Annotated in this window: 53 protein-coding genes, 2 riboswitches and 1 other annotated feature (2 of these 56 running past the window's edge); of the genes, 16 read left to right on the top strand and 37 right to left on the bottom strand. The window is 47.3% G+C overall.

Features of this window, described 5'->3' with window-relative positions; genetic code table 11:
• From QOL74_RS04030 to QOL74_RS04005, 6 genes are all read right to left on the bottom strand, one after another.
• On the bottom strand, window positions 1-212 hold the 5' end (the start) of the coding sequence (locus tag QOL74_RS04030; protein WP_283408155.1) for a threonine aldolase family protein. Its footprint begins 853 nt before the window's first position; only the first 212 of its 1,065 coding nucleotides appear in the window; it begins with the start codon at window positions 210-212; its stop codon lies off the left edge, out of view.
• 40 nt (window positions 213-252) lie between these two features.
• On the bottom strand, window positions 253-3,855 hold the full coding sequence (gene addA, locus QOL74_RS04025; protein WP_283408154.1) for a helicase-exonuclease AddAB subunit AddA: 3,603 nt from the start codon (window positions 3,853-3,855) through the stop codon (window positions 253-255).
• A complete protein-coding gene (gene addB / locus QOL74_RS04020; RefSeq protein ID WP_283408153.1) occupies window positions 3,836-7,246 on the bottom strand; it encodes a helicase-exonuclease AddAB subunit AddB in 3,411 nt (1,136 codons plus the stop codon). Before addB ends, addA begins: the two co-directional genes overlap by 20 nt.
• A gap of 305 nt (window positions 7,247-7,551) precedes the next feature.
• On the bottom strand, window positions 7,552-9,651 hold the full coding sequence (locus tag QOL74_RS04015; RefSeq protein ID WP_283408152.1) for a TRAP transporter permease: 2,100 nt from the start codon (window positions 9,649-9,651) through the stop codon (window positions 7,552-7,554).
• The gene (locus tag QOL74_RS04010; RefSeq protein ID WP_283408151.1) at window positions 9,618-10,154 is read right to left on the bottom strand and encodes a DUF1850 domain-containing protein; all 537 of its coding nucleotides are present in this window, start codon (window positions 10,152-10,154) and stop codon (window positions 9,618-9,620) included. The genes QOL74_RS04015 and QOL74_RS04010 overlap by 34 nt, the downstream gene beginning before the upstream one ends.
• Before the next feature lie 90 nt (window positions 10,155-10,244).
• A complete protein-coding gene (locus tag QOL74_RS04005) occupies window positions 10,245-11,303 on the bottom strand; it encodes a TAXI family TRAP transporter solute-binding subunit (RefSeq protein ID WP_283408150.1) in 1,059 nt (352 codons plus the stop codon).
• A gap of 392 nt (window positions 11,304-11,695) precedes the next feature.
• On the opposite strand from QOL74_RS04005, the gene QOL74_RS04000 reads away from it, so the two are divergent.
• Both QOL74_RS04000 and QOL74_RS03995 read left to right on the top strand, forming a co-directional pair.
• Window positions 11,696-12,649, top strand: a complete 954-nt coding sequence (locus QOL74_RS04000; RefSeq protein WP_283408149.1) for a DUF4392 domain-containing protein — start codon at window positions 11,696-11,698, stop codon at window positions 12,647-12,649.
• A complete protein-coding gene (locus tag QOL74_RS03995) occupies window positions 12,642-13,415 on the top strand; it encodes a LamB/YcsF family protein (RefSeq protein ID WP_283408148.1) in 774 nt (257 codons plus the stop codon). Before QOL74_RS04000 ends, QOL74_RS03995 begins: the two co-directional genes overlap by 8 nt.
• Before the next feature lie 26 nt (window positions 13,416-13,441).
• Here the strand turns inward: QOL74_RS03995 and QOL74_RS03990 are convergent, their stop codons facing one another.
• Together QOL74_RS03990 and QOL74_RS03985 are read right to left on the bottom strand one after the other, a co-directional pair.
• Window positions 13,442-14,095, bottom strand: coding sequence for a DUF47 domain-containing protein (locus tag QOL74_RS03990; RefSeq protein WP_283408147.1), 654 nt, complete (start codon window positions 14,093-14,095; stop codon window positions 13,442-13,444).
• Window positions 14,092-15,054 (bottom strand): 3'-5' exoribonuclease YhaM family protein, encoded by a 963-nt coding sequence (locus QOL74_RS03985; protein ID WP_283408146.1) that lies wholly within the window; start codon window positions 15,052-15,054, stop codon window positions 14,092-14,094. The genes QOL74_RS03990 and QOL74_RS03985 overlap by 4 nt, the downstream gene beginning before the upstream one ends.
• A gap of 339 nt (window positions 15,055-15,393) precedes the next feature.
• Between QOL74_RS03985 and QOL74_RS03980 the strand changes: the two genes are divergently transcribed.
• Complete coding sequence (locus tag QOL74_RS03980) at window positions 15,394-15,957, top strand: rubrerythrin family protein (RefSeq protein WP_283408145.1); 564 nt, start codon at window positions 15,394-15,396, stop codon at window positions 15,955-15,957.
• Between the two features lie 145 nt (window positions 15,958-16,102).
• Here the strand turns inward: QOL74_RS03980 and QOL74_RS03975 are convergent, their stop codons facing one another.
• The gene (locus QOL74_RS03975; protein ID WP_283408144.1) at window positions 16,103-17,002 is read right to left on the bottom strand and encodes a phosphatidylserine decarboxylase; all 900 of its coding nucleotides are present in this window, start codon (window positions 17,000-17,002) and stop codon (window positions 16,103-16,105) included.
• A 447-nt stretch (window positions 17,003-17,449) separates the two neighbouring features.
• On the opposite strand from QOL74_RS03975, the gene QOL74_RS03970 reads away from it, so the two are divergent.
• The 5 genes from QOL74_RS03970 (at window position 17,450) to QOL74_RS03950 (ending at window position 22,681) form a co-directional block, all read left to right on the top strand.
• Window positions 17,450-18,616, top strand: coding sequence for a DUF3798 domain-containing protein (locus tag QOL74_RS03970; protein WP_283408143.1), 1,167 nt, complete (start codon window positions 17,450-17,452; stop codon window positions 18,614-18,616).
• A gap of 120 nt (window positions 18,617-18,736) precedes the next feature.
• Window positions 18,737-20,365 (top strand): sugar ABC transporter ATP-binding protein, encoded by a 1,629-nt coding sequence (locus QOL74_RS03965; protein ID WP_346771711.1) that lies wholly within the window; start codon window positions 18,737-18,739, stop codon window positions 20,363-20,365.
• Window positions 20,352-21,392 (top strand): ABC transporter permease subunit, encoded by a 1,041-nt coding sequence (locus tag QOL74_RS03960; RefSeq protein ID WP_283408142.1) that lies wholly within the window; start codon window positions 20,352-20,354, stop codon window positions 21,390-21,392. Before QOL74_RS03965 ends, QOL74_RS03960 begins: the two co-directional genes overlap by 14 nt.
• Window positions 21,392-21,685 carry a hypothetical protein gene (locus QOL74_RS03955; protein WP_283408141.1) on the top strand — a complete coding sequence of 98 codons (294 nt, stop codon included), beginning with the start codon at window positions 21,392-21,394 and terminating at the stop codon, window positions 21,683-21,685. Before QOL74_RS03960 ends, QOL74_RS03955 begins: the two co-directional genes overlap by 1 nt.
• Before the next feature lie 12 nt (window positions 21,686-21,697).
• On the top strand, window positions 21,698-22,681 hold the full coding sequence (locus tag QOL74_RS03950) for an ABC transporter permease subunit (RefSeq protein ID WP_283408140.1): 984 nt from the start codon (window positions 21,698-21,700) through the stop codon (window positions 22,679-22,681).
• 163 nt (window positions 22,682-22,844) lie between these two features.
• Here QOL74_RS03950 and QOL74_RS03945 read toward each other — a convergent pair whose 3' ends face one another.
• The 3 genes from QOL74_RS03945 to rarD form a co-directional block, all read right to left on the bottom strand.
• On the bottom strand, window positions 22,845-23,339 hold the full coding sequence (locus tag QOL74_RS03945; RefSeq protein WP_283408139.1) for a ferritin family protein: 495 nt from the start codon (window positions 23,337-23,339) through the stop codon (window positions 22,845-22,847).
• An 88-nt stretch (window positions 23,340-23,427) separates the two neighbouring features.
• A complete protein-coding gene (locus tag QOL74_RS03940; protein ID WP_283408138.1) occupies window positions 23,428-24,042 on the bottom strand; it encodes a histidine phosphatase family protein in 615 nt (204 codons plus the stop codon).
• A 108-nt stretch (window positions 24,043-24,150) separates the two neighbouring features.
• On the bottom strand, window positions 24,151-25,059 hold the full coding sequence (gene rarD / locus QOL74_RS03935) for an EamA family transporter RarD (RefSeq protein ID WP_283408137.1): 909 nt from the start codon (window positions 25,057-25,059) through the stop codon (window positions 24,151-24,153).
• 240 nt (window positions 25,060-25,299) lie between these two features.
• Window positions 25,300-25,518, top strand: a binding site (T-box leader).
• A 158-nt stretch (window positions 25,519-25,676) separates the two neighbouring features.
• Between rarD and QOL74_RS03930 the strand changes: the two genes are divergently transcribed.
• A complete protein-coding gene (locus tag QOL74_RS03930) occupies window positions 25,677-25,850 on the top strand; it encodes a hypothetical protein (RefSeq protein ID WP_283408136.1) in 174 nt (57 codons plus the stop codon).
• Between the two features lie 51 nt (window positions 25,851-25,901).
• On the opposite strand, the gene QOL74_RS03925 is transcribed toward QOL74_RS03930, so the two are convergent.
• The gene (locus tag QOL74_RS03925) at window positions 25,902-26,687 is read right to left on the bottom strand and encodes a YdcF family protein (protein ID WP_283408135.1); all 786 of its coding nucleotides are present in this window, start codon (window positions 26,685-26,687) and stop codon (window positions 25,902-25,904) included.
• A 203-nt stretch (window positions 26,688-26,890) separates the two neighbouring features.
• On the opposite strand from QOL74_RS03925, the gene QOL74_RS03920 reads away from it, so the two are divergent.
• Entirely contained in the window at window positions 26,891-27,562 is a 672-nt protein-coding gene (locus QOL74_RS03920; protein WP_283408134.1) for a TetR/AcrR family transcriptional regulator, read from the top strand.
• Here the strand turns inward: QOL74_RS03920 and QOL74_RS03915 are convergent.
• The 15 genes from QOL74_RS03915 to QOL74_RS03845 form a co-directional block, all read right to left on the bottom strand.
• Entirely contained in the window at window positions 27,482-28,813 is a 1,332-nt protein-coding gene (locus tag QOL74_RS03915) for an ABC transporter permease (protein WP_283408133.1), read from the bottom strand. The genes QOL74_RS03920 and QOL74_RS03915 overlap by 81 nt on opposite strands.
• Window positions 28,806-30,842, bottom strand: a complete 2,037-nt coding sequence (locus tag QOL74_RS03910; RefSeq protein WP_283408132.1) for a COG1361 S-layer family protein — start codon at window positions 30,840-30,842, stop codon at window positions 28,806-28,808. The genes QOL74_RS03915 and QOL74_RS03910 overlap by 8 nt, the downstream gene beginning before the upstream one ends.
• A gap of 24 nt (window positions 30,843-30,866) precedes the next feature.
• Window positions 30,867-31,556: an ABC transporter ATP-binding protein gene (locus tag QOL74_RS03905; RefSeq protein ID WP_283408131.1), complete on the bottom strand. Its 690-nt coding sequence runs from the start codon at window positions 31,554-31,556 to the stop codon at window positions 30,867-30,869.
• A 194-nt stretch (window positions 31,557-31,750) separates the two neighbouring features.
• Window positions 31,751-33,919, bottom strand: coding sequence for an SF1B family DNA helicase RecD2 (recD2, locus tag QOL74_RS03900; protein ID WP_283408130.1), 2,169 nt, complete (start codon window positions 33,917-33,919; stop codon window positions 31,751-31,753).
• Between the two features lie 92 nt (window positions 33,920-34,011).
• The gene (locus QOL74_RS03895) at window positions 34,012-34,665 is read right to left on the bottom strand and encodes a sortase (protein WP_283408129.1); all 654 of its coding nucleotides are present in this window, start codon (window positions 34,663-34,665) and stop codon (window positions 34,012-34,014) included.
• 25 nt (window positions 34,666-34,690) lie between these two features.
• On the bottom strand, window positions 34,691-35,383 hold the full coding sequence (locus QOL74_RS03890) for a hypothetical protein (RefSeq protein WP_283408128.1): 693 nt from the start codon (window positions 35,381-35,383) through the stop codon (window positions 34,691-34,693).
• 116 nt (window positions 35,384-35,499) lie between these two features.
• Window positions 35,500-36,348: an HDOD domain-containing protein gene (locus QOL74_RS03885; RefSeq protein WP_283408127.1), complete on the bottom strand. Its 849-nt coding sequence runs from the start codon at window positions 36,346-36,348 to the stop codon at window positions 35,500-35,502.
• A 156-nt stretch (window positions 36,349-36,504) separates the two neighbouring features.
• The gene (locus tag QOL74_RS03880; RefSeq protein WP_283408126.1) at window positions 36,505-37,005 is read right to left on the bottom strand and encodes a prolyl-tRNA synthetase associated domain-containing protein; all 501 of its coding nucleotides are present in this window, start codon (window positions 37,003-37,005) and stop codon (window positions 36,505-36,507) included.
• Between the two features lie 16 nt (window positions 37,006-37,021).
• Entirely contained in the window at window positions 37,022-37,855 is an 834-nt protein-coding gene (gene pgeF, locus QOL74_RS03875; protein ID WP_283408125.1) for a peptidoglycan editing factor PgeF, read from the bottom strand.
• A 109-nt stretch (window positions 37,856-37,964) separates the two neighbouring features.
• A complete protein-coding gene (locus QOL74_RS03870; protein WP_283408124.1) occupies window positions 37,965-38,237 on the bottom strand; it encodes a YkoF family thiamine/hydroxymethylpyrimidine-binding protein in 273 nt (90 codons plus the stop codon).
• Window positions 38,213-38,887, bottom strand: coding sequence for a class I SAM-dependent methyltransferase (locus QOL74_RS03865; RefSeq protein WP_283408123.1), 675 nt, complete (start codon window positions 38,885-38,887; stop codon window positions 38,213-38,215). Before QOL74_RS03865 ends, QOL74_RS03870 begins: the two co-directional genes overlap by 25 nt.
• The gene (locus tag QOL74_RS03860; RefSeq protein WP_283408122.1) at window positions 38,884-39,960 is read right to left on the bottom strand and encodes an ABC transporter substrate-binding protein; all 1,077 of its coding nucleotides are present in this window, start codon (window positions 39,958-39,960) and stop codon (window positions 38,884-38,886) included. The genes QOL74_RS03865 and QOL74_RS03860 overlap by 4 nt, the downstream gene beginning before the upstream one ends.
• Window positions 39,961-40,043: 83 nt before the next feature.
• Window positions 40,044-40,152, bottom strand: a riboswitch (TPP riboswitch).
• Between the two features lie 80 nt (window positions 40,153-40,232).
• Window positions 40,233-42,149 carry an LTA synthase family protein gene (locus QOL74_RS03855; RefSeq protein WP_283408121.1) on the bottom strand — a complete coding sequence of 639 codons (1,917 nt, stop codon included), beginning with the start codon at window positions 42,147-42,149 and terminating at the stop codon, window positions 40,233-40,235.
• A gap of 164 nt (window positions 42,150-42,313) precedes the next feature.
• Window positions 42,314-43,078, bottom strand: a complete 765-nt coding sequence (locus QOL74_RS03850; RefSeq protein WP_283408120.1) for a copper amine oxidase N-terminal domain-containing protein — start codon at window positions 43,076-43,078, stop codon at window positions 42,314-42,316.
• A 127-nt stretch (window positions 43,079-43,205) separates the two neighbouring features.
• Window positions 43,206-43,472 (bottom strand): MoaD-like domain-containing protein, encoded by a 267-nt coding sequence (locus tag QOL74_RS03845; protein WP_283408119.1) that lies wholly within the window; start codon window positions 43,470-43,472, stop codon window positions 43,206-43,208.
• 225 nt (window positions 43,473-43,697) lie between these two features.
• On the opposite strand from QOL74_RS03845, the gene QOL74_RS03840 reads away from it, so the two are divergent.
• Window positions 43,698-44,021, top strand: a complete 324-nt coding sequence (locus tag QOL74_RS03840) for a hypothetical protein (protein ID WP_283408118.1) — start codon at window positions 43,698-43,700, stop codon at window positions 44,019-44,021.
• Between the two features lie 67 nt (window positions 44,022-44,088).
• On the opposite strand, the gene QOL74_RS03835 is transcribed toward QOL74_RS03840, so the two are convergent.
• The 7 genes from QOL74_RS03835 to QOL74_RS03805 form a co-directional block, all read right to left on the bottom strand.
• Window positions 44,089-44,409, bottom strand: coding sequence for a CC/Se motif family (seleno)protein (locus tag QOL74_RS03835; RefSeq protein WP_283408117.1), 321 nt, complete (start codon window positions 44,407-44,409; stop codon window positions 44,089-44,091).
• A 91-nt stretch (window positions 44,410-44,500) separates the two neighbouring features.
• Window positions 44,501-45,295, bottom strand: a complete 795-nt coding sequence (locus QOL74_RS03830) for an ABC transporter ATP-binding protein (protein ID WP_283408116.1) — start codon at window positions 45,293-45,295, stop codon at window positions 44,501-44,503.
• A 78-nt stretch (window positions 45,296-45,373) separates the two neighbouring features.
• Window positions 45,374-47,314: a diguanylate cyclase domain-containing protein gene (locus tag QOL74_RS03825; RefSeq protein ID WP_283408115.1), complete on the bottom strand. Its 1,941-nt coding sequence runs from the start codon at window positions 47,312-47,314 to the stop codon at window positions 45,374-45,376.
• A gap of 197 nt (window positions 47,315-47,511) precedes the next feature.
• Complete coding sequence (locus tag QOL74_RS03820; protein WP_283408114.1) at window positions 47,512-49,647, bottom strand: heavy metal translocating P-type ATPase; 2,136 nt, start codon at window positions 49,645-49,647, stop codon at window positions 47,512-47,514.
• Window positions 49,628-50,044, bottom strand: a complete 417-nt coding sequence (locus tag QOL74_RS03815; protein WP_283408113.1) for an ArsR/SmtB family transcription factor — start codon at window positions 50,042-50,044, stop codon at window positions 49,628-49,630. The genes QOL74_RS03820 and QOL74_RS03815 overlap by 20 nt, the downstream gene beginning before the upstream one ends.
• Before the next feature lie 325 nt (window positions 50,045-50,369).
• Window positions 50,370-51,050: a response regulator gene (locus tag QOL74_RS03810; protein ID WP_283408112.1), complete on the bottom strand. Its 681-nt coding sequence runs from the start codon at window positions 51,048-51,050 to the stop codon at window positions 50,370-50,372.
• Window positions 51,047-52,681 carry an ATP-binding protein gene (locus tag QOL74_RS03805; protein ID WP_283408111.1) on the bottom strand — a complete coding sequence of 545 codons (1,635 nt, stop codon included), beginning with the start codon at window positions 52,679-52,681 and terminating at the stop codon, window positions 51,047-51,049. The genes QOL74_RS03810 and QOL74_RS03805 overlap by 4 nt, the downstream gene beginning before the upstream one ends.
• A gap of 192 nt (window positions 52,682-52,873) precedes the next feature.
• Window positions 52,874-52,994, top strand: a riboswitch (molybdenum cofactor riboswitch).
• Between the two features lie 85 nt (window positions 52,995-53,079).
• On the opposite strand from QOL74_RS03805, the gene QOL74_RS03800 reads away from it, so the two are divergent.
• Both QOL74_RS03800 and QOL74_RS03795 read left to right on the top strand, forming a co-directional pair.
• Complete coding sequence (locus QOL74_RS03800) at window positions 53,080-53,769, top strand: ABC transporter permease (RefSeq protein ID WP_283408110.1); 690 nt, start codon at window positions 53,080-53,082, stop codon at window positions 53,767-53,769.
• Window position 53,770: 1 nt separating this feature from the next.
• Window positions 53,771-54,478 carry an ATP-binding cassette domain-containing protein gene (locus QOL74_RS03795; protein WP_283408109.1) on the top strand — a complete coding sequence of 236 codons (708 nt, stop codon included), beginning with the start codon at window positions 53,771-53,773 and terminating at the stop codon, window positions 54,476-54,478.
• Here the strand turns inward: QOL74_RS03795 and QOL74_RS03790 are convergent, their stop codons facing one another.
• A complete protein-coding gene (locus QOL74_RS03790; protein WP_283408108.1) occupies window positions 54,479-55,189 on the bottom strand; it encodes a LexA family transcriptional regulator in 711 nt (236 codons plus the stop codon).
• Between the two features lie 262 nt (window positions 55,190-55,451).
• Here QOL74_RS03790 and QOL74_RS03785 point away from each other — a divergent pair, with 262 nt between their 5' ends.
• Complete coding sequence (locus QOL74_RS03785) at window positions 55,452-56,072, top strand: class I SAM-dependent methyltransferase (protein ID WP_283408107.1); 621 nt, start codon at window positions 55,452-55,454, stop codon at window positions 56,070-56,072.
• Between the two features lie 141 nt (window positions 56,073-56,213).
• Here the strand turns inward: QOL74_RS03785 and QOL74_RS03780 are convergent, their stop codons facing one another.
• Entirely contained in the window at window positions 56,214-56,840 is a 627-nt protein-coding gene (locus QOL74_RS03780; RefSeq protein WP_283408106.1) for a cyclodeaminase/cyclohydrolase family protein, read from the bottom strand.
• 287 nt (window positions 56,841-57,127) lie between these two features.
• Between QOL74_RS03780 and QOL74_RS03775 the strand changes: the two genes are divergently transcribed.
• Window positions 57,128-57,445 carry an ArsR/SmtB family transcription factor gene (locus QOL74_RS03775; protein ID WP_283408105.1) on the top strand — a complete coding sequence of 106 codons (318 nt, stop codon included), beginning with the start codon at window positions 57,128-57,130 and terminating at the stop codon, window positions 57,443-57,445.
• A 104-nt stretch (window positions 57,446-57,549) separates the two neighbouring features.
• Window positions 57,550-57,671, top strand: partial view of a CoA-disulfide reductase gene (locus tag QOL74_RS03770; protein WP_283408104.1) — the 5' end (the start) only. The gene runs 1,576 nt beyond the window's last position; only the first 122 of its 1,698 coding nucleotides appear in the window; the start codon lies at window positions 57,550-57,552; the stop codon falls past the right edge of the window.

The following is a 57,671-nucleotide window of genomic DNA, read 5'->3' as shown; positions in this document are numbered from 1 at the left end:
CCGGTGACATTGGCACCAGTCCCGTTGTATACCAGAAAAACAGAAGCTTCTCCTCCGAATAGGCGGTTAATTTTTGCCACTGCTTCTCCGGTATAAACGTCATCGCCATAGGAGTGTACATACCCCTCATTGGCCGCCGCCATGGCCGCCATGACTGTCGGATGTACACCCGCACAATTGTCGCTGGCAAAGCTGAATGCATCTGATTTCATATCATCACTTCTTTCCGTCAAATTTTTTCTTCATCTTCATTCATAAAACCGATTCGTTTTGATGGGGGATTTGTATGACTTGCTCCAAGTACAAATGATAGAGCAGCGTTTCTTTCACTTTTTTTCCCGAGAGAGTGGTCAATGCCTGCCGATACAGGGCCAGTTGGGGTTGATATCCTGCCGCCCAGCGGGCTAGCTTCTCTAGAACGACGTGATCAGTCTTATAGTCAACCAGCACCCATTGGCCTTCTTCTTCGAAGCAGCAGTCAATGATCCCCTGAATCAGCACACCTTCCTTGTCTGGTGAACGAAGCACGAAGGGAAGTTCGCGGAAAATCTTCGTCGCCTTCAACATCCGTCTGCCGAGTTCACTTTCCAACAACCCTTTTATCACCTGCGGGTCTACCACAGCTGCTTCTTCCTGTGAAATCATCTCGGTTTTCACCATGGTATCAATCTGATGCTGAATATCTTCCAGCCGCTGGGCTGCCTTAAAGTTCATATGCTGCAAGACGTAGTGAACTGCCGTTCCCCGATCTGCCGCTGACAACTGCTGATGACTCTCCATAAATCTGGGAAGGGGCATTAGCGGCACTGCCTGAGGCCTTTCCATTTCCACGAGGTCTGGTCGTTTGATACTTTCAGTAACGCTGATTTTTCCCGGTGTCTGGCTATCGGTCTCAAAAGGATACTGCCAGGTAAACCGGGTTTCAAAAATGTGCCGGTGAGTATCATTCATGACTGGCGACTCTGCCAGCAGTTCTTTTTTAAACTGCTGTTGCTGTGCATCCCTTTCCAGGTGAACCTGAAGCAAGTCTGAACGATTCCAGCAATAAAATGACCAATTTGCATCACTTGGAATCATTGCCTTATTTGCAGGTATTTCTGCCAGTTCATGCAGGACAACCGCCTCCGGCAGCCTGACCCATACCGGCCCCAGCCAGTCCAGAAGCTGCTGTGCCTTCATCAGTTTCCCCTGGCTAAAAGGTCCTGCCCAACGGGTAATGGCCGCTGGTAGATCAGATATGGTACCTGTCATGATCAGTTGATGTTGCGCCCGGGTCATGGCAACGTACAGAACCCGCATTTCCTCCGACAAACTCTCCATCCGGCTTTTTTCCAGAATGGCAATCCGGGCAAGGGTATTTCGCTTAATACGAAGATCTGGATTCACATAGAGAGGCCCGATGCCCAGGGAGCGGTGCATCAGCAGCGGTGATTGTAAATCTCTGCGGTTAAACCGTTTCCCCAGGCCTGCCAAAATGACCACTGGAAACTCCAATCCTTTACTTTTGTGAATGGACATCATTCGCACAACATCGTCATTTTCTGTCAATGTTCTGGCGGGTCCAATATCATTACGCTGGCGAAAAACAAGTTTTTCCACATAGGTTAAAAACCCGTACAGGCTGCTTTCATTCGCTGCTGCATATTCTTCTGCACGTTTGAGAAGAATACGCACATTGGCCTGCCGTTGCTGGCCGCCAGGCATTGCCGCACAAAGAGCGTCAAATCCCGCCTGAGAAAACAACCACCAGAGAAAATCTGTCAGTGTCAGTTGCCGCAGTCGGTTTCGCCATGACTGCAACTGGTTCAAAAATCCGCGCACTTTTTCACCCAGTGGCGTTTCAGCTTCTCCTGCGGCCTCGAAGCATTCATAAAAACCAGTATGCCGGCTGCTCAGACGAATGGTGGTCAATTCTTCCGTTGAAAAGTGTCCGAAAGGTGAACGCAGCACGCTGAGTAGCGGCATATCCTGCCGGCGATTATCAATGATTCGCAGCAGGTTCAAAAAAAGCTGAATTTCAAGAGAGTCGAAAAAGCCGGTGCCCAGATCGGCATAGACGGGAATGCCTTCCCGGGAAAACACTTCCATAAAATGGGGTGCCTGGTTCCCGGGAGCTCTGAGTAAGATGGTGATGTCCCGGTATCTCACATGACGTGGATGATCCTCTTTGGGATCTTCAATCGTCTCCTTCATCAGCTGTCGGATTTGCCGCACCAGCAGATGCGCTTCCGCCTCCTGATCTGTCCATTCCTCCAGCAGCTCCTGCACCTCATCTTCATGGGTGGCTGCACCGGCTTCATCAATATGTGTGTCCATTGCGTTTTTTCTTTCCAGCAGATGTACCTGCACCGGAAGTTGTTTCATGTTGATGAGGTCCTGATTGCCAGGTTCCAGAGAGGCGGCATCATCATAAGTAATTTCTCCAAGTGTTTCCGACATGATGTGGCGAAACACAGTGTTCACAGCCTGAAGAATGGCCGGACGGCTGCGGAAGTTGCGTTTCAGATCAATGCGTTGGTTGAGACTGCCAGATTCCGGTGTAAACTGACGATATTTATCCATAAATAATTCCGGCTCAGCCAAACGGAAACGGTAAATGCTTTGTTTCACATCCCCCACCATAAACAAGTTGTCCGGCTCTTTAATCTGCGCTATGAGGGCTTCCTGAACCCGGTTGCTGTCTTGATACTCATCGATGAATATGGCTTTGAAGTGGTTGCGGTAGAATGAACTGGCAGCGTCTATCTCCAAAATATCCAGGGCGCGATGCTCCAGATCGTTGAAGTCAAGCACCTGGCGTTCTTCTTTTTTATGTCGATAGCCTTCATCAAAGCGACTGACAAGACGTGTCAAAAATGCCATGGCTTCCGCCACCTGCTGATGATCCTGAGAAAAGTCTTCCAGGGAGCGAAAATACCACTTTTCCTGAAGATCCTTCACTTCTTTTTTGACTTGATCCCGCAGGGATTTGGCCGCCTCTTTCAGGGCATCATCTCCATCCCGGCAGGGTGGAAGCCGCTGAAATTCCAAGCTGTGGATCTCCTGAAAGAGAGTTTTCTGCTGATGATTTCCATCCTCAATCAGACGTCTGATATCTGCCAGTTCCGGCAGCAATCGCTTTAAATAGGGCTCGGGCCCATCTGGACGGTTGGCAATGGCAATCGCCTCTTCCAGAAGCGATGCAGCCTCATTGAGTTTCACCATTGTTTGAGTTGTCAGCTGGGTTACCCAGGCAGAATCTGCCAGTTCCTGAGGAGAAAGCCGAAAGGCCGCCGCCTGATCCTGCAGCCATTCGTCCGGTTTGGGCTGGCTCCGGGAAAAGGCATGTAAACTCAGGATCATGGTTTCCAGTGCCTGGTCGTTCCGGTTATGACAGTACATTTCCACCAGTTTTAAAAAATGGGGATCTGCTTCCTCATAGGTTGTTTCCAGCAGTTCATCCAATGCTTCCTGTTGCAATAGATTTGTTTCAGACTGATCAGCCGTTCTAAATGCCGGTTCAAGATCAATCAGGTAATAATGTTGCTGGATTACCCGAATGCAAAAGGCATGAAAAGTCATGATGAAAGCCTGATTTACAAGAGCCAGCTGCCTGCGGATAAAAGCTTCTTTCTGTGGGTGGGTATCCAGACTTTTCATGAGAGCCATTGCCGCCCGTTCCCGCATTTCTGCCGCTGCCGCCCGGGTGAAAGTGACCACCAGTAACCGGTCGATATCCACACCATCATCCAAAACCAGTTGGATGATCCGCTGAATTAAAACAGCAGTCTTTCCTGATCCGGCCGCCGCTGAAACCAACAGGTTGGAACCGCGGGTTTCAATGGCCGCCTTCTGTTCAATGGTCCAACGGTTCATGGGATTCCTCCTTTTCCGGCATCAGGCACTCCCTCATTTTCTGCAGGGCCTCACTGTCTTTCATTGCCGTAAGTTTGCGGGGCTGGTTATCCTCAAATTGCTCATCATATTGACAAATGCTCTGATATTCACAGTAATGGCAGGCTTTCCAGTTCTTTAAACGGGCGGGAGATGCCTGAATCTCTCCTTGAAGAATGGCCGTGGCCGTTTCGCCAATCTGTCGGCATACATACCGTTGAAGCATCCCTAAGTCGTCTTCGGAAATGGTGCTGCTGCTTTTTTTCAACTCACCCGCTTTTGTGATACCCGCTGGAATTAACATGGAATCCTGTTCCATGCTGTGATCCATTTCCCGAATTATTTCCAGATTCTCAAGAACCAGCCCGTTCATTTTCAATTGCTTGCGTATTTCTTCCCGGGCAGCCGCCTCGTCATCAGTATTCATATTGACCAGCGGATCATCCAGGTAAAAGTAGAACATTCCCGCCGGTTTTGACGGTTCATTTTCTGTTCCTTCGTGCTGTTTCAACGCTGCCATCAGATATACCAGCAACTGCAGTTGCAGTCCATACATCAGTTCCGTCAGTGAAAATGTCTGTTTCCCTGATTTGTAGTCGATGACCCGATAATAGGTGGCTTCCTCTGTCACAAGGTGATCAAGCCTGTCAATACGTCCCTCCAGAGAGATTCGGGTGCCATCTCCCGTTGAAATTTGAAAGGATGTCAGGACATCGTCTCCTTCGCTGCCTCCAAAACGAATTTCATAGGCAAAGGGTTGAAAACCTGTTTGGCGCAGATGGTGGAGCATGGTGTCAACCGCCCGTCGACTCACCCGTTTCAAACGGTGTCCCTGGTATTGTAACCGGGCACTGCTGTTGAAAACACCGTACTGAAAATCATCCACCAGCTGATCTGCCATGGTTTCTGTCAATTGTCTGATGGTATTTTCTTCCAGTGAACGGGGATCAAGACCGGCTTTTTGCAAATGTCTACCGAAGGTGTCCATCATTTCGTGGAGCAGTGTTCCCATATCTGGTGCCAGAATTTCCCGCTGTTTTCTGGGGGATGGCTTTAATCCATATCTGACAAAGTGAGCAAAGGGACATCGATTAAACAGTTCCAGGCGACTGACTGTGCCTCGGTATTCATTTCCAAAAAGTGCCTGGGCCTGTTTTTGCTTAAGGGCCGGTGGCTGGTTTCGGTAAAAGAGCGCTTCTGCCAGTTTATCTGCTGCTTCTTGCCAGTCAGGGTGTTGGCGAAACCAGTAGAACAAATCTTTCCAGAAAGATGGCACCACTTTTTCATCTGCCAGCTCCCGCATTCTTCCTGCCAGTGCCAGATAGCTGTACCGACTGCTCCATAAACGACCCAAATCAGACGCTGCCGTCGTCGTCAGATTGCTGTTTAACGGAACCTTTGGAAACATTTTTCGCAACCGATCCACAAGGATAGAGGGTCTTTTTGCTTCGCCTTCAATTCCTGCCAGGCTATAGCTGACCCATAGCAAGTCCCTTGGCCGGGCCAGAGCCAAATGGATGGTCAGCATCTCGTGCGCCTGCCGCACTTCACTTTCAACTCCCAGGGGGCATCCTTGCTGCTGCAACACCGCTTTCTCTGTTTCCAGAAGTACGCCGGTGTTTCCGGGTACCGCCGGTAAAACGCCATCATTGACGCCCATCAGAAACAGTGCGCGTATACCCGTCTGCCGGGAACGTTCTGGTGTTCCCACCATCACCTGATCATTTTTGGGAGGAATAAGCCCGATTTCAATATTTTCAAGACCTGACTGCCATAATTGCCTGTACTCACGCAAGGAAATCGTTGTATCACCCATGAGTTCCACCAGCTGATCCATCAATTGAATCAACCGATTCCAAAGCTGGGTGATGAGAGCTGCTGTTTCAGGATCTTGTCTTTCCTGCAATTCATCAGCTTCTGCTTCGATTTGCCGGGGTACCTCAAGGACCTTCAGCCACTGAAATACCCCTCTGGTCATTGTTTTGACGTCATTGCCGTTCTTTAACACACCTTCCAGTCTGATCAACGGTTCTATCACCTGCTGACGCAGTTGGTTCAGGCGATCTCCCCCTGGTTCTTCCTCCCATCGTTCCACCGGATGTTTCCACCTGCTGCCTCGAAGTCCCTGGGCCAGCGCTGCATTTTCCAGTGCTTCGAGATCGTTCTGAGACATGTCTGTATAACCGGTTTTCATGTATGTAAACATGCCTTGCAGAGTGTATCCTTTGGAAATCACATCCAGTGCTGCTGGAATCAGCCGAATGAGCGGATGCTCCAGTTGCTTGCGCCTTACATCCAGAAAAAAGGGGATTTCCTGAAGCTCAAAACCTCGCTTGATACTTCCCTGGCGATTGTCAAGATCGGCGCAGAGAACTGCTATTTCACGATACCGGTAGTTTTCCTCCTGCACCAGTTGACGTATACGGGCCGCCACTTCATCCACTTCAGAATCATCACTGGTGGCGGCAAAAAGATGCACCTGCCGGGTTTCATTCATCCAAGGCTTAACCGGCAGCTGTTGAAACGCATTTCGGACATGGGTAAGGGCAGTGGATTTTTCTGTTTTTTCCAGCAATTCATCCGCATCCATCACCCGTACCGGCATTTCCTGTTTTACCCGTTGAAGAAATTCATTGATCTGATACATCAGCGGTTCTCCACTTTGTCCAATCCATTCTGCATTGCCGTACACCGTTAGATAGACATTTTTGGCTCTTCTGGACAGTTGCTGTATCACCGTGAGCATTCGGGGAGTGAAACTGAAAAAACCATCAATCCAAAAATGAGAATTGCTGACAATTTCTGATGCTTCCATTTGATGTATCAGAGCTGCAAACTGGTCTTCTCTGTCAATATACTTCCCTATTAGAGCTTCTTCAAAATAATGGTAGACCATGGCCAAGTCATGAAGTTTGTCTGCCAGTAAGGGTTGATTCTCCACTTTTTTTGCGATGTCTGATAACATTTCAGGGGTGATTTCATATTGCTTGCATTCGGTCAGACTTTCCACCATTTTATCCACCAGACCCCGTTCCCGAACCAAGCCCCGATAAAGGGTCAGCCGGGGTTCCAGATCCATCAGACATTTTCGCAGCAGCATATGTTTGCCCAGATCATCAATCACCACCCGGGTACGCCCTCCGGTTTCCTGAAATACCCGGTAGGCCAGGCGGTTAAAACTGATCACTTCAGGATTCATCAGACCCTGACTCCCGGTGATTCCCATGTAGGCCCGCTCTGCCTGTACCGTAAATTGTTCGGGGACAATGATGCGATGCATCTCATCGTCATCATCATCAACCATCTGCCGAATCTGTTGATACATCCACTGTGCTTTTTCTTCCACCTGTTGTCCCACTAATAGGTGCAGCATGGGCATCTTCCTCCTGATTTGCTTCATGACAAACGGAAATGTTGCTTCACTCTATTTAATAGTATACCAGAGTGATGTCTTCGAAAACAGCAGTCAGTGCCACCTGCCCAAAATCGCTTCTCTTCACAGCGGCAGATACTGGCCAGAGCTGCATAATTTTTGTTTCAAAAGAAAATCACAATAGGTTCACACAGCATCCCTTCAATTTTTTCCACCGACTCTCTTCCAACGAAACAAGCCGTTCACTGGAGTGGTTTCTCTCCAGTGAACGGCCAAAGACGCCTCTTAATATTTAAAACTGCTTCTTAAACTGCCTCTGCCTTCATTTTTTTAACGCGTGCTTTCTGAAGCAAGTAAACTCCCGCGATGACCACAAGCCCGATAAGATCAGTATAGATACCGGGATTCATCAGTGTAATGGCAGCAATGAACATAATGGCAGTTTCATAGATTTTGTTTTTCGTCACAAAGTAATTCGCCACGGCACAGGCCAGACAAAAAGTGCCCATAATGGCCGGGATTATCACCGGCAGCGATTCGAAAAATCCATAAAAAATAACCGTGGAACCCTGCACTTCTTTCACCAAAATAAGATGAGAGTCTAAAGCAAAAAGGTAAGGAACAATGAAAGCCGCCAGTGCCAGCTTCACCGCCTGAAAACCGGTTTTCATGGCATTGGCACCTGCAATTCCCGCACCGGCATAAGCCGCGAGGGCAACTGGCGGTGTTATGTCAGCAATAACTCCAAAGTACAGCACAAAGAGATGGGCTGACAGCAGATTCACATCCAAACGAATCAGTGCAGGTACTGCCATGGTCGCCAATACAATATATTTAGCTGTTGTAGGCAGTCCCATTCCCAGTATGATGGACGCGATCATGGTGAAAAACAGGGTGGGAAGCAACATTCCCTGAGCCAGGGTCACAATCAGTTCCGCCACCCGAAGCCCCAGACCGGTAAGTGTCACCACGCCCACTATGATTCCGGCACAGGCGCAAGCACAGGCAACACTCACAGCACCTTTGGCTCCCTGCTCCAGGGCGTCCACAAAATCACGCCAGGTGAAATCTGCTTTTTTCTTTAAAATGAAGATGGTAATTAAACTCACCAGTGTGGCCAGTGCAACTGCTGTCATAATAGAATAAATGGCTGCAAAAAGAGGTGTGCGTCCACTGATCAGCAGGTAAACAATGACAAACAAGGGAATGAATAAATACCCCCGGGTAAGCAACAACTTTTTCATATTGGGAAGCCGGTCTTTGGGGATCCCTTCCAAACCAAGTTTTGATGCCTCCAAATGAACAATGGCGCCGACTGCGAAATAATAGAGCAACGCAGGAATGATCGCTGCGATGACAATATTCACATAGGCGATACCGGTAAATTCAGCCATGATAAAGGCAGCAGCCCCCATAACGGGTGGCATAATCTGACCACCTGTGGATGAAGCCGCTTCCACGGCACCGGCAAAATGTGGTTTATAGCCAACTTTTTTCATCAGGGGAATGGTAAAGGCCCCTGTCGTCACTGTATTGGCCACCGAACTCCCGGAGATTGAGCCCATAAAACCGCTGGCTACAACAGCTGACATGGCCGGCCCGCTTTTCAGGTGACCCGTCAGACCAAAAGCCATGTCGATGAAAAATTTCCCAACACCTGTTTTATCCAAGAAAGCACCAAAAAGAATGAACATAAAAACGAATGTAGCGGAAACACCAATGGGAATTCCAAGAATCCCTTCTGTGGTCATGTACATCTGACTGATGATTCGCCGCCAGCTATAACCTCTGTGAGCCAGCAAACCTGGCATCATGGGGCCAAATTTGGCATATAAAATAAAAATAATGGCAACGATGGGAAGCTCCGGTCCCACAACCCTCCGCGTAATTTCAAGCACCACCAGAATCGCCATGAATCCAAGCACGTAATCCTGGGTTTCCATGATCCCACCCCGAATGGCAATCGCCTGGAAATTAACAAAAAGATAGCCAAACACAATCACCGCCACCAAAGCCAACAGATAATCATAGTAAGGAATGCGGTTACCGTGTTTTGCCTTGCTTTTTTTGCTCATGGGGTAAAGCATGAAACCGATGACAAAGGCAAAAATGATATGTAGCGAACGCTGGCGCATGGACAAAAGGGTGCCAAAAAATGCGGTATACATATGGAATAGTGACATGGCCACAGCAAGTGCTGCAACGGCTTTCCCCACCATCCCTGTCAGTTTTCTCATGGCACCGGCTTCTTTGTCAAACTTTTCCATGGCTTCATTAACATCTACGGTTTCATCTTCAATAAAATCAGCGATTCCCGATGCCTCTTTTTCCGGAAATTGATCTTGCAGATTCCCGGTCTGTTCAACCTGATCTAGTTCATCCTGTTGCTTCCGTTCATCAGCCATTCGCTTCCCTCCCTGATCCGATATAACCACCATGGATCCCTTTTCATCGACAGTCTGACAGGCGTTCGTTCCAAAGAAATGGATAAAAAGGGAATTACCTGCTCTTCATATGTTAGTGTAACTGCTGCACCGGTTTCCTCTGGTGCTGTGCGATAAACAACAAAAGCAAAGGGTTCATTAATGTTGTAGATCCGAAACCCTTTGTCCGTCAATTCAAAATCATGATCTCCCTGCTCCGGATGCCCTGCTCCATAGGCCGTAAAACGAGTCTCTGTTAACAGCAACCGCAGGTCGGGCAATACCCGGTATTGCTCATAAACAGGAGTTTTCATCACCGAGTGAGTGTACTCCACCGTAAAGGATGCATTCGGTGACATGGAAATTCGCTTCAACGATTGATTCGTTTCATTATGGGCCATTTGCAGATAGTAAACAGGTGTATTGGCGAACCCGACTGCAACCAGCAGGATAAAAATAATGAATGCTTTCTTCTGTCTGATCATCGGTCACCTTTCTTCTGCTGATAAGGCGTATAAAGAAGAGGAAGGCATTGGAGTTTTTCCAATACCTTCACTCCTGACATATCTAACTGCTTAGTTGGCTCCCACCTCGTCATAGTATCGGGCCGCACCTGGATGCACCTCAATGGGCATGCCATACAGAGCGGTATCCAACGTGATATCATTGCCCCGGGCATGGGTATCAATAATCTCCTGACGATTCTCAAACATGGCACGGGTCATGTTGTAAACCAACCCTTCCGGCAGATCTGCCGGTACAACCAGCATCGCCTGCACAGCTGTGGTCACAATGTCACCATCATTTCCGGGATAAGTGCCCCCAGGAATGGAAACTTCCACGTAGAAGGGGTACTCAGAGGATAATTCGGCAATTTTGCCGGGATCGATGGGAACAATGACAATATCGGCAGTGGTTGCCACTTCGGTAATGGCCGCAGTGGGAATACCTGCTGTGACAAATGCTGCGTGGATCTGTTTGTTTTTCAGCTGATCTGCTGCCTCAGCAAAAGAAAGAAAATCTGCTTTGCCGAGATCATCATAACTTAATCCATGAATAGCCAGAATGTGCTTGGCATTAGCTTCAGTTCCAGACCCGGGTGCTCCAATTGCCACATCCTTGCCAGCCAAATCTTCAACCGACTCAATGCCCGCATCTGCCAGGGCAACAATCTGAATCAGTTCAGGATATATGACCGCCATGCCCCGAAGATTGTCAATGGGAGCCGGACGATCAGCAAACATTTCTGTACCTGTATAGGCATAGTAAGTGATGTCGTTCTGGATGAAGGCAATTTCCGATTCGCCCTGGCCAACCAAATCGACATTCGCTACTGATGCACCGGTGGATTCGGCATTAGCGGTAACTCCAGGAACATAACTGTTAAAGATACTGGCCAACGCCCCTCCCAGCGGGAAGTAAACGCCTCCTGTACCGCCTGTGGCGATGGAAACGAACATATCACTATAATCCTGCGTTAGTTCATCTGTCTCTGCTGGTTCTTCTGCGGGTGTTTCAGCCGGAGCTTCTGCAGGTTCCTCTGCAGGTGCCGGCGCCGGCGCCGGTGAACCGCAACCGGCCAGTAAGGCCAGCATCATCATTACAGCTAACATCAACGCTAATTTCTTTTTCATGTTTTCCCCTGACAACGGATTATCAGGGTTTACACCTCCCTTTGTTTTTCCAAATGGCATTGATTTCTTTTCTGATTGTTTATTACAATGCATTTTGGCCCTTTCCCAAACCACCTCCCCACCGTCACTTTTTTCAAACCTTTCATGATAGTCATGTGTATCGACCTTTAAATCCACCCTCATGCTTCCATTTCCTGTATTTAGGTGGCGCGGGTCCTCCGGAGGATTTTCTTTTTGAAATCAATGAATTTTGTTATAATAGGGTCATCCAGTAAATGACATTCATATTATATCATACCCGGACACAAAATCAAATCCGAGAAAGAAATGATTGTGAATATTCCATCATATGCCATCTGACAGATGATCATTTTTTCGAGAGGAGCCACCTTGTGCCACAGCAATTAAACACTCATGTACCTGTTCATCTGAAATCATCCTTTAACCATTTGTCTCAATTAATGCGACAGGATCCCGGAGACAGACGATTTGCACCCGCCGCCCCTGTTGATGATTTTTCCCAGGCGATAATCAGTCTGCTTTCTGCCAGAAAGATTTTGGTGTTAACCGGATTTTGCATTCTTGACGCCATGGCCGGTGAAACCGATGGCTTAACCGGTGCTTTAGTATTGGCCTCTACCCTTTCGTTGCTGAATAAGTCTGTTGATATTGTGACAGATAAGTACTCGGCAACCTTGCTGAAGGCTGGTCTTCAGGCCGGATTTCCTCAGATTGCTGCCAAAATAGTGTTTCATGTCATTCCCACCGAACAGTCTTCAGCAGATGAGGCTCTTAGAAGGCTTTTCGAATCTTTTTGTCCCGATCACGTAATCGCTATTGAACGACCCGGCAAAGCGTCTGATGGTCACAGTTATTCCATGAGAGGCGAATTGTTGAATCATGTCATTCCACAATTTGATTCCCTTTTTGAAACCTGTCGTCGACGGGCATGTCCCACCCTTGCCATCGGAGACGGCGGTAATGAACTGGGAATGGGACGCCTTAAAACCTATATACATCAACATGTTCTCCTGGGAGATAAAATCGCATGTATCACCCCAGCAGACTATCTTATTCCAACCGGGGTATCCAACTGGGCTGGTTATGGCCTGGCTGCAGCCCTTTCACTCATCACCGGCAACATGTTATGCCCTCCAGCTGAAACGGAGATTGCCATGCTGAAGGCCATGGTAGCCGTCGGCGCTGTTGACGGATGCACCAAGAAGCGGACTGTCACCGTTGACGGTCTTTCTCTCGAAAGTTATTTAACTCCCATTCGCCAGATGATCGATTTTGCAACACATTGTCTAGTTGAATTGCACGGAAAGGAGCTCTTCCATGATTGATTTGAATGCCGATTTAGGCGAGAGTTTTGGCACCTACACAATGGGAAATGATGCCTGCATGATGTCCCACATCACGTCTGCCAATATTGCCTGTGGATTTCATGCCGGCGACCCCATGGTGATGCAACGAACGGTTGAGCTGGCACTAAAGCATGATGTTGCCGTTGGTGCCCATCCTGGATATCCGGACCTGCAGGGCTTTGGCAGACGGCAGATGCGTTTATCATCCGAGGAGATCATGGCTATGCTTCTTTATCAGGCAGGTGCCTTGAAAGCTTTTCTCCAAGCCTGCGGCGGAAAATTGCAGCACCTTAAACCCCATGGCGCACTTTATAACGAAGCAGCAGTGGATGAACCTTTGGCAATGGCTGTTGCCAAAGCCACCAGCCTGCTGGGAACTGATGTGATTCTTGTCGGTCCCCCAGACTCCGCATTATCTAAGGCTGCTGAGCACTGTTCCATTCCCTATGCCCGGGAAGTATTTGCCGACAGAGCTTATGAGAGTAACGGTCGCCTGGTAGACCGCCGAAAAGAGGGAGCGCTCATCCACGATGTGGACCTGTGCATCCAACGCATGCTGACCATGATCAACGGGCAACCCATTGAATCCATTGACGGACATGCTTTGCACCTAAAAGGCGATACCATCTGCCTGCATGGTGACCATCCTCAGGCCATTGTCTTTGCTGGAGTATTGAAAAAAGCGATGCAGGAATCACAGATATCCCTCGCACCGCTTCATAAGCTGCTGAAAATTGACGGGTGAAATTGCAACCCTGATCAGCATTTCTTTTAGAGTTTCCTTTTTAGTTGAAAAACAGAGAGCTTCAGGGCAACATCTTCGGCAATATCTGAAATGGCTGCCACCTGCTGAATAAAATAACGCAGATGCATTTTGTGACTGAGTCGCACAATCTCCTCCGACTGAAACACCATGCGGGCAATGGCTTCTTCCCTTTTGTCGGCTTCGTTCTCGTAAAAATTGACTTTCGTCACGAAATCTTCCACCGTTCCTGTGTTCCCAAAAAAGTTTCGAACACCCATCAGCAGTTCGTCTGCTGCCTGACTGGAAAGCTCAGTCAATTCAAGAAAAGGCCGAATCGCAAAATCGGGAAACACCGGCCTTTCAATCGACAAATGCTCCAGAGTATGTTTCGCCGTGTCCACCAGATTATCCAGCGAGTCAGCCAGCTCAAGAATATCGCCACTGGCATCGGGAATGAGATTGTAGGCGTAGAGCTTATACTTCACCTGGCGCAGCCTGTCATCTGCTTCCTGTTCAAGGGCATTCAGTTCCCGCAACCGTTCTTCAAATGCTTTTTCATTACCGTCAAGATATTCCCGTACCCCCTGGCGATAGACAAGTCCACTTTTGACCACTGCTGTGAGATAAGCGTTCATCTCATCTTCCAGTTCGCGATTGCGGTTGGGAAACATTTTCTTCATGTGATCCCTCCTTTAAAGTAGTCCGTCCCCATGTTCCAGAGTTTGTCGGTAAATTGGTCGTCTCTGGCAGCCTGATCTTCAGTGAAAGACAAAATGCTTTCAATGTCTCCTGACAATTTATCTGCCTGATGAAGGATCTGAGCCTCCACTGTTTTAGGCAGTACCGGCGAGCCCCATTCATAAGCGCCATGGTGTCCAAGAATACCATTAAGAATGATCAATGCGTCTGTATCATCAAAATTTGGGATGGTATCCATCATATTCCTGGTGTGATGGGCTCCGATAAAAATATGTCCCAGCATGCGTCCTTCAACGGTCATGCTTTCTGATGGTACCGGTTCATATTCAATAATCTTAGCCCAGTCATGCAAAAATGTCATTGCCAAAAGCCGATCCACTTGACGCTGGGTCAGCTTTTTTGTGCCCGCCACCATTTTCACGTATTTCAACACTTCAAGTGTATGCTGTAAAATGCCGTACATGAAGTTATGATGAACCGTTTTGGCAGCTGGATAGGTGCAGTATTTTTCATAAAACGGCTCTTCAAACACCATCCTCTGAATCAGTTCGCGAATGTGTTCCGCTTCAATATATTCATAATAATCCCGCAACCAGCCCTGCATTTTTTCCGGGTTCCAGCGGCTGCTTCGCACCAGTTGATCCACCGTGATTTCTGTCTGAGTGGTTGATTCCCACTTTTTTAGTGTCAGTTGTAACTGTTCCCGATACTCACCCACCAATATGGCACAATCAACGATCATAGGCAGTTCCGGTTCGCTATTATGTGGCTGATAATCCCAAAAACGCAGGGTTGTTTTTTGTGTTTGATCCTGTACTTGAAAATCTGCATATGACTTTCCATTGCGTGCCGATTTGATTTCAATGGATGTCAGGAGCAAGGTGAGCTTCAGCTCCTGGTTTAAATGTTCCCGGGTAATCTGGTTGAGTTTAAGGGTCATGGTTCCTCCCACCTTTCTCTTCCCAACATTGTACCATAATCCGATTTAAATGGCTTCTCCGGCCCTGTTTTCATTTATTTGCATTTCATTTTGTCTTCATGCTGCAACTAAACTCCGATTATCAGAAATCAGCCTTTTTTCACTTCACGAAAACGTGATCATACACATACATGTCCATTTAATATATTGTCATCATTCCAATGTGATTGCATTTCATAATTGAAAAAGTTTTATTTGCCTGTTATTTTCTTCACCCGAAGGGTATAATGTAAGTGGTCTGTGCGGCAATATCTTTATGAAGCACACAGGCTGCCATCACATATTGAGAGGAGAAAAATAATGAATCCAATGACTGCATCAAACCTAAAATCTGCTTTTGGTGGCGAAAGCATGGCTCACATGCGCTACATTTCCTGGGGTGAAGCCGCAAAAAAAGAAGGTTTTCCAAATGTCTGGAACCTTTTCAATGCTGTTTCATACGCTGAACAGGTGCACGCTGCCAACCATTTCAGAGAGCTTAAAAAAGAAGTTGGAGAGGCTTCTGTCACTGCCGGCGCCGGATTTGGCATGACTAATACTGCCGAAAATCTTCAAGGAGCCATCGATGGTGAAAACTATGAGGTTGACCAGATGTACCCTGCCTTTATTCAGGTCGCCAACATGCAGGAAGAAAAAAGCAGCATTCGCTCTTTTCAGTTTGCCCTTGAAGCTGAAAAAACACATGCCGCCTTATTCACCGAAGCCAAAGGCCGGGTTGAGCAGGGAAAAGACTTTGATGAAAGCCGTGTTCATGTCTGTAACATCTGTGGTTACACCATTACCGGTGAAACCGTTGAAGATGACTGTCCTATCTGCAAAGCCAAACCTGAAATGTTCCGCTGTTTTGACACCAACGTTCAGTAGTGCACCATATGCCTGATGACCATGATCAGGAGACATCATTTGATTTCCTGTGATTCCCAGGCCCTTGTTTAAACGACACCCACTTCAGCAAAAAGGGTGTCGTTTTTTTCTTTCCTTATCTCTCATTATCACTGCACTGCCTGTTTCATTGATTGGTGATATCGGCAATGGCTTCCCCCATTTTGACAAGCGTCTCATATCCGGCTTCCGTATTATTCAGGAGATCATCATCTATTTTGATCTTTCCATTTTCAAATAGCAGGATCACCGTCGAACCTCCGAACTGAAAATATCCCTTTTCCATTCCTTTCGAAACAGGCATCCCGGCGGAATAAGTTTGACAAATGCTGCCCACCAGCGTTGCCCCCACTTCGATGAAAGCCATGTTACCTGCCTCAAGAGTCTTCATCATCGTCACATCTCTTCTATTGCGACAATAGATTCCGGGCTGTGCCTTTAAAGCCACCGGGTTAACAGAATCATAACGCCCTTTGATGGTTCTGGCTGGCCCTGGAATACCATCACAGGGAAAGTGGAAGCGATGATAATCCACAGGGCTCAGTCGAATCACGATGGCTGATCCATTTTTAAACATTTCCGCCTGCTGTTCATTTTGAAGCAAGTCAGAAATGGTAAACGACTGGCCTTTGATTTGCAACATCTGAAGGTTGCGAATCGACTGGTATGCCAGCAGGCGTCCGTCTGCCGGAGAAACCAGCCGGTGTTGCGAGGAATGGACAGGGCGCGCTTCCGGTTTAAGCTGTCTCGTGAAAAAGTCATTGAACGAACAATAGGCCTCCGGTGTCTCCCGATCGGCTTCTGACAGGTCTATATTCATTTCCCGGATAAACGCAGCCACTCTTTTGCGACTAAAACGCCTGTCCTGCACGACCCCTGCCAGCGACGAAAACCATTTGCGGTTTAAGAGCATCGTCATGAGGCGATTTCCAGCTTTGTTCTCATAGCTCCATTTGACAAAAGTCTCACCTGCTATTTTTTCAGTTCTGATTTCATCGGTATGGCGTTCACGATAATCGAGCTGCATGTCAGTCAAATCCTTTCTAAATACTGTCACTCCATTATACCCTGCACGTACAGGAAAGACAATGATCCTAATTTTGTCCGTCTCAAATGAGATGCCTGGTATCGATAACTGTCAATTTAACCCGTCTTTGGGATAGAGACTTTTGTCATCTTTGACAATGCATATCAACAATTTGCAATCGCTTTATCGCAAGGCTAAATGCATCGAATTTTCTTGCTTTTTAACTTCGGGTGAAGTATAATTCATCTGAAAGTAGTGAAACGTTTGTACAGTTGAAATCAGTCAACGCATTTCTCGAAAGTGTCATTAACAAATTTCCTTTTTTTCCACAGCCGGCGGATGCCGGTTGAGATAGAATTGAAAGGAGGGGATGCGGGAAAGTATTTGATTGTGTTGTTTCGCCAACGAAGATCGTCAAGAGATTAAAGACAAAGGGAGGATATTCATTTGAAAAAAAGCCTATTGATTCTTTTAGCCCTGCTGATGGTCATCAGCCTCGCTGCCTGTGGCAGCCCTGCACCAGCCCCTGCACCGGCACCTGCGGACAGCGGTTCCGCTGAAGCCCCTGCTGAAGCCCCTGCTGAGGCATCTTACAAGATCGGGATTATGACCGGTACTGTATCTCAAGGCGAAGAAGAATTCCGCGCCGCTGAAAACATGAAAGCCATGTATGGTGACATGATCGTTCTGTCCACCTACCCTGACCGTTTTATGCAGGAACAGGAAACCACCATCACCAATATGATGGCCATGGCTGCCGATCCTGACGTAAAAGCCATTGTCATGGTACAGGCGGTTCCCGGCGCAGCAGCAGCTGTTGGCCGTGTACGCGAATTGCGTGAGGACATTCTCATCGTATTGGGCGTTCCTGGAGAAGACCCAGATGTTATCGCTGATTACGGTGACGTGATCATCCAGACCAATGACCTTGCCCGTGGTGCTCAGATCGCTCAACAGGCACAGGCCATGGGAGCTGAAACACTGGTTCACTACTCCTTCCCCCGCCACATGTCTTATGAAATGCTGGCAACCCGTCGCGACTTGATGAAAGCTGAAGCTGAAAAGCTTGGCCTGCGTTTTGTTGAAGAAGACGCTCCAGACCCAACAGGCGATGCCGGCGTTCCCGGAACCCAGCAGTTTATCATGGAAGACCTGCCGCGTAAAGTGGCTGAGTATGGCACCAGTACCGCTTTCTTTGGTACCAACTGCTCCATGATGGAACCCATGATTCGTCAAACCGTTGAAACAGGAGCTATCTTCCCTGTACAATGCTGCCCATCACCATACCATGCCTTACCGGCAGCACTGGGTATTTCTGTTCCTGAAGACAAAGCAGGCGACCTTGACTACATCCTTGGTCAGATTGACGAAAAATGTGAAGATGCAGAAATGAGCGGCCGTGTTGCCACCTGGTCTGTTCCTGTTAATATGATGTATGTTGAAGCCGGCGTGAAATATGCCATCGAGTATCTTGAAGGCAGAACCGACGGCAAGGCAGATGCAGCTGTTCTGACATCCATTATGAGTGATGTGGCTGATGGCGAAATCGTCCTTGAAACTTATGGTGATTATGACCATTACTACCTCTATCTGGGAGCTCCCATCATTTTCTAAGAAACCTTTTAAACAGCATAACCATGCAGGTTAATAGTCACTTTATCCAGTGTGCAAGGCGCCCAGCCTTGCACACTGTTGTGTCAAATAACACTCTTAATGAAGGAGGGAACAGCACTCTTGAACGCAGACAAGCACACCGAACAATTCGTTCTGCAGATGCAAGACATTGGCAAAGTCTACTATGGCACCCGCGTGCTGGGTGGCGTAAATCTGCAGCTGAAGCCGGGTGAGATTCATGCCGTTCTCGGTGAAAATGGTGCCGGTAAATCAACGCTGATGAATATCCTGTTTGGAATGTCAGTGATCCACAACACCGGAGGATTCGAAGGACAGGTGCTCATTAATGGCAAGCCTGTTGAGATCAAATCGCCGGTGGAAGCCATGCACCATGGCATTGGTATGGTACATCAGGAATTCATGCTTATTCCCGGTTACACCATCACCGAGAATATCAAGTTAAACAGAGAAATCACCAATCCCAGCTTTCTCAGCCGTATTGCCGGAAAAAAACTGGAAACTCTTGACATGGAAACCATGAATAAAGATGCACGCGCTGCCCTTGATAAGCTGGGCATGAATGTCGAAGAGTGGGTTCGGGTTGCAGGACTTCCCGTAGGTTTTATGCAGTTTGTTGAAATCGCCCGGGAACTGGATAAAGAAAATCTGAAAGTATTGGTTTTTGATGAACCAACCGCTGTTTTAACTGAAAATGAAGCCCAGAAACTGCTGGCTTCCATGAGAAAAATCGCATCAGAAGGAATTGCCATCCTTTTCATCACCCATCGACTGGATGAAGTCAAGCAAGTTGCTGACCGCATCACTATTTTGCGTGATGGTCAGCATGTCATCACCAAAAATATCGAAGATACTGATGTTTTTGAGATGGCTAATCTGATGGTGGGTCGTGAAATTGATCTGTCTTCCAGAGATTTTGAAACAAATGATGACCGCAAGGTGCTGATGTCCATTAAAGATCTTTATGTGGATATGCCTGGAGAAGTAGTTAAAGGAATCGATCTGGATATATATGACGGTGAGATTCTTGGCATCGGCGGACTTGCAGGACAGGGAAAAATCGGTCTTGCAAACGGTATCATGGGACTACATAAAGCTGAAGGCAATGTGCAACTGGACGGTACACCGGTGAAGCTGAATGATCCCTTTGCTTCGTTGCGTCGTGGTCTCGCCTTTGTCTCTGAGGATCGCCGCGGGATTGGTCTTCTGCTGGATACTTCCATCGAAATGAATATTGCCATTACTGCCATGCAGATCCAGCGGCAGTTTGTGAAACAGTACGGTCCCCTCTCACAAAAAGAAACAGATCGCATCCGGGAACATGCCCTCAAAATGATCCAGGAACTGGACATTCGTTGCACTGGTCCCGAACAAATTACCCGTCGCCTCAGTGGTGGTAATCAGCAAAAAGTGTGTATTGCCCGCGCCTTGACACTAAACCCAAAAGTACTGTTTGTTTCCGAGCCTACCCGGGGCATCGATGTGGGTGCTAAGAAGCTGGTACTGGATACGCTGGTTCAACTGAACAAAGAATATGGCATGACCATCATCATGACCTCCAGTGAACTGGCCGAGTTACGTATGATTTCCCATCGCATCGCTATTGTTAACGAAGGCAGATTGGAAGGAATTCTGGCACCTGATGACAGTGATGTGGATTTTGGTCTGATGATGGCAGGCGAATATCACAAAACCAAAGGCCGGGAGGTGATTGCAGATGGACCAAATTAAAGCTAAAGTCAAGCAGTTTGGCCTTCCCCGTATTATCATTGTTGCTTTTCTGTTATTTCTATGCGTCCTGGCCATCATGCTGAATATTCCCATTACTGATTTGATTTCTGATGCCCTTGTAAGAACAGGAATGAATGGTATTCTAGTTTTATCAATGGTTCCAGGCATACTTGCAGGTATCGGTCTGAATTTTGGGATTCCCATTGGCATCGTCTGCGGACTCATTGGCGGTCTTCTGGCCATCCAGTTCAATCTTTATGGTTTTACCGCCTTTTTTGTTGCAGTGTTGATCAGCATCCCACTGTCTCTGGCAGCCGGTTATCTTTATGGCTTGCTGTTAAACCGGGTCAAGGGTTCTGAAATGACCATTGCCACTTATGTGGGCTTCTCCATCGTTTCCCTAATGAGCATTGGCTGGCTGGTACTGCCTTTCACCAGTGAAGAAATGCGTTGGCCAATTGGAAGCGGCCTGCGAACCACCATTACACTGCAGGGACGCTACGAACGGATCTTAAATCATTGGGGGTCCTTTAACCTGATGGGTGTCACTGTTCCCAGCGGCCTGCTGATATTTTTCGGTGTCTTTTGTTTTCTGGTGTGGCTGTTCCTGAGAAGTCGTACCGGCATTGCTATGATTGCCGCCGGTGATAATCCCCGCTTTGCCACAGCTTCAGGCATAAGTGTAAACCGGATGCGCGTCATAGGAACCATGTTGTCAACAGCTCTCAGTGCCGTCGGCATCGTGGTTTACAGCCAAAGTTTCGGATTTATTCAGCTTTACCAGGCTCCCATGTTCATGAGTTTTGCTGCTGTTGCTGCCGTTCTCATCGGCGGTGCCACTGTCAAAAAAGCCACGATCACCAATGTTATCATTGGCGCTTTCCTGTTCCAGTCATTATTGGTTGTCTCATTGCCTGTGGCGAATAAAATCCTGGAAGATGTGAGCAGTCTGGCCGAAATTGCACGCATCGTTATCAGTAACGGCATCATCCTGTATGCATTAACTCAGATTGGAGGTGGCGAATAATGGAAGACAATTTGAAAATCACCCCTCCAAAAGAAAGCTGGTTTCAACAAGCCAAACAAATGCTGGTCAGCAACATGGTGACAGTCTTCTTTATTGTGTTGTGTGCCATCGGTTTCTATTACTCAGGTTTGACTGTTGGCTTCCTGCTCAATGACATTATCACACGCATGGTTCGTAACAGCTTTCTGGTACTGGCACTGTTGCTGCCTGTTATGGCAGGTATGGGTTTGAACTTTGCCATTGTCTTAGGTGCCATGTGCGCCCAGGCGGCGGTGATTTATGTGACACACTAGGGGATCCCTGGAATGCCGGGAATCGTCGTTTCTGTCCTGTTAACAACCCCTCTGGCAATTTTACTGGGATACCTGACGGGCAAACTATTTAATCGAACCAAAGGACAGGAAATGATTACAGGACTGATTCTGGGCTTTTTCTCCAACGGGATCTACCAGCTGATCTTCCTAATATTACTGGGATCTGTCATTCCCTTTTCCAATGAAACTCTTGTGCTCAGTTCTGGAGTCGGCCTGCGAACCACCGTTGACCTGGCTGGTGGCCTGCGCTATGCCATTGACGATGTCTGGAAGCTCCCCTTCACCATCGCCGCCATTCTCTTCGGGGCCGGCGTCATTGCCCATGGCGTCTATCGTTACATGAAGGGCATTCCCGCCATGGATCAGGCTCCCCGAAAAACACGGTATCTGCTTTCAGCTGCAACGGGAGTTGCTCTGATTGTCTGGAGTTTTTACGTGCGCGGAACCACATCCATTATCAACATGATCACCGTTCCCATGCTGACGGCCATTTTGATTGGTCTCATGTGCGTATTTACCACCTGGTTTGCCCGCACTAAGTTGGGGCAAGATTTTCGTACTGTAGGGCAAGATCAACACATCGCATCTGTTTCGGGAATCCATTCGGATAAAACCCGGCTTATTGCCATGATTTTGTCCACTACTTTCGCTTCCTGGGGACATCTGATTTTCCTTCAAAATTTGGGGACATTCAGTACCTATGGCAGTCATGAGCAAATTGGATTCTACTCTGTTGCTGCTCTTCTTATTGGGGGTGCTTCTGTTACCAACGCTAAAATCAGTCATGCGTTGTTGGGCACTTTCCTTTTTCACACCCTGTTTATCGTATCGCCTCTGGCAGGCCGAAACATATTTGGTGATGCACAACTGGGCGAATACTTCCGTGTCTTTGTCGCCTATGGTGTTATAGGTGTTTCACTGGTGATGCACGCCTGGAAGAAACAAATTGAAGGACGCCGTCGCTTAAGTCAGTAATCAGATTCCATTATCATTCTTTATTGAATAACACCGGGTCTTCTTAGAAGCCCGGTGTTATTGCATTGATAAAACGATTTATCTCCAGCGTCTTTAACCTGGCACTTTCTTTCTCAATAAATAAAGCCTCCTGCGCGGAGGCTTAGGTGCTTCAAATCGTTGGTTAATATCTCAGGTATTTCACCAAATCCACCATTCCGCGGCTCAAAACAGCCTGCAAATGGCGTCTTTCTTCATTAAGTATTTTTTTCATTTCAGCAGGTGCCAGGTCAGGGAAAAGTGTCTGCAACTCGTAAATATACATAATACCGTCACGTTCCACTTTTTCTGCTATTTCAAGAGCTTCATCCTTTGTGTATTTCCCCTTGATTTTTTCCATCGCCACATCAACATCTGCGAACATATCATTTTCCATCAGGGATTCCAAATATGCCAGATCTTCTTCTGACACTTCAGCCACTCCTGCAGCGGGCAGGCGGTTTAATAACTCTGTGTAGATTTTTTCGTGCCGCTTTTCGTCTTCTGCCAGTAACTGGAACAGATTAGCTCCTTTTCCCACTTCCATCTGAGCAGCCAGATTGGTATACAGCTCAGCCACTTTTGCTTCATTCCGAACCAGTACCTGAAGTAGTTTGCCTGCATTAAACTCAACTGCCATTCAACATCACCCTTTCCGTATTAAGTAGATTCCCACTACAGTACCATTACCCGGAAAATAGCAATTCTAACAAGTCAGTCGCAAATAATCATTCATCGAGATGCGCTGTGCATCCCAATAATCCGACCCGTGCACCTTCTGCGTCAAAATGAATTTCGGAAAGGCTGGTTTGCCTGATCTTTGCCACTTCCCACAAATGATTAATGGAGCAGTTCAAATAATGGGTGAGCAAAACACGAATGGTAATGGCATGACTGACCACCAGTATTTTCGTATTTGTATGCTTTTTTGCCAATGATTCCAGCGCATTTACTGCCCTCTCCTTTACAGCAGCAAAGTCTTCACCCCCATCGGTCCCCTGAAAGGCTTCCGGTTGTCGAAAAAACGATTCATATCCTTTTGGATCAATCGTTCTGATTTCTTCATAGTGTTTCCCTTCCCAGCTTCCCAGACTTATTTCACTCACATCTGGCAGCGGGATCACCGGCAGCTGATGCCAGGAAGCGACTAAACCTGCGGTTTCCATGGCCCTTTGCCGGGGGCTGGCGTAAATCGCCCCCAGTTTCATCACCTTAAGACGCTCGCCGGCTTTCAATGCTTCATGTTTTCCAAGGTCTGTCAGCGGAGAATCACCACTGCCCTGAAAACGCTCTGCCACATTCCATTCTGTCTGTCCGTGGCGCATGAGAAATATGGTTGTCATGTTAACACTCCTTGTTGATTTAATCGGATAAGTTGATTGCAGTACAGCTTAAAACCTTATTGATCTTGTATGTTTGTATCCTGATCAGACAGATTGTGCCGGCGGTTGCTATTTGGGTTGGCGCCTTTTTCTGGTTTGTGCCAAAGAGAAAATCAACAAACCAGACCAAATCAGTGCAAAACTAATGGCATGAGTGGTTGAAAACGGCTCCCGGAATAAAAAAATCCCTAAAAGCAATGAGATGGATGGCGACAGATACTGAGAAAAACCAAGAACTGACATGGTAATCAATTTGGCTGCCTGGGCAAACCAGAGCAAGGGCAGTGCTGTCAACACACCCGACAAAATGAGCAATACCACTGTCACCCATGAAACCGTCTGAAGAGTGGCCATAAAGGTATTGAGATTGACCGCCAGGTAAATCAGTGCAACAGGAGCGAGAATAAGTGTTTCGAGCCCGAGGGCCACCAGTGAATCCACCTGTACCATTTTCTTGCAGAGTCCATATAGTGAAAAACTGGTGGCCAAAAAGAGAGAAATCCAGGGAACCTGCCCGTACTGCCATGTGATAAACAGAACCCCTGCAAATGCCAGTATAATTGCTGCGCCTTCCATCGGATTCAGTTTCTCCTTAAGAATCAACATACCCATTAAAATGACAATCAACGGATTAATGTAGTATCCCATACTTGCCTCAATCACATGGTTGGCATTAACTGCCCAAATATAGACAAACCAATTGCCAGAAATGACCACTGCTGAAAGAAAAACCCGAAAGAGTTGCTTTTTATCCCGAATCACTGATTTAACGGTTTCCATCTGATTCCTCTTTTTTAGTAAAAAAAACACAAAAATAGCCGACCAGATAATTCGATTTGCCAGTATGACACCTGCTGAAAAAGACTGCAGTGTTTTCCAGTAGAGAGGCAGGAATCCCCACAGCATAAACGCAGCCAATGCATAATAGATACCTCTGACAGCACTTGTGGTTGAAGATGTTGATGATTCAGTTGACATAGTGTCGCTTCCTTTCGACCAGCTATTATGCATCTCATTTTAACTCATTTTTCATTCTTAGGTTTAATCAATTTTTATCATTATACTCCTGATCTGCCCGATGATCAAATGAAACCCACGCTTTCAGCATTGATTCGCGTTGCACTTATTACTAATTTTTAATGTTTAAAATATTTTATCTTTTTTGGCGATTCCTCTTGACGCCATCATTTTACCCTGCTATAATTTGTTTTAATATTATGAAACGCAATGACGGAGACTTCTTGATGCAAAACGGGTTACAGAGAATCGGTGGTGCTGCGAACCGATACCCGGGCTGACAGATCTCGCTCCTGAGCAGTTCCAGTGAACATTAATTAGCTGGAACCGGTGGCGCCGATATCGCCGGGTTTGTTCCCGTAAGTGGCTTGCTTCTGCAGGCAAAAAAGGTGGTACCGCGGATAGTTATCCGTCCTTTATTTTAAGGACGGATTTTGTTGTTTATATATCCCTATTCCAACAATTGCATTTTTATCTTGCAGAAGTCATGCTAAAAGCGGAGGTGATACACGCTTAATTGTCTGTTTATTTGAACTATTCGTCATTTTTTCAATTGTTTTATTAAAAGGAGGATTCCAATGACCAGAATGAACCCCAGCACCCCTCAAAATAGTACTTCTCAAGGATGTACCACTCCCAATCTTCAACGAAAGCAGATGAATCAATCAACAGCTGTTCAACAATATGCCATTAACCGGGGTGTTTGTACCATGAACTTCTTCGGTGCCGGATCAGCCAAAAATGACTGGTAGTTCCATATGCCAGATCATGATACCAACCACTGAAGCGACAGGGACCATCCATTACCCTGTCGTTTTCTGTTGACTCACTGGCCAGTCAAAAAGCATGGATTTGAAAATGGCAAAAAATTCTCTGATGGCATATTTCCGATAAAGGCCAATTGGTGAATGCGCTTCCATTCCGTATGCTTGAAATCCAAAACGTCTTGCCAGCATCAAGCTTCGTAATAAATGATAATCGCTGGTAATAATGAGCACTGCATTCAGAGAATGATTTTCCTGCATGTTCATCAGTTCAGCAGCATAAGTAATATTTTCCAGCGTGTTGGAAGCTTTTTCTTCCAGAATCATCCGTTCCGGTTCAATTCCATGACGTTCCAAATACCATGCCATTACCTGCGCTTCCGATGCCAATTGACCATCACTGTGTCCGCCTGTCAGAACAACCGTACTGTTCGGACGATCTTTCAGGAACAAGGCCGCGGTATCCAGTCGCCCCGCCAATGTAAAGGAAGGCTCCTTTCTTACAATTCCGGCTCCAGGCACCAGTGCAATCACGTCGGCCGGCACATCTTTTGATGTTGAAACCACCAATAGAAGCCCCTGTGTTGCCAGAAATATACTGATCAACAACACACACATCCCCGCCAGCCAATTGCGAATTTTATATGGCCATGGATATGTGTTTTGGCACTTCTTCTTCGATTCATCTCCCAAATACCTGACAAACGCCACACTGAAGCAACCCAGACCCGCCAGGATCCATCCATAGCCGAAGAACGTTAGGCCATTGGCCCGCACCCATGTGACAAGTGTCAGTATCAAACAGCTTAAACCGGCAATGATCATTTCAAAACACCTTTCCAGAAAAATGGGCTTATTTGTGCATTTCCTTTCGATTCATTTCCTTTCCAATTATAACCATTCTTCTCGATGAAAAACAAGCACCATCCATTGCTTCACACGTTAAAATACAACTTTCGTCAGAGTTGCGACATTTTAGTTATTTTTGGGGTATCATTCGAGTATGACGTCGAAAGGAGTGCTTTGATTTGAGCAAAAGAGATGATTTGCTGCATCATACATATGAGTTGTTCTCTAAACACGGGGATAGTGTATCGCTAAGTACCATCGCAGAAGCTGCTTCCATCAAAAAGGCCTCCATTTACGCCCATTTTGACAGCAAAGAAGACTTGCTTTTTCAAGTGATTAATACGCATATTCAACATTACAGTTGTGCCACAAAAAAACAGCTTGAAAAACTGGAAAAAGAGTCACTCGAAGTGACTCTCAAACAGTTTTACCATTTTAATTTGCATTACTTCCACGAACCCACACGTCTTCTTTTTTGGAAACGTTGTTTGTTATTGTCTGAAGGACCTCTGAAGGAGCGGGTTGAGCTGGCTCACCGGAAAGTACATGATCGAAATATGAAGTGCCTTGCTGATCGATATCTTCAGGATACCCACACTTATCAAAAACCTTCCGGGAGTCTGCCCATTTTTATTAACAGTTATCTGGTACTGCTGCTGGGAATGCTCTATAGCCTGTTCACCTTTGAACACGATCTTTCCAGCTATGATCATACTTTCGAAGTTTTTTGGAAAGGGCTTCGCCAGCATCAGGTTGATTTTGATGCTTCATCAATCATTTCGGATCGCCTCCAAAGCACTAAGCTTCATCGCTCGTCGGGCAGGAGAATATCCGGAAACAATCCCTATTAATGTTGAAAATGCTATCGCCATCAGGGCCAGTTGCAAGGGAATCACCGACATGCCACTGGTACTACCCGGGCCCATAAAACCAGCACCAATGTGATTGAGACCTACTGAGATCAGATAACTGAAGCAAACGCCCACCACGCCGCCACTAAATCCAATCAACCCCGCTTCGATCAAAAACAATTTTTTAATATCTGTCAGTTGTGCACCAATAACTTTCATCACGCCGATTTCCCGGGTGCGTTCATAGATACTCATGACCATGGTGTTGGTGATTCCAATCGCAGCAACCAACAGACTGACTGCTCCAATGCCTCCCAGAATCCCCTGGATCATGCGGGAGGTTTCTTTCATGGAATTCAGTATGTCTGTCAGACTAAATGTCTGATACCCCAGTGCCTGGATGGCAGACTGAACTGATTCCACATCTTCGATGTTATCCACCTTAACACGCACCCGTTCAAACTGGCTTTGATCGTTACGGCTGCGATCGTTGCGATTGTTCCGCCGCTCTTCTTCCATGATTTTTTCCAGTGAACTGCGATTCATATAGGCTGAATAGTCTTTCTCACTGTTGCTCTCCTCCAGAATCCCCACACCTCGCACATCATACACTTTCGGTGGCGTGCTGTCGGTATCATCCTGCCACCGATTTCTGGTTTCACCATACTGCATGTCAGTGGTCATCACCATTTTTGCAGACAATACGTCAACCGGCGGTGGATTATCCCGGTTCATCCCATAGTAGTAATTGCGTTGCATTCTTGGATTATAGAAATCGTAGGCAACGCTTTTTCCAAACACAATCGTATCACGGTCTGAAGCCTGAAGCAGGCGTCCATCCTCCACCGAAAACCCAAATGGTTCCATTACTTCGGGATCAATACCAATGACATTCACATAGCCCACATACCTGCCGGCAGCCATTTTCATATAAATGCTCCGCACCGGCATAACTGCCGTAACCCTCGGAATTTTTTGGAACTGAATCACCGATTGATCATCAAGTTTGATTTGCTGTCCGCCCGACCCCATGCCGCCGTCATAGTAGCCATAGTTGTTGACATCGATAATTGTCAGATCGCCCATATAGGAAAGCTGCTCCTGAAACCCCCGGTCCATGGCAATCCCCAGTGAAAGCATCACCACAATGGAGCAGGTTCCAATCACGACTCCCAGTACCGTCAAAACAGTTCTGGTTTTCCGACGGAATAAATTACCCAGACCCATGAGCAACAGATCCCGATTATTCATCGTCTTCCACTTCCTCTTTTTTGCGTTTCCGTTTTCGATATATCACCACACCTACTACTCCCATTACAGCAATTGCTGCCGCCAGCCATTTTCCCAGGGTGTTTCCGCCATCAGGCTGTGGTTCTTCAAACCAGAAATCATCAGGCGGCGCCATCATTTCCATCACTTCAATCGAAAATGGTTTTTCAACTTCATGTGACTGGTTAATTTCGTCGTCATACCGAAAGATGACTTTTCCTTCCATTTTTCCGGGTTGCAGGGGAATCAGCTGGGCATCGTAGTAGTTACTTTTGCCTGCCTCCATATTACCAATATATAGTGATCCATCAGAAGTATCAAAGTCGCCTTCAATGCTGACCAGCAGATTTCTGACCAGCCCTCTGCCGCCGTTATAGAACTCAAGGCTGACGGGAATGGGATTGCCTACAAAAGCCTCCATCCCTGTTTCCACTTCTCCGAAAACCAGCTTGGCCTCCTGAATCACCGGAATACCGATGAGTTCTTTGGATTGATGTGATGTTCCATTTTCATCCTCATATTCAATATCAGCATAAAGATTATGGACTTTGTAAGATGCGTCAGGTTTGGGCCGGAGTGTGATTTGCTGCTGACTGCGGCTTCCCGGTGCAATACGGTTGATATACATCGTGTTACTACTACCCACCGGCGAAAAAACATCGCCTTCTGAGGTGAAACTGATTCGAATATTACGCACCGACTGGGCTGCATGGGTATTCAGGAAAGAGATATCCAGCGGAAAACTATCGCCAGCCTGTACATAATCGGTGTGATAATCATATCGGTCAACAATAATTTTGGGAACTCCACTGCCGCCGGTATCTCCCACCATCACGCCGGCATACTGAATCACCGCATTTTGATTTCCACTGCTCCTGACGGGCTCGACCCGGATTTCCAGAGGGTAGTTTTTGGATTCAATGCCATCTTTTGCAAAAAAAGTGAATGTCACTTCTTTTGCTTCGCCGGCTTCTAAGGACGCAATTTGCTGCATTGCCGGAGTTTTGGGAAGGAGCGCTTCGCCGCCTTCTGCTTTTACCAGAATTTCTTCTATGCGCGTACCCGATGTGTTGCGAACATGAAGGGATACGGGAAAATCGGTGTAAGGTTGTACACTGTTGGCAGGAACCTGTAGATTCTCAATGGCAATCAATCCGCCTGAAAATCCACTGCCGGAAACCGGCAGATAAAGTTCTTCTTTTGATTCATAGGCTGTTCCATAATCATCCTTGAACTTCATATTGAGCTGCAAAGGATATGTTCCCTCTTCAATACCCGATTCCACTCTCAAGGGAAAGGGAACCGACCTGACTTCATCCGGTGCCAACTTATCAATCTTTCGTGTGGGATAGGTGGTATCCATGTAGATTCCGCCTGTTCCAAAGCCCGAGAGTGTCAGATCTATTTCTTCCAACGGCAGGTCTCCCATGTTGCGAATATGAATATTGACAACGTTACTGCCACCGGCAGCCAGCCGTCCACCTGTCATCTGAATTTCCTGAATGATGAGTGTTGGAGACTGGAGGTCATTTTCAATGCGCACATACATCACATCTGAAAAGGAATAGCGGTTGTTTAGATCATCATTGGCATATTCCACCCGAAAAGGAATGGTATAGAGGCCTGATGGTGCATTGGTTCTGGCTGTGAGGGGAAAGAGGGCCTCTGTTCTGCCTCTACCCCGAATGGAGGAAACACCTTTGCGAAAATTCAACCCTTCCATGACAAAGGGAAATTTCGCAGGGTCATCAATTTGCAAAGTCACCACCACATCCCGGGCCTCGCCCTGACCGGTATTGTGCAGGGGAATGAGCAGACGACTGTCCTGCCCGGCTTTAAAGGTAGGTGTGCGTGACTGGGTTCCCATGGTGATATTGGGGTAATAGACAATTCTCTCTGGTTGATTAGGAGTTCCATTATCATCCCCATCTTCTGTCGCCCATGCAGTGAGCGGTGTTAGAAGCAGAAGTACTGCCATTATAAGTGCAAACCATTTCTTTCCATACTGCATTTGTCAATTCCCTCCCAGGTCTAATCAATGATTTTCCAAGATTGTTTCGATATTTCCATCCAAAATGGTGTATACCCGATCTGCGTATTTGGAAATACCCGGATCATGTGTCACAATGACCAGCGTTTGCTGGTGGGCTCGGGCCATTTCCAGCATCAGGCCCATTACCTCCAAACTGGTTTTAGAGTCCAGGTTTCCTGTTGGCTCATCTGCAAAAACCACCGGCGGTTTACTCACAAAAGCACGGGCGATCCCCACCCGTTGCTGCTGGCCACCGCTCATTTGCATGGGCCGGTGCTTCAAATACTTGCCCAAGCCCACGTTTTCCAACATCTCCGCAGCCAATTGGTTGCGTTTTTTCAACGGCACGCCACGAAAGGTCAACGGCAAACTCACATTTTCCAATGCCGTCAGCATGGGCATCAAATTGTAGGATTGAAATACAAAACCAATGTTGCGTTGCCTAAAGAGGGCCAGTTGTGTCTCCGACATTTTATCAACTCGTTTACCCTTAATGATAATTTTTCCTTTGCTGGGTTTTTCAAGGCCAGCCATTAGATTAAGCAGGGTGGATTTCCCTGAACCTGAGGTTCCCAAGAGGCAGCAGATTTCTCCTTCTGCAATACTCAGGGAAATATTATCCACCGCAACCACTTTTTCATCTCCCAGACGATAGACTTTTCTGGCGTTCTCCAGTTCCACTGTCTTCTTCATTCAAAAGCCTCCATTATTAACTTCAATCAATATGCACCTCATGCACCTCATGCACCTCACTATCTCTTTCAGACCACCACTATTTATAGACGATCTTGTCTGTGAAAATGTTTCAACAATCATCAAAAAGACTCCTGATATCTTATTCAGAAGTCTCTTCACTGTCTGTCATTGTCCGAACTGACCTCATGTCATTATTCGATCGATGATGTTTCAAAACTTGATTCAGCTTGCTGACAGTAGTATTGCAACCGCTGAGCCAACCGGGTGTTGCGTTGCGTCACCCGGTTATTTTTAATGGCCATGGCGATGGCTCTTTTGGTTCCAATCAGTACAAAAACCTTTTTCGCCCGGGTCACGCAGGTATAGAGGAGGTTTCGCTGTAACATCATAAAATGCTGTGTGGTCAACGGGGCAATGACAATGGGGTATTCACTTCCCTGACTTTTATGCACTGTCATGGCGTAGGCCAGCACCACTTCATCCATTTCTGACAGTTGGTACTCCACCGTCTGGCCATCAAAGTGAATGTACACCACCCGGTTCGTCTGGTCAATGCCTGAGATTCTTCCAATATCGCCATTGTAGACATTTTTATCATAATTATTCCTGATTTGCATCACCTTATCATGGATTCTGTAGACCGTCTGACCAAACTGAATGGTGTTGGTTTGTGGATTCAGGGTCTCCTGCATCAGGCGGTTCAACTGATGGGTGCCTGTGCTGCCGCGCTGCATGGGGCAAAGCACCTGAATATCCTGTACAGGATCTATTTGGTAGTAAGCCGGCAGTCGTTTTTGGCACAGCTCCAGAATTTGTCCTGGAATTTTTTCGGGATCATCTGATTCCAGAAAGAAAAAGTCACGGCGACCCTTCCCCGATAAATATGGAAACTCACCTTGGTTAATACGATGAGCATTGGTCACAATGAGACTGCCTTTTGCCTGTCGAAAGATCCGTTCCAGTTGGACAACGGAAACGCATTGGGAGGAAATCAGATCTTTCAGCACATTCCCCGGGCCCACAGATGGCAGTTGATCCACATCTCCCACAAAAATGACCACAGCCTCTTCCCTCAGGGCTTTGACCAGATGATACGTCAGAATGATATCCAACATGGAGGCCTCGTCAATGATGAGCACATCACAGTTCAAGGGATGCTCTTCATTCTTTTTGAACCCTTCTCCCGGCTTAAACTCAAGCATTCGATGAATGGTTTTCGCTTCCCGTCGGGTGGTTTCTGCCAGGCGTTTTGCTGCTCTACCGGTGGGTGCACATAGTTGAATGCGGGCACCCAAGGATTCAAAAACAGACAAAATTGCCATGGTGGTGGTGGTTTTTCCTGTGCCAGGTCCACCGGTCAGCACCATGCATTTGGATTGAATTGCAGTGGTCACGGCCCGCTGCTGGATCACATCATAGTTCATTTTTCGGGGTAACCGCTGAAGGATTTCTTCCTCTGACAGATGAAAGGGAGATGGCTTCTGAATCATCCTGGAGATGCGCCTTGCCACACCTTCTTCGCTGTGATAAAACACCGGAAGATATAGTTCTCCACCATCCGTTTCCACCAGCTTTTTTTCGGTTATGAGTTGGTGAATGCCATCTGCCATCTGAGTGGATGACACTTCAAGTATTTTTATGCCTGCCTGTGTCAACTCATCCGGTGTGGCATAGCAATGGCCATCCCCTGACAGTTCATTGATGACATACAAAATTCCCGCCATAATGCGAGCAGGGTGATCATGGGTGAATCCCAGGTTTGAAGCAATCTTATCGGCTGTTTTGAATCCAATTCCCCAAATATCCTCTGCCAGCCGGTAAGGATTTTCCTGAACCAGCGCCACGCTTTTTTCCCGGTATATTTTAAAGATTTTAACTGCATAGGCTGTTGATACACCATGAGACTGAAGAAAGAGCATCACGTTCTTCACTTCTTTCTGTTCATCCCAGGCTTCGCGAATGATGGTGGCACGTTTTTTTCCTATTCCGGGTATTTCAATAAGTCTTTCGGGTGTTTTCTCCAGCACATCCATGGTTTCTTCCCGAAAGAACTGTACGATACGCTTTGCATTAACCGGACCCACGCCTTTTATCAGACCGCTTCCCAGATATTTCTCAAGGCCATGCAGGGTTGCGGGAATTTTTTCCCGGTACTCTGTCACTTCAAATTGCCGGCCAAAACGGGTATCTGTCTTCCAGTCGCCACGGGCTTCCAGTACAGCCCCCACGCTGACACTGCCCATGGTCCCCACAAAGGTGATCAGGTCACGATGACCGGGCATCTTCACTTTTAATACACAATAGCCATTTTCCGGATTCTGGTAAGTAACGCGTTCCACCAGTGCTTTCACTGTTTCCATCTGAGAGTCCTTCCTTTATGTCCTGTTTGACTGATCCGTCATCCATTCATGTTCATTCTATCACAGCCCCACCCAGATGGACAACGCACTGATTAAAGGGGTATTTCATCCTTTAGCACGGCAAAAACCACCAATCTGTGAGTTGCAATTCTGATGGGTGTGCAGGCAAACAGTGTCAGCCTGGTTTCCCGCTGATCACCCAGCGTGATCCAGATTTCTGCCGGGTCAACCACTGTTATTTGCTCCACCTGGAAGTGATAGGCAGTAGTTTCATTGGAAAAATAGATCCAGTCATCAATATCCAGTTCATCCAAACGGTTGAGGTGGCTGCCAAATTCATACATGCGATGGCCTGAAATCACTGCATTGCCGGGCGCACCTGGCATATGGGTACTTTTCATCAATGCCGGTGCCCGGTTCAAATTCGCTGGTGTTGCATCAGCAATCACTGCCATATTGAAATTAATCGCCGGGATTTCCAGCCGCCCCAGTGCACTTCCAGAAGATACCTGGTTCGCAGCAAACTCAGGCATCAGTATGGCGGCAGGTTCCATCGGTTCTTCCGGTTCTGTTTCCGGTTCAGGAGGCTCCGGTAAATCTGGCACCGTCGGTTCTTCCACCGGGGGCGGCTCCGGAGTTTCAGGGGTTGTATCTGGCTTCAGCCACAACTCCCAAACAGCCACACCCATTGCAAAAACAATAACAAGTATCCATAGCGTCAGTCGCATGCGTGCCGTTTTTTTCATCTTGCAGCCCTCGCTTTACATGACATCAATTAAACCAGGTCCATGACAGGATTTCCACATCTTCCGGCAGTATAAAAAGTTCCGGCGGAAAGGGTCCCTCTTTAATATCTGTATACACCCGCTGGTGAACCCGGCCGTCAGCCATCACCATTTCTTCCTTTAGAGGCAGGCCATATTCCACTGAAATCCAGGCGCGGTAGATCTCTTCGCCATTACGATGAGGTGAGCGCACTTCGAAATACAAAGCTTCCTGCTTAAGGTAATCCAGTTGTTCCACATTTTGAATGCGACTGAGAAAAACCGGATCATATCGGTCGCCCGAGACAGCATAACGGCTTTCGTCCAACACTCCCGGAGGAATTTCTTCTTCCCGATAGCGGAAACCAATGGCTTCATTTCGCTGGGGATCAATCTGGTAATAAGCACCATCCTGTTGTCTTGTGAGTAGAATGGTCATATCCCCTGTACCGAAGTTGTCAAGCTCAACCCGTTGTGCATATCCCTGATTCCAGACACGCATAATCCCGTAGTGACCATTGCTGAAAGCATACGGTGTCGCATAATAGTACCCCTGCAACCCATCAGGTTTCTTCATGATTTCCCGCCATGTATCTGCCGCATCGGGCTGGTGTATCCCCAAGATCATAAGCATCATAACCGCGATGAACACATTCATGTAGCGGAAGTATTTTTTATTCACGGCATTTGAACTGTTCATTGTCGCCCCTCCTGAACATCGAAATCATCTATGACATAATAAATACCCCAATGACAAAAAAACAATCCGGGAATCATTCTCATGGGAGTCCCCGGATCGTTTGGCAGCATTAATATTCATTTTTTAAAAGCATCCTCATCTTCCAGCAGATCAATCAGTTCAGACATCAGCTGTTGAAGGTCGTTTTCATCCACGCTCAGCAAGGTCATGGCTTCCTGCGAAAAATGATAGGCCAGTCCATCAGCACCCATCTGTACGCCCAGCATCATCACCAGTGCATCAGCCAGATGGATGATGGCCACCAGACGGGGATTAATAACCGCTTTCCCAGGTTCATGGTGAAGGGCAATGGACTCTGCCAGGTCTCCGGGTAAATGCCATTTTTCTGCGATACTGGCCCCCACCTGGCCATGATGAAATCCCAGCACCGCTTCTTCTGCTTCCATAAACGTGATCTGGTCATTTTCAACCTTTTGCTGAATCAATTCAACCTGATCTTTTAGATAAGTGTCCAGAATCACCTTTCCAATATCCCGCAACAATCCTGCCACGTATGCTTCATCTGGTCTGGCATATTTCACTTTTTTGGCAATGAGCCTGGCGGCAATGGCACAGGTCTGTGACTGCCGCCAAAGCGCTTCTTTTTCAAGGGCATAGCCTGGCAGCTCACGGGCCATTAACTGGCTTACAGAGGCCGCCATGGCAATACTCTTGATGGCTTGAAAACCCAAGACAACCGTCGCCTGAGAGATGGTTGATATGGTTCGTGAGTAGCCATAATGGGTTGAGTTTGCAAAGCGCAGTACCGTCGCTGTCAGGCTCTGATCCCGAATAACTTCATTTTCAATATCGTGAACCGTCGATTCCGGCGATTCTGCCAACTGAATAATTCGAGTAATGGTATGCGGAAAAGCAGGTATGTCTCGAACCCGTTCAACGATTTCTTCCATAGATATCTTCGTCATATGCTCGCCCCATTATTGACAGATTAGTGCTTCTGTCTTCTATTATACCTTTAATCTCAAAATCCTCAATAGCTACAACGACTCACTTTCAATATCATCAATATTAATTGATGTCAGTTGCAAAGGCGCACTACTTTTTCTGCAGCCTTTTTTTCTTTAAAGTGCCATCACTTGAGAGGGATTACCTGTGGATTGCACAAAAACTTCAAAGTCATCATAGCGCAGGGTGACTGTCATGGTATTCACATTGGGGTGAAAATTAATCAGTTCTGTCTGTCGAAGCGTCTCATCCAGAATCAGTAAGACCTGATTATTTTCATCATTAATGAGTCCAAAGGGACTCACTGAACCTGGTTCCAACCCCAAATACTTCATTAAGCGCTCTGGCGAGGCAAAGCTGAGATTCCCCAATCCCAACTTTCGTCCCACCTCTTTCACCTGAATGGCTTTTAGGTTTTCCGTTACCACCAGTACATGGTTTCTCCCTTTGTGATCCCTCAGAAACAGGTTCTTGCAATGCAACCCTTCGATTCCCGCATCATGCTTCATGGCTTCTTCAACGGTATAGACTGCCGGGTGTCGGTGGAGGGTGTATGAAATTCCAAGCTGATCAAGTACCTGAAAGACTTTTTGAGACTGCTCTGCTTCATTGAGCATGATACACCTCCCATCTCTATTTGCCATTAAGCTGCATGAGTGCCGCCATTGTTCCCCGCTGCTGCCCATGGGCCCTGTGGGAAAAGAGAATAGATGCATGACAGCAGGTGCAAACTTGCGATTGAATGATTCTGTTGTTCATTATTCCGGCCTGCATGAATAGCTGCCGATTGATTTCAGGGAGTGACAGACGCCACTGTTGGTCATTGACAGGGCTGATAGAAGTGTCTGCTAATGGAAGTTTTTCTCTGAAACTGCTGTAAACGTCTTCGCGAATGAGATAGCAGCATGCATCGATGGCGGGCCCAATGGCAGCCAGCAGGTTCCTGGGCTTTGATCCATAAGCTGCTGTCATTTCCTGAACCAGCTTCACCGCCAGTTGGCTGACAGTTCCCCGCCATCCTGCGTGCCCCAGCCCAATGGCTTTATTCACCGGATCCAAAATGTACAGGGGGACACAGTCGGCATGAAAAGTCATTAACGGAATTCCCGGTTCATTGGTGATCAGTGCATCCACATGACTGTAATCTCTTTTTTGGGCCAGCCCTTTACCTGCATCTTGTCTGGTGACCTGACGAATGCACGTCTCATGTGTTTGGTGGGTCAAAACAGCCAACTGCCAGTCAACACCCAATGCACCGGTAAATCGCCTGTAGTTTTCTGTGACATGGCCGGGATGATCACCACTGTTATACGCAAGATTCATGGTTTCATAAGAGCCGGTGCTGACGCCGCCCAGACGTGTGCTAAATCCGTGATTCACTATTCCTGTTGCTTCAAATGCCGGAAAATATCCATAGGTGACACCGCTGGTTTCCCGCCATAAAAAATGCTGATGAGCCGATTCCATTGTGTTTCCACCCCAAATGTATATTCACTGCCTGTGCAGTCGATTCTCTTCTTTCTTATACCACAAAACCGGAACCCTGTCCATGTAATGGCAAAGTCCCGGTCTGTCTTTAGCGGCGACAGCCGCATTTATTGGAAATCATCAGATTCATGGAGAACCGCACCTGGGAATCGTCCATAGTTTTATAAATGTGTTGGATTAATGCACACAACGATTCCGCATCACCCCTGATCAGGGTGGATACCGGCCCCACTTCTGCTTCAAGACCGCTGGATTCAATAATTTGAAGCACCTGCTCAACAGCGGCGTCAGAACTGGTTGTCTCCAGTGGCAAAAAGGCCAACTGGCAGGTGCCTGTCACCGTTTTTGCCAGAGCGCACATATAAATCCTCCTCGGTTGTGTTGCCTGAATTGGTCTTCCTGTTCCAGAGTCCACTGATCGTCTGGTGTATCCGGCGGAAGAAACAGACAGCTCCCGGTCTTCACCAGTTGGTTTGGCTCCCATGCCTTCATGTCATCCAATGACTTAAACGAAGCATGCTTAAAAACGGTGTTTTTTTGAAAGTCAGGAGAAGTATATAATTCTCCCCAGGCACTCTCCCGGTTAATGGTGCCCACCAGCAAAAAACCGCCGGGCTTCAATACCCGAAATAATTCTTTCAGTGCTCTTTCAGGTTCGCGAATGAATTCAAAAGCCGCCATGGAGAAGACGCCATCGAAGGTCTGATCCGAATAATCAAGTTGGTACATGTCCATTTCAACAAATGGAATCTCAAAATCGGCGACCTTGGCTTTTTCCCGGGCAAAAGCAAGCATTTCGGTGGACACATCTATTCCCGTAACCGCCACTCCCTGTTGAGCCAGTTTCAGGCTGAAGTTTCCGGTGCCACACCCGGCATCCAGCACCTGCATCCCTGGCTGAAGGGGAAACAGCTTCATGGCCAGATCAGTTTCAACCCGGTCCACCAGACTGCCCATGGGTGTTGTGTACCACTGGTCATATTCGTTGGCAACACTGTTAAAAAAGGTCATTTGATATCACCCGCTTCAGGAAGATAGGCGTTGGTGAAGGCTGCAGATGCATCCAGCTGATTTTCCAGTAATCCCTGCTGAAACATCCAGTGGGCATAATCTTCCCAGACCGATAGCTTCATTTCTCCCCAGCGGGGGGCATCTGCCTGATACTGCTGCGCAAGGTACTGCTGGCTGGCCACCACCATCGCTTCATCCAGCTCAGGGACTGCTGCCAGCAAATGTGCGGCGGCTTCTTCCGGTTGTTGCATTGCAAATTGATATCCTCTGGCAGACGCCCTGACAAAAGCTTGTACCAGCTCAGGCTCTTCATCGATGAGCTTTTCGCTGGTAATTAATGCTGGTGTATAGAAATTCAGCGCCGGCACATAATCCTGCAGAAGAATGAAATTGATATCGTAATCCCGCAGTTCAGCGGCAATCCCATCCCACCCATAGTAAATCCAGGTGAAATCAACGTGGTTTTCAACGGCATCAAAAAAATCAGCCGTTCCGATGCTCATCATCTCCACCTGAGAAAAATCACCGCCATCACTTGTCATCAGCGCTTGCAGCATCGCTTCTTCCACCGGCGAACCCCAACCTCCGTAAGTCTTTCCTTCAAAATCTCCAGGATGTTCGATGCCTTTAGATGCCGGCGAAGCAAATCCGGAGGTGTTATGCTGGATAATGGCGGCAATGGCCTTGATGGGCAATGGATCAGCAGCGGTGCGGGCATAAGTCACCTGTTCCTGATAGCTGATGCCAAACTCACCCTGGCCGGCTGCGATTAAATCAGCACTGCCCCCATGAGTGGGCTGAATGATCTCCACCTCCAGACCCTCTTCTGCAAAATACCCCATGGCTGCGGCGCTGTAAAAACCAGTGTGATTGGTGTTGGGCACCCAGTCCAGCACCAGCGTAACAGCCTGCAGCGGCTCACCGGGCACCCCGCTGTCGGAGGCCGGCGGCGACTGACACCCGGTAATGGCTCCTGTCACCATAAGGCCTGCGATGAGCAATGCCGTGATCCATCCGGGGAAACTGATACCGTTTCTTTCTTTGCTCTGTATACGGTTGTACTGATGCTTCATTTGACCGTCCTCCTGTTGATGTTTTTTGAGGCCTGATCCGGTCCACAACATAAAAAAACCCGTAGCCACAGCGGTTACAGGGTTTCAATGATTTTATTGATCCCTCCGCTGGCATTATCCAGATCAGGTTGCGGGTCGGAACAGAATAGTTCCCTCTCAGCCGAGTCTGTCTCAGCTCCCCGTTTTCATTTGTGCCTTTTAATTATACTGCTCTTCGCAGGTTAAGTCAAGGGACGCCCTTTGTTTAACCCGGCATTAGCGTCTTTTTCCATTTACTCATCAGGCATTTCTTCCAGCTGCAATGCCTGGCGAATTTCATCCAGGATGCCTTCCAGCCCGGCCTCCTGTACCCGTGGAATCAAATCATTTTGAAGGATGTACTCTGAGAGAGTGATTTCCGCCAGCGCACGTTCATAGTTTTCACGGCACTTTTCCAGCGACACTGGTTCTCCGGTGCCAAGCTTCCAGGCACGACTGTTATCATAAAGCCCGTCAGGTGACATAATAAACACTTTTTCATTGTCAATGAATGAGCCAGCAGCCACGTGAACCTGTTTTGCCACAAAACCTTCACTGATATTCAGCAGGTCCTTTCCCATCACACGATTGGGATGCAAAGGTGCACCTGCCAGATTGGCAATAGTGGGAAAAAAGTCAATCTGTCCTCCGGCTGTCTCGACGGTCTCCGCCAGACCGCTGCCAGGAATGTGAATGATCAGGGGTACCCGGAACATTTCATCTTCTTCATAGGGTCGTCGAATAAACCGGCTCACCAAATCGTTGGCTTCTTCATTGCGCATGTCAAGACCCTGATGGTCACCATAGATGATAATGGCAGCATTATCATAGAGTCCTTCTGATTTTAAACGCTGGATAAAACGTCCGATTTCCTCATCCAAATAGTGGACAGACTGCAAATAGTGTCCCAAAACAGTGTCTTTATAATCAGCATTCATTTCCAGCTTTTGCAGTTCATCAGGCATCACAAAAGGATGATGTGAAGTCAGTGTAATGTAAAAGGCGTAGAAAGGTTCTGGTATCTGCCTGATGGCAGTGATGGATTGTTGAAACAACTCCCTGTCACTGAGTCCCATACCAATCAGATCGTTCATCTCAAAGTCTTCGCTGGCATAAAAATGGTCAATTCCCTGACCTGAATAAGCGTTTTCACGGTTCCAGAAGGACGGGTCGTTCCCATGAAAGACCATGGTGGTGTAACCCTGCTTTTTTAAGTGAAGTGGCAGTGAATAGAAAGCATTGTTCTCATAGGCCCGGTAACTGAAAGTTTTCGTTGAGGGGTAAAAACTGTTATGGCTCACAAATTCGGCATCTGATGTGTTGCCCCACCCTGCCTGTTCATAGAATCGCGAGAAATAGATGCTGTCTTCCTGTACAAGCTGATTCAACACTGGTGTAATTTCCTGCCCTGCCAGAGGATGTTCCATGACAAACGTCTGCAACGACTCTGCCTGAATGACGAACAAATTTCTTCCCTCCAGTAACCCTTTGAATTGACGCTCATCTGCTTCCTGAACAATTGCTGAAACAGCTTCTTCAGCCAGTTCGGGGTCAACCGTTGCCGGCTTGAACAGCTGAATCACATCCACCAGATGATAGTTCAGCATACCCAGGTTCAAAGGTGTCAGGTGGCCTTCCGTACGCTCTTCAAGCGCAAAAAAAGTAATGCCCATGCCTAAAACCAGTGGCAGCAGGAGCAGTACATAAAACGAATTGTATCGTTTTTCTCTTTGGCTCACTTTCAACTGCTTTCGTCGGCAAAGGACAGCCAGCACCACCGTGTCGATGAAATATAAGAAGTAGATGGGTTTGATCAGCGCAGCAATACTTTCTGTCACGCCCCCCAGCTGCCCAATTTGAAAAACACTGTGTGCCGGCACCAATGTGTAAAAATGACTGTAATAGACGGTATTGATGAAAATCAACACTGTCAGTATGCCATGGATCCAGAGATAGCCGACAAGACGCTTTTCAGGTTTCAGTAAAAATGTCATCAGCAAATAAACGAAAAAAATGCTCGCCAGATTCATGAACGCCACCAGCCAGTAGTGGAGTTCAATGTGCATTTGCTGGTGGAGAATCATCATTTTAAACAACAGCGACAATGAAAAAAGGAGAATCAGTTTGACTGTTTGTGTGTCAGGCATGGCAATTATCCAGCTTCTTTTCATCGGTAAAGCCTCCTGTGTGGTGAACGCTGGGTCGTTTTTATTATCTTAACATAACCTCTTAAAAATTCAATGGTCCCATCAAATGGTTTCCACAGTAATACCCAATCAAAAGCCGGCACCATTTCTGGCACCGGCTTTTCTTATTCCTATCATTGGAATGAGGCTTATACTTCCTCTTCCTCTTCTACTTCTTCTTCAGCTTCTTCAGCTTCTTCAGCTTCTTCAGCTTCTTCAGCTTCTTCTACTTCTTCAACTTCTTCAACTTCTTCTACTTCTTCTTCAGCTTCAACTTCTTCTTCAACGGGTTCTGTTACAACAACACCTTCGGTAACAGTCACTGTTTTAGCTTCGCCATCCCAAACAACATCATAGCCAAGGGTACGGCTGATAAAGCTGACGGGAACCATGGTGCGTCCTTCAGCAATTACGGGAGCTGTATCCAACTCAACTTCAACACCATTCACCATTGCGTGAGCAACATCAATGTGCAGCACAATGACAGTATCGCCTTTTGTGTAAGTAACTGCTTTTTCATCAGCATTCCAGTCAACTTTAGCACCCAGTTCACGACTGACAAAGCTCACCGGAACAAGCGTTCTGTTGTTTTCATCGACATAAGGAGCAACATCAAGGTCTTTGGCTTCGCCATTTACCATTGCTGTTTTGCTTCCCAGTGTCAGTACAATCACTGTTCCTTCTTGAACAGAAATAGGCACCACTTCAGCTTCAACTTCTTCTACTGCCTCTTCTTCAGCTTCTTCAGCTTCTTCTTCTGTTTCTACAGCTTCTTCTTCAACAGCTTCAACCTCTTCGAGTTCTTCTTCTCCTACAACCTCTTCCTCTGTCATGTTTTCATCTGCATAGACAGCAAACGAAGAGAATACGAGCATCAGAACCAGTAATGCGGATAACCATACTTTTTTGTTCATCGTGTCATCTCCTTTTCTGTATTTTTTGCGACTTTTGTCGCACACGCCTCATTATATCAAAAAAAAACAATCTGTAATCTTACAATTATGTAACAAAACCGTTTGTAACGCCGGCTACATTCCCGGCTTATCCGCCTGCAGAAAGAAACCGCATGCGAAACGCCTGCACCTGAAAGGTTACAGCATCTGGATCACCACGAAAAACGAGCGTTGTCCTGTGCAATTTCAGAGAACCCAGGCTTACATGTTCATGATTTTGAAGGATGATCTGCCATTTGCCGCCATTATAGGTAGAACCCTGCACACTTTCAGAAATTGTCAGCAAATAATGGATAATTTCCTGGTAAGAAGCACCACTTTCTATGATCTGTTCATGTTCCGGGTTCAATATCACAATGACACACCCCCTGAGCACCTCAAAACCGGATGTATTGTAACAGTTCTGTTGTGCTGATGTTTGAAATTCCTTGACCCCTTGCTGATCCTCCGGTACAATGAAACAGTACCCGATCAGCGAGTAACCGTTACTGGAATTGATTTGAATGACTTCGAACGGGTATGTAACCTGTATAGTCTTTTTGTATTACCTGATGAGTCAATCAGCCTGGAGGTGAATGAAATGGATACATTTATTTACTCTGTTTTGCGAATCACGGTGATGGTTCTCATTTTTAGAACCATTTTGCGTTTTTTCAGTTATCGAAACACTGCAGCTTTCCAAGTAACCCGTAAAAAAGGTCTGACACGTACCGATACCCCTGTTGAAGAGTTGCCGAATAAAGAAGAAAAAGCTGTCCCGGTGGAAATGGTTATGGATACCACCTGCAATTGTGAGATACCCCGAAAGCAGGCTTATATATTGCTGGATGATCAGGATCAGCCTGTTTACTTTTGCAGCTGGGAATGCCGGGCAAAATACCTGGCAACGCGCGTCTCTGTTTAGTTTGGCGACCTGTTCACACCTTCTGATAAAAACCCGTCACGCGACGGGTTTTTCTATTTCCCGCTTTTTAACCGTCCTGCTGCCCACCACTGCAAAGACAGACAGTATCAGGGTCATAAACAAAGATATTTTTCATCAGCAAAAAAGTGCGCACACTGATGCACAGGGTTGGTTTTGAATACTTGATTTGACGATGCCAGTAAATGGAAATATGGTCAATGCTGAAACACTCAAAACCAGTTTGATCCCTGGGTTTCCCCGCCTTGACAGAAGGCAGCGGCGGTCCTGCACAACAGACTTTTTTCATTTGCCTGTCCAGTGTGATAGCGGTGATCTTCTTTTGAGATAGATATTGCTTCAAATGATCTGTTAACCTAATCTCTGTCATTCAGTATGCTTCCTTTCCAATAAGATTCCCACAACTTCTCCAGGCTTCTGCCTGATCTTACGACAGCGTCACATGATCATTCTCAAGGACGCTAATCTTCCGCCTGGTGCCGATGATCTGCCAATGTTACCCAGATACGCTTTTGATGCTTTCTGACCTGTACCGGTTCGTCAAAGAATGATGAGAGCACCTTTTCGCTGAGGATTGCCTCTGTTTTACCCGCCTCATAGACATGTCCTTTTTTTAACAGTATGGTGTGGGAGAATATGGGCAGGATTTCTTCTGTTCGATGCGTCACATAGAGCAAGACTGGGGCATCTGGTTTTCTGCCAAGTGCTTCAATGAATGTGAGAAGCTGTTCCCTTGCAAACAGATCAAGACCAGTGCACGGCTCGTCCAGTACCAGCAGCTGCGGCTTCGCCATTAATGCCCGGGCAATGAGCACTTTTTGCTTTTCACCCTGTGAGAGAGTCTGATACGCTCTTTTCGCATAAGAACCACATCCCAGCTGATCCAGCAGCTTGTTGGCCTCAGCTGCATCTTCTTCAGAAGGCTCTGTCAAAAGGCCAATCATGGCTGATTTCCCGCTTACCACAATATCAACAGCCGATTCTGCCATGTAAAAACGTTCCTGAAGCGCTGAGCTAACCCACCCAATGGATTTTCTCAATTCTCTTAGATCATAATCACCAAAGCGTTGTCCCAGTACGGTCACTTCTCCACTTGAAGGAAACAGATAGCCGTTTATCATGTTCAGCAACGTGGTTTTTCCAGAGCCGTTAAGTCCAAGGATCGCCCAATGCTCTCCCGCGTTCACCTTCCAACTGACATTTTTCAGCAAAAACGCATTTCCCCGCCACAATGAAACATTCTGAATATCGATCATTGCCGAACCCCTCTTCCATCTGTTATCAGACAACCTGTGAATGTCATCCATTTTACCAGAAAAGTTCGCAAAGTGGAATCACCGGACAGAATGCTTTCGGTGAAAAGCGTACTTTTTCCCCGGTTCATGCTTGACTGCATACATGGCCTGATCAGCAAAATGTATCAATTCCCGGTCATTTGCCGAATCTTGAGGATACCTGGCAATGCCAACACTCACACCGATGGTTAATAACTGCCCTTCAACCTCCAGTGGTTCCTGAAAACCAGCGATGATGTTTTCTGCAGTTTTCTCAATAACTTCTTTACTGCTTTCCCGGAAGAAAAACGCAAATTCGTCGCCGCCAACCCTTGCCAGAATCCCCTCGCTGCCTGCCACTGCCTGGCGAATTTGATTCGCAACTGCTCGCAACAAGTGATCTCCCAATAAATGCCCGTAAGTGTCATTCACTTCTTTAAAGTGATCCAAGTCCATGAAAAAAAGCGCGTACGAATCACTGGGCTTTCGGCTGGTTATTTCCCTGATATAGAGTTCAAAAGCACCCCTGTTCTTCAACTCTGTCAGTGAATCGTGGTCAGCCCGATACCTGGCTTTTTCTTCCTGATGCCTTTTTTCAGTAATATCAGTGGCAAATCCTGCTACTTCATTCTCATTTTCCACCCGACTGATATAATGTTCATAAATCCGTCCATTATAGGCCACTTCGAATCTCTGAGCAACTCCCGCCAGTGCTTTTTCAACATTTTCCCGGAGGATTTGTGTGTAGGTTTCCGGGTAGATATCGTTCATTTTCAGATAATGCTTTTCCATTGCCACAGCCTGTTCGCGCCCCACCGACCGCCCGTCATTATACGTAAGTAACAAGGTATTATCCTCGGCAATTTGACAGCGGTAGATAAATTCAGGAAGCGCTGCAATGCTTCTGGCAAATGCCTCAGAAGCTTCTTTGCGTTCAATTTCAAACGTTAGTTGCGACCGGTAGTGATGCATGACAAACGATACTCCCAGCAGGACAATTACCAGCGCGATCAGTCCCATGAGTAAAAAAGAGTTGCCGGCATTTTCCCGCAACAGCCAGTGATCACTGTCATCGATGAGAGCAGCCACCAGATAGGGGTGCTCTGCCACACCTGCCGGTATCAGGTAAATCAGCGCTTCTCCAGAATCTGCCTTTAACACATGCCTTTGAGTTTCTGTCATGGCATACAATTCTTCAGGTGTTAATCCCAGTTGAATAAACAGGTTGCGGTCGAAGTTTCCGTATATAAAAGCGGGGTCTTCCGGGTTGCTGTATTCATTGTGATATGCCACTTCCCATGCGTTCAAATCAATTAGTGAGCTTGACTGGATATAGCTGATTTCTTCATCCAAGTATGCAAATAGATCATCCATGAGATTGCGTATGTTATCATCATAGGAGGCAGCGTCTTCAATGTAACCATTAATAAGGTATCCCTGCGCTTCATTGTGGTAATAGGCAAAGCGATAGTACCCCTCCATATAATGAGAACGGCTTCGAGGGCCCACCCAGAAATTTTCCCGTGTATACCCTCTGCCCACATTCGGTGTTTCTCCCTGAAGCAATGCACTGAAGGCTTCATGCCAATAACCCCAGAAAGCAGTTCGTTCACCAATCTCCTCCAAAACTGTTGACGCCGAAATGGCAATATCTTCGTCATCAACGGGCGAAAAAATGGCCAACCCGGCAAGGTCATAGTTGTCCCGGTAAGTCATCAGCACCCCCGGGGTTAGCTGATCTGCAGCCACACCGGCCAACTCCTGATTCAATCCATAAAGCCTGTGGTAAAGATCTTCGTTAATCAGGCGGGTGTAGGTTTCTGTATAGCTTTCTGCCAAGTTGACGGTTTTACGGATGAGACTGGCGTGGTTATCCATTTGTTTGGTGTAAAAAAGATCAAAGTCTTTTTCGGTGCGCGATATAAAATACGCAAAAACAGCGGTCAAAACCACTGCAATAACCAGTGTCAATGCCAGTATTATTTTTCCATCCCGTTTCATGTCGTACCCCCCATAGCTTTCGATCTTGTTGGAACTCACACGGGTATATATAACCAAAATAAACACTGCTAACCATTTATTGGCCAGCAGTGTCTTTTTCAAATCTGTATAGGCAGATCTACTTTTTTAAACGGACGAACCTGTCTCCCGAAGAACCTGAACCTGTATATCAGCTCAAAAGAGATCCACTGGTGTGGTCATTTCTGCGGGGGTGTTTTCATCACTCTCATGGCGTTCAGCGTTGCCAGCACTGCCACACCAACGTCGGCAAAAACCGCTTCCCAAATGGTTGCCAGGCCTCCGGCCCCCAGGGCCAGCACAATGAGTTTAACGCCAATGGCCAGCACGATGTTTTGCCAGACAATGAGCCGGGTACGCCGGGCAATTTTTAGAGCAGTGATCAGCCGGGCAGGCTCATCATCCATGATGACCACATCAGCCGCTTCAATGGCGGCGTCAGAACCAAGCCCGCCCATGGCTGCCCCAACATCGGCTCTGGCCAATACCGGTGCATCGTTAATACCGTCTCCCACCACCATGACTTTGCGCTTACCAGTCTGTTCAGCCATGATTTTTTCGGTGATGGTCACTTTATCCTGTGGAAGCAACTCTGCGTAGATCTCACTGATACCAGCTGCATCACCCACCTGACGGGCAATCATTTCCCGGTCACCCGTCAGCATCACCAACCGCTTGATACCTGCCCTGCGAAGCCCTTCCATGGTCTCTCTAACTCCTGGACGCATCTCATCACTGATGACCAAACTTCCCATCAACTGATCCTCGCGAACTACATGGACCAGTGTTCCTGATTCAGCGACCTGGGGAGCATTTATTCCTGCCTCCATCAAAAAGGCTGCATTGCCTGCCTTGATCTGCTGACCGTCAACCAGAGCTTCCACTCCTTTTCCCGGCGTCTCCCTGACTGCTTCCACCTGGTGTGCGGCCGTGTTCCCTCCCCATGCTTTTTGAATGGAAACAGAAATGGGATGCGTCGACTGGCTTTCTACCAGCGCTGCCATTTCCAACAGATTAGCTTCGTCTATCCCCTCTTGCGGCAAAAGATGGCTCACTCTGAAAATCCCTTTGGTCAGTGTACCTGTTTTATCAAATATAATAGTGTCCACCTGATTCAGTGCTTCCAGATAATTACCACCTTTAACAAGAATGCCCTGGCTTGAAGCCCCGCCTATGCCCCCGAAAAATCCAAGGGGAATGGAAATCACCAACGCACAGGGGCAGGATATGACGAGAAAGATCAAAGCGCGGTAGATCCAGTCACCAAATGTCGCGTCAGCCAGTAAGAGGGGCGGAATCACTGCCAACAGTACAGCAGCTCCCACCACCAGCGGGGTGTATATCTGTGCGAATTTGGTGATAAACTGTTCTGTGCGGGCTTTTCGACTACCGGCAGTTTGAACCAGTTCCAGTATTTTGGAAACCGCTGAATGTTCGTAAGTGCGTTTCACTTTTATTGTTAGGGCCCCTGATTGATTCACAAATCCTCCCAGCACCTCATCCCCTGAAGAAACATCCCGTGGCAGCGACTCGCCTGTTAAGGCAGCCGTGTCCACCAAACTGATTCCCTTAACGATAACACCATCCATGGGGACTTTTTCACCCGGCTTCACCAGGATTAGCTGCCCTTTATTTACTTGTTCCGGTTTAACTGTTTGAACGCGGCCATCCTGTATAAGATGTGCCGTATCCGGCCGTATGTCCATTAGTGCAGCAATGGATTTTCTGGAGCGATGAACTGCCAGGTCCTGAAAATATTCACCTACCTGATAAAAGAGCATCACTGCCACACCTTCAGGGTATTCGCCAATGGCAAAGGCGCCAATGGTGGCAACACTCATGAGAAAGTTTTCATCGAAGACCCTGCCATTGATCAGGTTGCGCCCTGCCCGCAACAGGACACGCCCTCCTGACAACAGATACGCTGCCAGATAGAGGCTCAGTGCAAGGGTTCCCTCCAGTTTAAGTGTCCAGGGAGCTGCAAAAAGAAGAAAAGCAGCCACCATCATCCCTTTTGCTTTCCATCGGTTGTCGTCATCCTCCATCTCATGCGAATGGCCATCTATTTGTTGATGATCCGATTCCGGCACTATACGGACATCCGGTTCGATGCTTTGAATCACTGATGCTGTTTCGTTGATTATTTCATCTCTCCTGTGTTCTTCGAGAAAATGCACAGTCAGTCTTTGGGTGACAAAATCCACCGTTGCTTCAGCCACGCCATTGATTTGGCTGATTTCTCTTTCCATGCGGCCGGCACAATCTGCACAGCCAAGCCCTTTCAGACGGTAGATTTCATACGGATGTGAATTCATCTGAGGTCATCTCCTTTGGTAGAGTGCGGTCATCAAGGTGGCTTAGATGAGACAGTCCCTGGTCAAAAATTCGTCGAATGTGATCATCATCCATGGAATAGTACACAACTTTTCCTTCCTTGCGCGACTTAACAACGCGATTCGTTCTCAGCATTTTCAGCTGGTGAGAGATGGCCGACTGGGTCATTCCCAGAACGATGGAGAGATCACAGACACACAACTCTTTCAGATTCAGAGCATACAAAATTTTTAAACGGGTGGCATCACCGAAAACTTTAAAAAACACGGCCATTTCCTGTGCATGTTCATCGGCAATCATCTGATCTTCAACTTCACTTACCGCTTCTTCATGAATGATATTGCAGCCACAACGGTCTTTATCAATGTTATCACTCATCATATAACTTCGCCTCCTTGATATATGAATACTTGCTCATATGTTTTATTTAATGATACACCTTTCACTGCCCTGTTGTCAAGATTTCTTTTCTCTGATACTCGTCAAATGAAAACACGCACAAAAAAAACGTCTGATCCAAACACGTTCGGAACAGACGCTTTTTTTGATCCACTTCACATCCGCTGCAGGCAGCTTTACTCCCCGGATCATCTATTAAAGGGCAGACCACTTTTCAGTATCTGTTCATCTGCCGGTAAACAGGTGTCCCGGGTCAATCACCGATGGTACAGATACGCTGTTGACGGTATGCTTGATGTGCCGATCATTGGGATGCACTAAGATGATACAGGTGTCGCGGCCGACCTCCCGTATCATAGCGAACATCCAGCTCAAGAAAGCCTGTTTTCACCAGGTACTCCAGGTAACGCCTGGCTGTCACACGGGCAACACCAATATCGTCAGCTACCTGGGTGGCATCCACTGGCTGCCGCCGGTTTAGAAGGTGTTCTTTTATGGTTGCCAGTGTTTTGGGATGAATCCCTTTTTCGTAGTTCGTTTCCAGTTCTGTCTCTGACCGGGAAATGATCAGACGATCGATATCATTCTGTGAAACCAGTCGGGTATTCTCCAGTGTTTTTTTTCGTAACCGGTAATTTTCCAACGCCTGTTTCAGCCGCTTAAATTCGAAGGGTTTGACAAGATAGTCAAAGGCACCCAGTTTCAGCACCTCGCCAATATGAGCAGGATCCTGAGAGGCTGTAACAAGTATCACGTCGATGGTCCAGCTTTGATTTCTGATCTTTTTCAAAAGCTGAAGCCCATTACTTCGGGGCATGTAAATATCAAGTATCATGAGATCAACGGTTTCTTTTTCAAGCATTTCCATCGCCTGTTCTCCGTTTCGGGCGATGGCTGCAACCTGAAAACCCTCTACAGAACTGACATACCGGTGATTGATTTCTGCCACCATTGGATCGTCTTCAACAATCATGACTCGAATCATTGATCCTCCCCCTCATTTTCCCTGACAGCAGGCCATTGTTTGGGCAGTCTCACCCAAAAAGTGGTTCCATTTCCTGTTTCCGACTGAACCCGAATGGTTCCATGAAGTGTCGCCACCACTTGATTGACAAGAAAAAGACCCGTTCCCCTGTCTCCTTCACGGGTGGAAAATCCCCGACTAAAAATCTTTTCCTGTATGTCACATGACATGCCTTCTCCATTGTCCACCACCTGAAGCATGATGGCATGATCCGTTTCCTGAATACTCAGTGTCACCTGCCCGTTTTCCCGCTGATTCAGAGCGTCAAAAGCATTATTCAGAAGGTTGCCGATGATGGTGACCAATGCGTTGCTGCTGATGCGGCCCTGCAGAACCGACAAATGACTGGCAGGGTCAACCATCATGGTTAACCCCGACTCTCTCGCCGCACTGAACCGCCCGATGATCAGCGCTGCCACGGCAGGTTCTTTAATGTGGCGAATGACCTGACTGGTGATCTGTTGCTGACTTTCTGTCTCTTCCAGTATATATTTCTCGGCAAGATCGTAATTCTGTAGCTGCAGCAAGCCCAACAGCACATGCATCTTGCTCATGAATTCATGGGTGTTGGCACGCAGCGAATCCACCAGCATCCGGGCACCTGTGAGCTGTTCTGCCAGAGTGGTCAGTTCATCCTGGAGACGAAAGCTGGATATCACACCCACAATTTCATTGTTGCCGTTTGTGATGGGAATGCGGTTGACCATGATGGGAACACTGTTCATGACGTCCTGAATATCAAACTCTGCCTGTCCGGTCTTCAGTACCCGGGGCATCTTGGATTCAGGCAAAATTTCACTGATGTGCATCCCTTCCCGTTTATCCGGAGAGATACTCAGCATCGTACGCGCCGCTTCATTGATCATGGAAACATTTCCGTCCGCATCAATGGCCATTACCCCTTCTTTAATGGCTTTCAGAATGCCGTTACGCTCCTTCAACAGCTTTGATATTTCATAAGGTTCCAACCCCAGCAGAATTTTCTTCAGGTGCTTTGCCATCCAAATCGAGCCCAAGTGGCCCAATACTAATCCAAATAGTGCAAAACGATAAACCTGCCATCGTAATTCTGCCGTCGCCTGTTCGATGTTGCGATTCAGTGTGCCAACCGCCACCATGCCAAGGCGATGGCCCTCAGGATGGATGATGGGAGTCAGCGCCCTGGTGGAAATTCCCAGCGTTCCCTGCGCCACTGAAATATATTCGATTCCTTCCTGCAACACGGGTCCTTCATCGCCGCCGGCGAAAGGCTTGAGAAGCTGTTCCGGGTTGGGATGAGAATAGCGAATTCCTTCAATATCAGTGACCGTGATGAACTGAACATCACGGCTGCTGTTTCGTATCACTTTCATAAGCGGATCGATGATTTCTTCGGGGTGTGCTGTTTCAAATGCGTCAATCACCGTGGGCATGCGGGCAACAATGCGGGCTGTATTGAGAACATTGCTTTCCACTTCTTTTAGCAGGCTGGCCTCCATGGTCTTAAGAAACCCATAACTGACACTTAGAACACTCATCGTCACAATAAAAGCAGAAAAGAACATGATTTTAGCCTGCAGGCTGATTTTCCTGCGCTGGTTATGCTTTTTCATACGAACCCCATCATCCTTCCGGTAATCCGGTCCGGTGCTTTTCCGGCGGTTTGATTCATTTTATCACAAAGTTACCTTCTGGTCGATCTGCCTTCCCCTGAAATCAATGGTATCATGCCGCCGGGTGTACCGTATGATCGTTGACAAGCCGCCACGCCTTCGGTATAATCAGCAGTAAGCGTTATCACTGACCAATGCTTAAGTCTCCGAGTTTTTGCGTCTACCGCGCACAGCGCCATGACCAAAAACCATTAAGGTATTGCCGGAAACAGCGATGCCTCCCACTGTGGAAAGGAGCCGAAAAGTCACCAAAACTCCCTTTCTGCATTTTCAGCTCGAGGGAGTTTTTTTGTTTCATGATTCCACGCAGTTTATTACTTTGACAAAGGGGCGTACTAATGGATAATCTCTTACAGGGAACCCGGGATGCCGTTCATCTGCTCATCAGCATGGACCCGGAATTCCTTGAAATTGTCGGCCTGTCTCTCTTTGTTTCCCTGACAGCCACTTTCCTGGCAGGCATTGTGGCAATCCCCTTTGGCCTCACCATCGGAATCAAAGAATTTCCTGGCAAAAAAATGCTGGTTCGATTGATCTATACACTGATGAGTATGCCGCCGGTGGTCATTGGGCTTGTTATTTTTCTGTTACTGCTTCGCAGCGGCCCCTTGGGGCGATTTCGCCTCAACTTTACCCCCACTGCCATGATCATTGCCCAGTTCTGCCTGGTAACACCCATCATCACCGGTGTTGTTTTTAATGGCACCAAAGAAAGGGGCAGCGAGATCAGAGACCTCGCCAAAACCTTGGGGGCCTCCCCTTCTCAAACGCTCTGGCTGCTCATTCGAGAGTTACGCATCAATATCATGTCGGCTGTTGTCACCGGATATGGCCGGGCCATTTCTGAAGTGGGGGCCGTCATGGTGGTGGGCGGAAATATTCGGGGGCACACCCGGGTCATGACCACCACCATTGCCATGCTTCGCAACATGGGAGAATATTCACTGGCCATTGCCACCGGCATTGTGCTGCTACTGATTTCTTTCATCATCAATTCACTGCTGTATCATTGGCAACAGGAGCGATAACATGCATCTTTTCATCGAACACCTTACCAAAAGCTATGATGAAAAAAAGGTGCTGGATATCTCCCGGTTGGAGATTGACAGTGGCTGTTTTTGGGGAATCATTGGCCCTAACGGATCCGGAAAAAGCACCCTTCTGAAAATCATTTCTTCCCTGACAGCCCCCTGTCAGAGTCGGATCTTATATGATGGTCTGCCTCTGAATGACCGATTGCTTCTTGATATGACTTTGGTTTTCCAAAAGCCTTACCTGTTGCGCACTTCTGTTTTTCAAAACATAGCATACCCATTGCAACTGCGCCATGTTTCCTCACGGCAGCTGAAGGAACAAGTGGAGGAAATGCTGACACGCTTTCAAATTGAACATTTACGGGATCAAAAAGCCTGGACACTTTCAGGTGGCGAGGCTCAAAAAGTAGCTTTGGCCAGGGCCCTTGTTTTCAAACCCCGGTTGATCATGCTGGATGAGCCCACTGCCAATATCGACCCCACCTCCATTCTGCTTCTTGAAAAACAGATTCGCATCCACTACGAAACCTATCGCCCCACGGTGTTAATGGTCACCCATAACCTGCAACAGACAAAACGCATGTGTGATCAGGTAGCCTTTTTGCATGAAGGTACCCTGCAGGATGCCGGCCCCCTTGAAAAGGTCTTTGGCGGTCATGCACACCCTTTGGTACATTCCTTTATCCAGCAGGGATTAATTTAGTCAGACTCTGAATTCAACGCCGACACAACGGCCAATCAACTTTAACTGCTTCTCAGTGACAGCGGTGGGCACTTCCCCTGGACTTCCGGTGGATAACAGGATTTTTTTCTGATGATCTTTCGAAAGTTTTCGAATCATTTTTTGACCATTCACTTCGATGACGTAGATTTTGCCATTGATGATTTCAGTTGTTTCACAGACCATTACCAGATCATCCTTATAAATTCGCAATGACTGCAACTGACCATCTGCCACCTGAAAAAAGCGAATTTTCTCCCAGGGAACTCCCTCTATTTTTTTGCCCAATACCGGCAGTTCTTTATGCGCCACTATTTTCCCCGTTGCCAGATTTTCAACCGGGAAACGCCTGATGATATGGGCCAGGGCATCCGTCCACTGATCATTGGGTTCGATGGAAAGGGGGGCATCTCGTTTCACCGCCTGCTTTCTGGTTGATTGATTGTTTTCTGTTTCTCGGTCACCCTCGTTCTCCCCAGAGTCCCGACGAAGATGGGACCCCTGCTGCAATACATCCGTCTCTTCTCCCAACACCTGTAAAATACGCTGGGCTGCCTGTTCCTGAATCACTTTCCTGCCCGACTCCACCTGTTTAATATAGTTTTCAGCCAAGCCACATTTTTTTGCCAGCATTTTTTCACTCATCCCGGCACGCAACCGCGCTTTTCGAATGGCTTCTGCGATTGGATTCATCCATTCACTTCCTTTCAGCCATCATCTTTTTCTTTGCTTTCCACAAAGAATCATTTTTCCCTGACCACTCATTATACCATGACTTAACGTTCCCATACCACGATTGCCAGTGATGCGTGGTACTTTTGTCATTCAATGGGCGTATCCAAGAACCCCTGTCTGGTCCCGGCGATTTTTTGAGAGGGCTTTGTTTATTTGATTTTGGGGTATCTATTACCGGAACAAACGAACTGATCACACATGTTGAAACGAGGTGTTCCCCATGTCTGCAGGTGATTCATTTTATGATTTACTGATGCGTCCACTGGAAAAAAGGCTGCTTGAAAAAGTTCGGCGGTCTTTGATGGTCCGCCCCAGAGGGATGGTGCTGGAAATTGGTGTGGGTACTGGTGCCAATTTGCCCTACTACCGTTACGAGTATATTGATCATCTTGATCTTCTCGACCTGACCATTGGCGAAAAAGTACGCCGTCACCATTACCCCGACCACCTGCCGCTGCGCTTTGTGGAAGGGCAGGCCGAAGCGTTGCCCTTCCCCGATGAGTCTTATGATTTTGTTGTCGTTTCGCTGGTGCTCTGCTCAGTCACCGATGTCATGGGCAGCCTTGCTGAAATCTTTCGTGTGTTAAAACCTGGCGGCCGATTCATTTTTATTGAGCATGTGCTGCCTGAAAACCAGCGGCTTAAAAATGTTTTTCAACGGTTGACACCTCTTTGGAAGCGCATGGCCAATCAATGTCATCTCAACAGAGAGACCCTGGATGCCATTGCCGCAACAGGATTTGAACAAATGGAGCTTTATCCGGTCTACAGGGACATTTTCATTGGGGGCGTGGCTCATAGGCCCCATAAAATGACGCTCATTCACCGGCACAAGCTTTAAAATCACCTGAGTGAATAATGTGTATAAAAGCCGTGTTCCTGCCACAAAAAACGGCACGTCAGCATTCTTCTTATGTGAGAATGCTGGCATGCCGGTGGTTGTTGACTGGATTGAAAGATTGTTGAAGAGACAAAAAGAACTTTAAAGCTGTTTTTCCACTTCCTGGTAGAGACTGTCAGCCAGCGCCAGGTTATCCGCCAGCAGCTTTTCTCCCTTGGCCCGATACTCACTGACAAAGGCTTCATCTTTAATGCTGCCCAGATTAATTTTCACATTAAGCCAGGCTCCCTGCATGGCCGCTTTCAGACCAAGCGCACCGACTCCCAGATCACTCACTGCATTGGGGTTTGAATGACCCATAGCCTTTTGAAGCACCACCAGCACTTTTGCGGCTTCCTCCATCATGGTGTAAGGAACAATGGTTGCTTCTTTCAGAGCCTGCTGCATGGCTTCTTTTCGCTTTGCCTTTTCTTCATCTGTCGTTTTAGGCATGGTCAGCACATCACCCACTGCATTATACACTTCGGTATCTTTCTCAATTAGATTATTGAAGGATTCCATTAACCCTTCTGTTTCTTTTAATACTTCCTTCATGCGGTCTTCATAGGCGGCGTATTTTTCTTTGCCCGTTGTCAGGTTTGCCACCATTGATACCAAGGCAGTTCCCAGAGCTCCAAACAATGCTGAAGCGCTTCCGCCGCCTGGTGCAGGTGCATCTGATGCCAGCGTGCTGACAAATTCTTTTGTTTTCAGTTCGGTTAGTTTCATATGACTTCTCCTCTCCATATGTAGGCTTTTTTCACCATATCAATTCTAACAGATCATGTCAATGTGATATCCTGACAAATGAGTCTGTTCTAAACGGTGAAACTGCAGATAATTCCTGTGAAATCCAAACAATACCTTTGAGGGAAATCATCCACCCTCCATCTAAAGATGACTCCCGATAAATGATTGACATTCAGCCTGATATATCGTAATATTCTAATATAGCATTATATCTAATGCCACTTCAGCACAATGGCACTGAATGGCTCACCGAAAGGAGGACTATCATGCCGCACAACAGCGACAACACCACAATGATTCAGCTTCAGCAGGCAGCCGACCTGCTGAAAGCCATGGGACACCCCGTTCGGTTATGCATTTTAAAGCGACTCACTGATAGAGGCGTCACCAATGTACAACAGCTCCAGCATTGTTTGTCGGTGCCCCAGTCAACCGTTTCCCAGCACCTGGCTGTCCTGCGAAACGCAGGGATCATTCAGGGTCAGCGCCAGGGTTTGGAAATTCATTACCAGATTATTCATCCTCAGGTGCCGGCGCTCATTCATCAACTGCAATTATCCATGAATGACGACAGCTCACCGTGACAGTTGCATACTTTTTCACAAGTGATCGGTATGATATACACTCATTACGATTCATCTTTTGCTTGACCTGCGATTATCCATCATAACTCAAGGAGGATTTATTCATGCGTAAAAAAATCGTTATTGTGGGCGGCGTGGCCGGCGGCGCCACAGCCGCTGCCCGTTTGAGACGGCTTGATGAACAGGCTGAAATTGTTTTATTGGAACGGGGTGGCTACATTTCTTT

The sequence above is a fragment of the Anoxynatronum buryatiense genome, assembly GCF_900182905.1.
In the GTDB taxonomy this organism is placed as follows: Bacteria; Bacillota; Clostridia; order Peptostreptococcales; family Tindalliaceae; genus Anoxynatronum; species Anoxynatronum buryatiense.
The sequence above is the reverse complement of the archived record's forward strand: the minus strand, read 5'-3'. Positions and strand labels throughout refer to the sequence as shown.

What these genes read in the sequence shown, in the direction of transcription:
- QOL74_RS03930 (WP_283408136.1), top strand. Translation starts at nt 25,677, where the DNA reads ATGACCAGAATGAACCCCAGCACCCCTCAAAATAGTACTTCTCAAGGA.
- QOL74_RS03945 (WP_283408139.1), bottom strand. Translation starts at nt 23,339, where the DNA reads ATGGCAGTTGAGTTTAATGCAGGCAAACTACTTCAGGTACTGGTTCGG.
- QOL74_RS03860 (WP_283408122.1), bottom strand. Translation starts at nt 39,960, where the DNA reads ATGAAGCATCAGTACAACCGTATACAGAGCAAAGAAAGAAACGGTATC.
- QOL74_RS03915 (WP_283408133.1), bottom strand. Translation starts at nt 28,813, where the DNA reads ATGAATAATCGGGATCTGTTGCTCATGGGTCTGGGTAATTTATTCCGT.
- QOL74_RS03800 (WP_283408110.1), top strand. Translation starts at nt 53,080, where the DNA reads ATGGATAATCTCTTACAGGGAACCCGGGATGCCGTTCATCTGCTCATC.
- QOL74_RS03865 (WP_283408123.1), bottom strand. Translation starts at nt 38,887, where the DNA reads ATGACCTTTTTTAACAGTGTTGCCAACGAATATGACCAGTGGTACACA.
- QOL74_RS03820 (WP_283408114.1), bottom strand. Translation starts at nt 49,647, where the DNA reads ATGAATTCACATCCGTATGAAATCTACCGTCTGAAAGGGCTTGGCTGT.
- QOL74_RS03990 (WP_283408147.1), bottom strand. Translation starts at nt 14,095, where the DNA reads ATGAAGAAAATGTTTCCCAACCGCAATCGCGAACTGGAAGATGAGATG.
- QOL74_RS03795 (WP_283408109.1), top strand. Translation starts at nt 53,771, where the DNA reads ATGCATCTTTTCATCGAACACCTTACCAAAAGCTATGATGAAAAAAAG.
- QOL74_RS03850 (WP_283408120.1), bottom strand. Translation starts at nt 43,078, where the DNA reads ATGAACAAAAAAGTATGGTTATCCGCATTACTGGTTCTGATGCTCGTA.
- addB (WP_283408153.1), bottom strand. Translation starts at nt 7,246, where the DNA reads ATGCTGCACCTATTAGTGGGACAACAGGTGGAAGAAAAAGCACAGTGG.
- rarD (WP_283408137.1), bottom strand. Translation starts at nt 25,059, where the DNA reads ATGTCAACTGAATCATCAACATCTTCAACCACAAGTGCTGTCAGAGGT.
- QOL74_RS03950 (WP_283408140.1), top strand. Translation starts at nt 21,698, where the DNA reads ATGCCGGGAATCGTCGTTTCTGTCCTGTTAACAACCCCTCTGGCAATT.
- QOL74_RS03835 (WP_283408117.1), bottom strand. Translation starts at nt 44,409, where the DNA reads ATGACAGAGATTAGGTTAACAGATCATTTGAAGCAATATCTATCTCAA.
- QOL74_RS03890 (WP_283408128.1), bottom strand. Translation starts at nt 35,383, where the DNA reads ATGAACAGTTCAAATGCCGTGAATAAAAAATACTTCCGCTACATGAAT.
- QOL74_RS03790 (WP_283408108.1), bottom strand. Translation starts at nt 55,189, where the DNA reads ATGAATCCAATCGCAGAAGCCATTCGAAAAGCGCGGTTGCGTGCCGGG.
- QOL74_RS03885 (WP_283408127.1), bottom strand. Translation starts at nt 36,348, where the DNA reads ATGACGAAGATATCTATGGAAGAAATCGTTGAACGGGTTCGAGACATA.
- QOL74_RS03775 (WP_283408105.1), top strand. Translation starts at nt 57,128, where the DNA reads ATGCCGCACAACAGCGACAACACCACAATGATTCAGCTTCAGCAGGCA.
- QOL74_RS03815 (WP_283408113.1), bottom strand. Translation starts at nt 50,044, where the DNA reads ATGAGTGATAACATTGATAAAGACCGTTGTGGCTGCAATATCATTCAT.
- QOL74_RS03830 (WP_283408116.1), bottom strand. Translation starts at nt 45,295, where the DNA reads ATGATCGATATTCAGAATGTTTCATTGTGGCGGGGAAATGCGTTTTTG.
- QOL74_RS03870 (WP_283408124.1), bottom strand. Translation starts at nt 38,237, where the DNA reads ATGTGCGCTCTGGCAAAAACGGTGACAGGCACCTGCCAGTTGGCCTTT.
- QOL74_RS03955 (WP_283408141.1), top strand. Translation starts at nt 21,392, where the DNA reads ATGGAAGACAATTTGAAAATCACCCCTCCAAAAGAAAGCTGGTTTCAA.
- QOL74_RS03825 (WP_283408115.1), bottom strand. Translation starts at nt 47,314, where the DNA reads ATGAAACGGGATGGAAAAATAATACTGGCATTGACACTGGTTATTGCA.
- QOL74_RS03780 (WP_283408106.1), bottom strand. Translation starts at nt 56,840, where the DNA reads ATGAAACTAACCGAACTGAAAACAAAAGAATTTGTCAGCACGCTGGCA.
- pgeF (WP_283408125.1), bottom strand. Translation starts at nt 37,855, where the DNA reads ATGGAATCGGCTCATCAGCATTTTTTATGGCGGGAAACCAGCGGTGTC.
- QOL74_RS04010 (WP_283408151.1), bottom strand. Translation starts at nt 10,154, where the DNA reads ATGATCAGACAGAAGAAAGCATTCATTATTTTTATCCTGCTGGTTGCA.
- QOL74_RS04015 (WP_283408152.1), bottom strand. Translation starts at nt 9,651, where the DNA reads ATGGCTGATGAACGGAAGCAACAGGATGAACTAGATCAGGTTGAACAG.
- QOL74_RS03980 (WP_283408145.1), top strand. Translation starts at nt 15,394, where the DNA reads ATGAATCCAATGACTGCATCAAACCTAAAATCTGCTTTTGGTGGCGAA.
- QOL74_RS03805 (WP_283408111.1), bottom strand. Translation starts at nt 52,681, where the DNA reads ATGAAAAAGCATAACCAGCGCAGGAAAATCAGCCTGCAGGCTAAAATC.
- QOL74_RS03940 (WP_283408138.1), bottom strand. Translation starts at nt 24,042, where the DNA reads ATGACAACCATATTTCTCATGCGCCACGGACAGACAGAATGGAATGTG.
- QOL74_RS04005 (WP_283408150.1), bottom strand. Translation starts at nt 11,303, where the DNA reads ATGAAAAAGAAATTAGCGTTGATGTTAGCTGTAATGATGATGCTGGCC.
- addA (WP_283408154.1), bottom strand. Translation starts at nt 3,855, where the DNA reads ATGAACCGTTGGACCATTGAACAGAAGGCGGCCATTGAAACCCGCGGT.
- recD2 (WP_283408130.1), bottom strand. Translation starts at nt 33,919, where the DNA reads ATGGAAACAGTGAAAGCACTGGTGGAACGCGTTACTTACCAGAATCCG.
- QOL74_RS03905 (WP_283408131.1), bottom strand. Translation starts at nt 31,556, where the DNA reads ATGAAGAAGACAGTGGAACTGGAGAACGCCAGAAAAGTCTATCGTCTG.
- QOL74_RS03960 (WP_283408142.1), top strand. Translation starts at nt 20,352, where the DNA reads ATGGACCAAATTAAAGCTAAAGTCAAGCAGTTTGGCCTTCCCCGTATT.
- QOL74_RS03855 (WP_283408121.1), bottom strand. Translation starts at nt 42,149, where the DNA reads ATGAAAAGAAGCTGGATAATTGCCATGCCTGACACACAAACAGTCAAA.
- QOL74_RS03810 (WP_283408112.1), bottom strand. Translation starts at nt 51,050, where the DNA reads ATGATTCGAGTCATGATTGTTGAAGACGATCCAATGGTGGCAGAAATC.
- QOL74_RS03895 (WP_283408129.1), bottom strand. Translation starts at nt 34,665, where the DNA reads ATGAAAAAAACGGCACGCATGCGACTGACGCTATGGATACTTGTTATT.
- QOL74_RS03910 (WP_283408132.1), bottom strand. Translation starts at nt 30,842, where the DNA reads ATGCAGTATGGAAAGAAATGGTTTGCACTTATAATGGCAGTACTTCTG.
- QOL74_RS03925 (WP_283408135.1), bottom strand. Translation starts at nt 26,687, where the DNA reads ATGATCATTGCCGGTTTAAGCTGTTTGATACTGACACTTGTCACATGG.
- QOL74_RS03880 (WP_283408126.1), bottom strand. Translation starts at nt 37,005, where the DNA reads ATGCTCAATGAAGCAGAGCAGTCTCAAAAAGTCTTTCAGGTACTTGAT.
- QOL74_RS03985 (WP_283408146.1), bottom strand. Translation starts at nt 15,054, where the DNA reads ATGACCCTTAAACTCAACCAGATTACCCGGGAACATTTAAACCAGGAG.
- QOL74_RS03995 (WP_283408148.1), top strand. Translation starts at nt 12,642, where the DNA reads ATGATTGATTTGAATGCCGATTTAGGCGAGAGTTTTGGCACCTACACA.
- QOL74_RS03975 (WP_283408144.1), bottom strand. Translation starts at nt 17,002, where the DNA reads ATGCAGCTCGATTATCGTGAACGCCATACCGATGAAATCAGAACTGAA.
- QOL74_RS03785 (WP_283408107.1), top strand. Translation starts at nt 55,452, where the DNA reads ATGTCTGCAGGTGATTCATTTTATGATTTACTGATGCGTCCACTGGAA.
- QOL74_RS03840 (WP_283408118.1), top strand. Translation starts at nt 43,698, where the DNA reads ATGGATACATTTATTTACTCTGTTTTGCGAATCACGGTGATGGTTCTC.